Source organism: Janthinobacterium sp. JF4 (genome assembly GCF_059617925.1).
The window spans coordinates 113,307-170,977 of sequence record NZ_JCAQAV010000002.1; the positions used below are offsets into that span (position 1 = coordinate 113,307).

The window sequence follows — 57,671 nt, forward strand, 5'->3', positions numbered from 1 at the left end:
TAGGCCGGCGGGGCCGCCATGCCCAGCGCACCCACGCTCAAGCCCGTGATCAGCGCCAGTTGCACGGCCGTGGCAATGCGGTTCAATGTCAAGGCGGGAAGGTGGCGCGTTGCCATGCGTTGTGTCATACGGTAAATCCTTTCAGAAGGGATGATTGCTTGCTTTCACCCTATCTCCCGAACGAACAGGCAAAACCCTCAATGCAAATACGAATCATTACGAAATATGCTGATTACTGATAGCCCTTCAGCACGTCGTCGATTACCAACTTGAGTGACGTCACGCTAGCCGCCGTGATGTACCAGGCGTCCGCATCGGCGAAGACCACGCGTCCGTTCTTCCAGGCATTGGTCTGGCGCAACAGCGGATTGGCCATCTGCTCTGCCGTCATGATGGGACGGTGTTCCATCACGGCCGTGCGGTCCACCACATAGAGGATGTCGGGATTGGCTTGCTGGATGAACTCGCTGGAAATGGGCTGGCCATGCAAGCCCGCTTCGATGGCCGAGCTGGCAGGTTTCACGCCCAGCGCATCAAAAACAAAACCGTAGCGCGACTGCACGCCGAATGCACTGAAGGCGCCATTGTTGTGCAGTACGATCAGCGCCGTCTCGGGACGGTCCTGCGTCACTTTGCGCGCAGCCGCCACCTTGGCGTCGAGTTCCTGCGCTTTGCGGCTGGCGATGTCTTCCTTGCCGAAGATGCGGCCCAGGGTCAGCAAGTGTTGTTTGACCACATCGATGTGCTGGCTCTCGCTGTTCTGGTAATCCACGTCGAAGTGCAAGGTGGGCGCGATCTGGCTCAATTCCTTGTAGTGGCTGGCCTGGATCGACGTCATCAGTATCAGGTCGGGCTGGAGCGCGTGGATGTGCTCGAGGTTGGGTTGCACGATGGCGCCCAGATCGCGGATACCCTGGTCATCCTTGTAGCGCGTGAGGAAATGCGGCACGTAATCCTTCACCATGCCGGCCACGGGCACGCCCAGCTGGTCGAGGAAATCGACTTCGTTCATGTCGAGCACGGCCACCCTTTGCGGACGCTGTTCGATCACCGTCGTGCCCAATTTATGCACGATGGGGATGGGAGAGAATGCCTGCTGTGAAGCTGCAGCGGCAGGTGCCTGCGGCGCCGTGGCCACCTTGTCGGTGCAGCCTTGCAGGGCGGTCATGGCGGCGAGCAGCACGGCGATTGCCAGACGGGGTTGGTTCCAGATCATCTCAAGCTCCTGTGGGGGTAAAGTAATTGCAGACGCAGCCGCGCTCGTTGCGCACGATGTGGAAATCGATGTCGTACAGGGCCCGCAAGCGCTGTTCCGTCACGACCTCGTGCGCGGAGCCAGAAAAGCGCACGGCGCCGCCCTGCATGGCGACAATGTGGTCCGAATAGTTGGCGGCGAAATTGATGTCGTGGATCACCAGGATCACGGTGCGGCCCTGCTCGTCGCACAGGCGCCGCAGCGCGCGCATGATCTGCACGGCGTGTTTCATGTCGAGGTTGTTGAGCGGTTCGTCGAGCAGCAAAATATCCGTCTGCTGGGCAATCGTCATGGCCAGGAAGGCCATCTGGCGCTGGCCGCCGCTCAGCTCATCGACATACGCCAGGCGCAAATGCTCCAGCGACAAAAAGGCGATGGCGTCATCGATGGCTTGCCGGTCCTGCGGCATCAACACGCCACGGCTGTACGGAAAGCGGCCAAAGGCGACCAGCTCTTCCACCGTCAGGCGCAACTGAAAATCGGGCGACTGGCGCAGAGTGGCCACCTGGCGCGCATAGTCCCGGATCTGGATGTCCGCGATGCTGCGTCCGTCTATCGTAATCTCGCCGCCATTCGCTTCCTGCAGGCGCGCGATGAGCATCAGCAAGGTCGTCTTGCCGGCGCCATTCGGGCCGATCAAGGACGTCACTTGCCCCTTGGGAAACTGCGCGCTGACCTTGTCCAGCACGCGCCTGGCGCCGTAGCTTTTTTCGATATGGTTGACGTGGATCATGCTGTGCCTCGGGTGCGGACCATGAGCGCGAGAAAGTACGCGCCACACACCAGGTTGACGAGGATGCCGACCGTGGTGCGGTAGTTGAAAACGTGCTCGACCAGCAGCTGGGCGGCGAGGAAGATGGCGATGGCGATGGCGCAGCCCAGCGGCAAGGTGGCGCGGTGGCGCCCCGTGCGCGCCAGGGCGTACGTCGTGTTGGCCACAAAGATGCCCATGAAGGCAGTGGGGCCCAGCAAGCTGGTCGACACGGCCACCAGCACGGCGACCAGCGCCAGCTGCCACTGCACCATGCGCCGGTAATCGATACCGAGCGAGATGGCTTGCTCGCGGCCCAGCGCCAGCACGTCGAGCGCCGGCAGGGTTTTCACCACGGCCACGCAAACGGCGCCCACCAGCAGGGTCGAATACAGCAATTGCGCGGGCTGCGCCTTGTTGAACGAGGCCTGGCTGAATCCTTGCAAAATGGCAAATTCGCCGGGACTGATGCGCAACTGGATGAACTGGGCAAACGTGCCGAGCACCATCGTCAGCACGAATCCCAGCAGCAACAGGAAATACACGTTGTTCTTGCCATCACGAAACAGCCAATAATGGATGGCCCAGGAATAGGCCAGCATCAGCGCCATCGACACGACAAAATTGCCGTTCGGTCCCAGCAGCACCACGCTGTGCATGCCCATCGCGAGGAGCAGCAGCGATTGCAGCAGCAAATATACGGCTTCGTAGCCCATGACGGCCGGCGTCAGTATCCGGTTGCCGGCGATGGTCTGGAAAACGATGGACGAGACGGCCACGCAGACGCCGCCGATGACGATGGCGGCCAGGCGCGACAATCGTTTGGGAATGACGTAATCAAAGTCGAGGCTGGCGCCGAGGAAGAGGAAGGCCAGCGCAAGGCAAACAATGGCCAGCCACAGCGTCCGCTGGTTGACTATCCGCCTCATCGCCGCCCCCGGATGATCAGGAAGAGAAACAGCATCCCGCCCACGCCGCCCGCCGTCAGGCCGATCGGTACTTCGAACGGGTAGATCAGCAAGCGCCCGGCGATGTCGCAAGCGAGCAGCAGCGAAGCGCCGCCCAGCGCGACGATGGGCAGGGTGCGGTCCAGCTTGTCGCCGTAGCGCAGCGCCACCAGGTTCGGGATGGCCAGCCCGACAAACGGGATCGCCCCCACCGTGATCACCGTGGCCGCCACCGTGACGGCCACCAGCATCAGGCTCAGCGCCACCGTCCACGCATAGTTCAGGCCCAGGCTGGTGGCCATGCCCTCGCCCATGCCCAGCACGGTAAAACGCTGCGCGTACCTATACGTGAAAGCAACGATGGGCAGGATCAGATAAATGATTTCGTAGTTGCCTTGCACGATCTTCGAGAAATCGCCGAGCAGCCAGCCCTGCATGCTTTGCAACATATTGTGGCGGTAGGCATAGAATTCGGCCACGGCACTGAGCACGCCGCCATACACGAGGCCGATCACGGGCACGAGGATCGTGTTCTTGAAGCGGATGCGGCGGATCAGCGCCACATAGATCAAACTGGCGGCAAAGCAGAAGGCCAGCGCGAACGCCATCTTGCCGGCCGTGCCCGCCGCAGGCGCCACGGTCAGCGCCACGAGGATGCCCAGCTTGGCCGCGTCGAGGCCGCCCGAAGTGGCCGGTTCGACGAATTTGTTGCGCACGATGTGCTGCAGGATGACGCCGCACACGGACAGCCCCACGCCCGTCAGCACCAGCGCCGCCAGGCGCGGCAGGCGGCTGGCCGTGAGGGTCAGCCATGCATCGGCGGACGGTGCGCCGGACAGCGCAAACAGCTGCGTCCAGGCGTTGTGCCCGGCACCGACCAGCAACGAGGCGCAACACAGGATCAAGAACAGGAACAGCAGACGCGCATGTATCAAATCATCATCCCGTTCATGGCGGCGGCGCGGCCGACGCGATGCGCCAGCCCTTGGCCGCCTGGCGCTGGGCCAGGAAATGCGCATACAGGCCGCCCTGCGCGTGCAAGGTGGCTGGCGCTCCCTGCTCGCCCAAGGTGCCGCCATCGAGCACGACGATCTGGTCGGCCATGGCCACCGTCGACAGCTGGTGGGCGATGACGATCACCGTGCGCTGGCCGCGCAGCCGCGCCAGCGCCTCGGCGATGGCGGCCTGGTTTTCCGCGTCGAGCGCGGCCGTCGCCTCGTCGACCAGCAGGATGGGCGCATCCTTGACCAGCGCGCGGGCAATGGCGATGCGCTGGCGCTCGCCGCCGGACAGGCGCGCGCCGCCCTCGCCGACCAGGGTATCGAATCCCTGCGGCAAGCGGGCGATGATCTCAAACACGCCGGCCTGGCGCGCCGCTTCCCGCACCTCGGCTTCGGTGGCGCCCGGCTTGCCGATGCGGATATTGTCGGCGACGCTGCCCTGGAACAGATAACTGTCCTGGAATATCTGGCTGATCTGGCCGGCCAATTGCTCGCTGGACATATCGCGCACATCGACGCCGCCCACCAGCACCGCGCCCTGGCTGGCGTCAAAGAAGCGCGCAATCAGGCGCACCAGGGTCGTCTTGCCGGAGCCGGAAGCGCCGATCAGCGCCGTCATGCTGCCTGGCGCAATCTGCAGGTTGATATCCGTCAAGACGTCGGACTGGTCCTGTGCATAGCGGAAGTGCACATCGCGCAACTCGACCCCGCCATCGCGCGGCGCTTGCGGCTTGTGTGCTTCCGGCAAAGGCTGCACGGCGAAAATAGTGCGCGCAGCGTCCAGTGGGCCGCGCGCGCCGCGCAGCACTTCGCCATAGCTGGCCACTTCCTGCAGCGGATCGACAAAGCGCACCACCAGCAGCAAAGCCACAATGACGGCGATGGCGTCGCCCGCGCCGGCAATACCGCCCGGCAAACTGGTGAGCCACAGCGCGGCGGCGGCCAGCAAGGCGGCAAAGATGGCTTGCACGCTCCAGGCGTTGAGCACCGACGACAGCGCCGACAGGTAAATGAGCCGCGTGCCCGCGTGGCGCTGCGCGTCGATGGCTTGCTGCAGGAAACGCGTGCCGCCGTCAGCTGCGCCACCGCCGTTACCATGGAAGGCGCGCAACACGGATTGCGCTTGCGCAAACTCGACCAGACGCTGGCTGGTCTGGGCAAAATGATGTTGATAGGCATCGTCGGCGCGCTGGCCCAGGTGCGCCGTGAGCCGCAGGGTGCCGCCCAGCAGGGGCAGCGCCAACAGCGCCATCACGCCCAGCTGCCAGTGCAGCGCGAACAGTACGGCAAGCATCACCACGGGCGTGACGGCGCCGCAGATGACGGGCGTGAGCACGTGGGCGGGCAGTTGCGCCACATTCATCATGCCCTGCGTGATGACGTGGGCCAGCTTGGCTGTGTTTTCCGGCGTGAACCAGCCGACGGGCAGGCGCGCCACATGGTCGCCCAGGCGCTGGCGCGCCCCTTGCAGCACCGTCACGCCCACGCGAACGCCCGCTTTTTCCACCTGGCACCGCCAGGCCCAGCAAGCGGCCAGCCCGGCCAGCAGCACGCTTAGCCACAGGGCCGCGCCGCCCGTATCGCCGGCCAGCAGCCGGCCCAGGGCCAGCACCAGCGCCGTGATCGTCAAGCCGCTGAGCACGCCATACGCGAACGCCATGGCACAGTAGCGGCGGAACACGGGGGCGTCATCGCCCAGCAATTGAATGAACGTTTTCAGCATGGGAACTCCACGTCGTCAGAGGATGCCTGATAGCCGCCCAGCGCCCACAGTTGCGCATAGCGGCCCTGGCGGGCGAGCAAACCGGCATGGCTGCCCTGCTCGACGATGGCGCCGTTCTCGACAACGACAATGTTGTCGGCATGCATGATGGTGTCGAGCCTGTGCGCGATCACCAGCAAGGTGCGGCCTTGGGCAAAGCGCGACAGCGCGTCCTGGATCGCCACTTCGTTTTCCGCATCGGCCGCGGCCGTCGCTTCATCGAGCACCAGCACGGACGGATCGAGCAGCACGGCGCGGGCGATGCTCACGCGCTGCAACTCGCCGCCGGACAGTTGCGCATCCTCGCCGATGACGGAATCGTAGCCGCGTGGCAAGGCCAGGAGGCGCTCGTGGATGTTCGCCAGGCGCGCCGCCTCTTCAATTTCATGCAAGCTGGCCGATGGCCGGCCCAGCCCGATGTTCTCGCGCACGCTGGCATGGATCAGCCGCACTTCCTGCAGCACGAAACCGATGCGCCGGTACAGTTCGGGCGTGGCGATGTGCCGCAGGTCGACGCCCCCCACGGTGATGCGCCCTTCAGTGGGATCAAAAAAGCGCAGCAGCAAGCGCGCCAGGGTCGACTTGCCGGAACCGGAGGCGCCGACGATGGCCGTCACCGTGCCAGGACGCAAAGTGAGCGTGATGTCCGACAGCACCTTGTTATGCCCATCGTAGGCATAGCCCACACCTTCCATGCGGATCTCGGTGCCATTCGGCAATTGCTGCTCATCCGGCGCTGGCTGCGCCAGCACGGGCGTGTCGAGCAAGGCTTGCACGCGCCGGGCGGCGCCGGTGGCGTTGTTGAGGTCATGCGTGAGGTAGTGCAGCAGCAGCATGGGCGCGGATATCCCGGGCGCCACCAGCGCGAACGGCAGGATATCGACAGGCGCCATCCAGTCCAGGGCCACGAAGACGGTGCCGGCGATCACTACCACGCCCAGCACGGCGACGGGCGCGATCAGCGCGTTGGCATTCGCCATGGAGCCGACCAAGGGGCGCGTAAACGTGGCGAACGCCTCGGCAAACGCATCGACGGCCGCGCGGTAGCTGCCGTGCGCGCGTCCCGTGGCGCCGAAGGCCTTGACTACGGGGATGCCGTTGACGAACTCCACCACGGCATTGTTGATGCGCCCCATGCCGGCGACGAATTGCTCCATGTTACTCCCGCTGGCCTTCATGGCGCGGCCGAAGAACAGGAAAAAGCCGGGAAATGGCAGGATGGCGATGAGGGTCAGGCGCCAGTCCATGGCGAACAGATAGAGGACGGAGATGGCGATGGCGCCCACGGCACGCCCTGTCGTCGTATAGAAGTGGGCGGTGAGGCTGTGCAGGGTATTGATGTCGTCCTGCATCGCCTGTTTGACCTCGCCCGAAGCCCGGCTGGTAAACCAGCCCAGCGGCACCTGCCCCAGGCGCTGCATGGCTTGCAGGCGCAATTGATGGGTGAGGCGGTTGTCGGCCAGGTGCGCGGCCAATTCGCCCAGCGACATCAGCACCATGCCAAGGAACAGACAGGCGACGCTGGCGAGGATGATCTGCCACACATCGCCGTGCGCCGGCGCAGGATCCAGGGCGATGTGCGCCAGCTGCGCGATGCCCGCCAGCGGCACCAGGGTGAGCATGGAACCCGTGCCGGCGAGCACTGCGGCGGCGATCAGGCGTGCGCGGATGGGGTGCAGTATCCGGCTGATCGGGCCGGCTTGGCGGCTTGGGCTACTCATGGGAAAAACGGAAAAAGACGGACATAAGGTCAATGGATAGGGGTGGCTCTCACCCTATATCCCGAACGAGAATGCAAAACCCTCAATCGGGCCCGCGGAAAATGTTCCGAGGCGTATCAGGAAGCTGCCTGGACGGTGACCCAGTAGCGCGTGCGCGCAAGGATTTGCACGGGCAAGGCCAGCGCCAGGTTATGCAGCGCGCGGTCCGTGTCGCGCAGGGAAAACACGCCGTTGACCGTCAAGCTGGCCACGGCCGGGTCGCAGCGTAGCAGGCCGGGGCGATAGCGGGCCAGTTCCGCCAGCAGGTCGTCCAGGCGCATGTTGTCGGCCACCAGCACGCCCTTGGTCCAGGCCGCCGCGCTGGCCGGCACGGGGGCGGCCGATTGCACGATATCGGCCGAGAAGATGGCACTGTAGCCCGTGGCGATACCCACGGCGTGACCAGGCGCATGCGCGAGGCGCACCTCGACGGCGCCCTCGAACACGGCCACGCGCGACGTGTGTTCGTCTTGCCGCAAGCTAAAACGCGTGCCCAGCGCCTGCAGCGTGCCATGGCGGCCCTGCACGCGGAAAGGCCGCTGCGCCGGATCGGGATCGTGCGCCGTCGTGACGAGGATTTCGCCACTGCGCAAGATCAGCAAGCGCTCGCTGGCGTCGAAGCGCACATCGATGGCGGAAGCGGACGCGAGCACCACGCGCGTGCCGTCAGGCAAGATAGTCTCGCGGATTTCGCCCGTGGCAGTAGCGTGGCCAGCCGTGGCCACTTGCCAGGCATCCGTGCCGCGCAGCAGGTACGCCATGCCGCCCACGGGCAGCAGCACGGCCAGCAGCGTCAAGGCCCGGCGGCGCTTCAGGTAGGCGGCCGGCGCCGGCTCGCGCAGCGCGTGCCGGGCCGCGTCGCGCGGTACGCTGTGCAGCTTGCCTTCGAACGCTTGCAAGCGCTGCCAGGCGAGGTCGTGGTGTGGATGGGCGGCGCACCAGCGGGCACAGGCAGCCCGGTCTTCGTCGCTGGCGTCATCGGACCACAGGCGCGCCATCCACTGGGCCGCTTGCTGGACGATAACCGGTGCGATCACCACCTCCATGGCTCAGGCGTCCGGCGCATGCATGGCCTGGTAGCAGGCCAGCAAACCGGCGGCGATGTATTTTTCGACGGACGAGACGGACACCTGCAATGCGGCGGCGATGTCGCGGTAGCTCATACCGTCGAGCTTGCACAACAACAAGGCGGTGCGTGCCTTGGCGGGCAGCCGGTGCAGCATCGCATCGATTTCCGTCAGCGCCTCGATCACCAGCGCGCGTTCTTCCTCGGACGGGACCAGCGCTTCGGGTACGAGGGCCAGCACTTCCAGGTAGGCCGTTTCGATCTGGCGGCGCCGGTACAGGTCGATGACCATGCCGTTGGCGATCTGCGTCAGGTGGCGGCGCGACTCCCCGGCCGGCGGCACCCTGCCCGTCTTCATCAGGTGCAGGTAGACGTCGTGCGCCAGGTCGGCCGCATCGAAGGCATTGCCCAACTTGCGGCGCAGCAAGCCACGCAGCCAGTGATGGTGGTCGGTGTACAGACTGCTGACTTGCTGCTGAAGCGCTAACTCGGCGGTGCTCACGATACCCTTCCTGTGGTCGATGGCCAGCGGAACCGCAGGCGCACCAATATAAATGAGAATTATTCTCATTGTATAGGAAAAGGCAATACGGACGCAACCGCCCTGGCCGGAACAGGTGGCACGGCAAGGCGGGGCGTCCAACAGACGGGCAATAAAAAAAACCCTGCAAATCAATGACTTGCAGGGTTCTTTGTGGGCCCGCATGGGGCCGGTGCCAGGATCAGACGTTGAACAGGAAGTTCAGCACGTCGCCATCCTTGACGACGTACTCCTTGCCTTCGGCGCGCATCTTGCCCGCTTCCTTGGCGCCCGCCTCGCCCTTGTAGGCGATGAAGTCGTCATACGCGATGGTTTGCGCGCGGATGAAGCCGCGTTCGAAGTCGGTGTGGATCACGCCGGCCGCTTGCGGTGCCGTGTCGCCCACATGGATGGTCCAGGCGCGCACTTCCTTCACGCCTGCCGTGAAGTAGGTTTGCAGGCCCAGCAGCTTGTAGGCGCCGCGGATCAGGCGGTCCAGGCCTGGCTCTTCCATGCCCATGTCGGCCAGGAAAGCGCCCTTGTCGGCGTCGTCCAGGTCGGCGATTTCCGCTTCCAGCGCGGCGCAGATGGCGACGATGGGCGCGTTTTGCGATTGCGCATACGCCGTCAGCTGGTCCAGCAGCGGGTTGTTGGTGAAGCCCGTGTCGGACACGTTGGCCACGAACATGGCGGGCTTGGCCGTGATCAGGCACAGCGGCTTGATCAGTTCCATTTCATCGGCATCGAGACCCATGGCGCGCACGGGCTTGGCATCGTTCAGGTAAGGCATCATGCGTTCCATGATGGCCAGCAGCTTGGCCGCGTCCTTGTCGCCCGAGCGGGCTTTCTTGTTTTCGCGGTGGATGGCTTTTTCCACGGTGCCCATGTCGGCCAGCGCCAGTTCGGTCTGGATGACTTCGATATCGTCGAGCGGGTTGATCTTGCCGGCCACGTGGATGACGTTGTCATCTTCGAAGCAGCGCACGACGTTGACGATGGCGTCCGTCTCGCGGATGTGCGACAGGAACTGGTTGCCCAGGCCCTCGCCCTTCGATGCACCAGCCACCAGGCCGGCGATGTCGACGAATTCCACGATGGCGTTGACCATGCGTTCCGGCTTGACGATGGCGGCCAGCGCATCCATGCGCGGATCCGGCACTTCGACGACGCCGACGTTCGGCTCGATGGTGCAGAACGGATAATTTTCAGCCGGAATGCCGGCTTTCGTCAGTGCATTGAACAGGGTGGACTTGCCGACGTTCGGCAAGCCGACGATACCGCATTGGAGACTCATGGAAAACCTTTAAATAATCAATATTGCCGGCAAGCGGCTGGTGCAAAACGGCCGTTGCGGGCGTTTTCTGGATAATCTTGCTGTATTAGTGCGCTAAGGGTCAATTGTACCTCTATGCACCCTACTCTTCAAAAAAACCGCCCCGGTGACGCTAACTGTCGCCATCCCCGTCGTCCGGCTGCGACGCATCGAATTCCAGGATGTCGCCGGGCTGGCATTCGAGCATCTCGCAAATTTTCGACAGGGTATCGAAACGCACGCCGCGCACCTTGCCCGACTTTAAGAGCGACAGGTTCTGTTCCGTGATGCCGATGAAGGCCGCCAGTTCCTTCGATTTCACTTTTTTCCTGGCCAGTACCAGGTCGAGGCGCACGACGATGCCCATCAGATGAACCCGCTGTTTTCATCGGCCAGGCGCTGGCCTTCATGGAGGATTTGCGCCAGCGCAAAGAAAACTGAACACAGCAGCAGGGTCCACAGGTCGCCGCCCGTGATGTCGATGACCAGGCGCAACTGGCCCGTCCCCTCTTCCAGCAAGCCAAACAGCATGCCGCGCACGGTCGGTTCCAGCAAGGTCAACACCGTTCCCAGCAGCAAGCCGCCGGCGAAACGGCGAAAGTGCCGCGCCACCTGCGGCGTGAAATACACGCCCTGCTCGAACTGGCGCAAGACCAGGGCCAGCTGGCGCACGGCGTCACCCAGCACGCACAAGGCTGGCAAGGCCAGCGCCAGACCCAATCCACGCTGCCACAGGGGCATGGCGGCCAGGCGTTCGAATGGCTGGCTCTGCAATTGCAGCAACAATTCATACATGCCGGCGCCGCCGACCGCTCCCTGCACGGCAGGCGCGGGCGCCAGCCAGCCCAGCACCGTCAGCAGCAGGTACAGCAGAAAGAATCCCGAGACGCCGTAGCGCACGCGCCGGCTCAGTGCCACCGGTCCCGTTTGATTTTTTTGCATATTTAAAAGTATACGAAAACGTCAAGTGTGGTTAGAATAAATTATCGTAAAACAATAATTAGATCATGTTTTGCGACCATTTTAACATGTTCATCCTACCCTATCGACTGGAAACACCATGAAAACCCTGCTTGCCTCGCTCGTTTGCAGCACCGCCTTTTTACTCAGCGGCGCCGCCCGCGCCCATGATTTGCCTGCCCTGCTGCAGCAGGCGCTGGCCGACAAGAGCGTGCCGGCCATGGCCATACTCGTGATCCGCGACGGCAAGATCGATGCACAGGCGCAGGCGGGCGTGCGCGCCAATGACGGCCACGACGCCGTGCGCGCCGATGACGTGTGGAATATCGGCTCCAACGGCAAGGCCATGACGGTGACCCTGATCGCGCGGCTGGTGGAACGGGGCGTGCTGTCGTGGGATGCGCCGCTGTCAAGCATGCTGCCCGCGCTGGCGGGCGGCATGCGCGCCGAGTACCGCGACGTCAACCTGATGGATCTGCTGTCGCACCGCGCCGGCCTGCCTCCGAATCCCGACGAGGCATGGATCAATGCCACCTACACGGACACGCGTCCCTTGCCGCTGCTGCGCCTGGAATACGCGCAGCGCGCGCTGGCCGACGCGCCGGTGGCCGCGCCGCGCGGCGAATCGCACTACTCGAACAGCGGCGCCATGATCGCCGCCGCCATCGCCGAGAGGATCACGGGCAAGACGTATGAAGAGCTGATGCAGACAGAAGTGTTCGGCCCGCTGGGCATGCGGGCCGCCTTCGGCCCCACCGTGCGCGGGCAGAACCTGGGCCACAAGGAAAACAAGCCGATCGCCGGATTGCTGGCCAGCAATCCGCTGATGATGGCGCCCGATGGGGAAATTCACCTGAGCATGCAAGACTGGGCCAAGTTTGCGCTCGATCAACTGCATGGCGAGCAAGGCAAGGGCAAGCTGCTGAAACAGGAAACGTATGTCTTGCTGCACACGGCGCAGGGCGACACGCATGCGGCATTGGGATGGGGCGTGATGCATTTTCCGCCGCAGGCGCCGCAGCGCGTGCTCACCCACCTGGGCTCGAACGGCTACTGGCACGCGCTGATCGCACTGGCGCCCGGCAGCGGCGACGGCTTGCTGATCGCCGCCAACGCGGGCGAAGGCAGCAGCGCCCAGGCCAGCCAGCAGCAGATGGCGAAAACCGTCATGGCCGGCTTCGGCAAGGCGGGGAAATGACTATGCCGTGTGCAACTTCATCGTGGCCGCCTCGAACTTGCCTTCGACGATCTGCGGCATGACCTGCAAGGATTTGTCGATGGCTTGCTCGATCAGCTCCTGGTCTTCGCGGCGCGGGCGGTGCAGCACGAAGTCGGCCACCTGTTGCTGCAGGCTCAAGGTGCGCGGATGACCGATGCCCAGGCGCAAGCGCCAGTAATCCTGCGTGCCCAGCGCGGCCGTGATGTCTTTCAAGCCATTGTGGCCGCCGGCCGAGCCGCCCTTTTTCAGGCGCGCGATACCTGGCATCAGATCGAGTTCGTCGTGCACGACGAGCACTTCATCGGCGGCGATCTTGAAGAAACGCGCCAGCGCGCCCACGGACTGGCCCGAGCGGTTCATGAAGGTCAGCGGTTCGAGCAGCCAGACTTCGTTGCCGCCGATGGACGTCTTGGCCAGCATGGCGTTGTAGCGCGAATCGCGCTGCAAGCGCGTGCCGGGCAAGCTGTTGGCAAGGTTGTCCACCAGCCAGAAGCCGGCGTTGTGGCGGGTTTGTTCGTATTCGGGTCCCGGGTTGCCGAGGCCGACGATCAGGCGTATGGGCATGGCTGTGTCTGCAGTGTAAAAACGTATTATCGGTGAAAACGGGCAGAAAAAAACCCGCGCGGCGAACCTGGCGGGTTTTTCCTTGCGACTACCGCATTGCTGCGGCGGCAAAATTACTTCTTGTCGGCTTCAACAGCGGCAGCTGCTTCGGCTTCAGCGGCAACGTGGCCAGCCGGTACCGAAGCGGTAGCGATGGTCAGGTTGGCGCCGTGGGTGACAGCGGTCACGCCAGCTGGCAGGACCAGGTCGCCAACGTGCAGCGAGTGACCGACGTCGATGTTCGACAGGTCAACGTTGATGAATTCTGGCAGTTGGCCTGGCAGGCACGAAACTTCGATTTCGTTGGCTACGTGGCTGATGGTCGCGCCGTGCAGTTTGACTGCCGGGGAAACGTCAGCGTTGACGAAGTGCAGCGCCACTTTCACGTGGATAGCTTGCTTCGAGTCGACGCGCTGGAAGTCAGCGTGCAGGACCAGTTGTTTGTATGCGTGGACTTGGAAGTCGCGCAACAGAACTTGCTGGGAAACGCCGTCGATTTCCAGGTCCAGGATCGACGAGTGGAACACTTCTTTTTTCAACGCGTGGTACAGGGCGTTGTGATCCAGCGAGATCAGCACCGGGGCTTCAGCGCCACCGTAGACGATACCAGGGGTTTGGCCGGAAATGCGCAGGCGGCGGCTCGCTCCGGAACCTTGCAATTCGCGTTTAAATGCGATAACTTTCATGTGAAACTCCAAGAAGAACAAGGCTTGCGCCTTGTGTTATGAAGACTCCCGCGACCAGGAATCTTCGAAAATGGGTGCAAAACACCCCGAAAACTAAAACACTGCGGCGCAACAGGCAAAAGCCGGTCGCGCCGCAGGCATTACGTCTGTTGCTACTTTTACCGAATTAATCGATAAAGAGGGAAATAACCGAATCGCCCTTGATGATGCGCTTGAACGTCTCGGCCAGCAGCGGCGCGCACGTCAATTGACGGATCTTGCCGCAGGCCAGGGCCGCTTCGGACAGGGGGATCGTGTCGGTCACGACCAGCTCATCGAGCGACGACGCCGAAATACGATCGATCGCCGGGCCCGACAGCACCGCGTGCGTGCAATACGCCACGACTTTCTTCGCGCCGCGCTCTTTGAGCACTTCGGCAGCCTTGGTCAGCGTGCCTGCCGTGTCGACCATGTCATCCATGATCACGCAGTTGCGGCCTTCGACTTCACCGATGATGTTCATCACTTCGGACACGTTCGCTTTTGGACGACGCTTGTCGATGATGGCCAGGTCGCAGCCCAGGCGTTTTGCCAGGGCGCGCGCACGTACCACACCGCCGACGTCCGGCGACACCACCAGCAGGTCCTGGTAGTTTTTCTTTTGCAGGTCGCCCAGCAAAATTGGCGAAGCGTAAATATTGTCGACTGGGATATCGAAGAAACCTTGAATCTGGTCAGCGTGCAAGTCCATGATCAGGACGCGCTCGACACCGGCTTCTTCCAGCATGTTCGCCACCACCTTGGCCGAAATCGCCACACGCGCGGAGCGCGGACGACGGTCTTGGCGGGCGTAGCCGAAGTAAGGAATTGCGGCGGTGATGCGGCCAGCGGAAGCACGTTTCAAGGCATCAACCATCAGCATGATTTCCATCAGGCTGTCGTTGGTTGGAGCACAGGTGGATTGCAAAACAAAAACATCCTTGCCGCGCACGTTTTCGTTAATCTCGACCATTACTTCGCCGTCGGAGAATTTCGAAACGTTTGCTTTACCGAGAGGGATGCCGAGGTTTTTTGCGACCCCCTCTGCCAACGCTGGATTCGCGTTGCCGGTAAAAACCATCAGGTTTTCGTAAGCCATGGGAGTCCCAAGAGGTGATATAGAAGTCTTGAAAAGCACTAACCGGGCATAGGCCCGGTCAGTCATTGTTTAGAATATGCCGCGTGGCGACCTATCTGCTTTTTCCCGCACTGGACGCCAACTTCGCATCGACAGACTACGGTGAAATGGTGGCAGGGGAAGAAGGATTCGAACCTTCGCATGCTGGAATCAAAATCCAGTGCCTTAACCAGCTTGGCGATTCCCCTACGTTACTGACTGCTTGCCGTCATGTTGGCCAGTATTATACCGACTATTTGACGCTAAGCAAAATCTTTTTTTGCTCTCTACAACATCGTGAGCATCGGGTGGCGATTCAGCGCTTTTGCCTTCCAGGCGACCCAGACTGGTGGCACACTGCTAAGCACCATATCCGCTTCTTCCTGACTGCCAAACGCACTAAACACACAAGCACCGGAACCAGTCATCCTGGCCTCACCGTAAGCACCCAGCCATTCTACCGCATCTGCTACCGGCTTGAAAAGACTGCATGCCACTTGCTGTAAATCATTCTTACCAAACCCGCCCGCATCGTTTCCTTCTGCGAGGTGCCTGGAAAAGTCCGCTATTGTGACGGGTTCGGTATTTCTCGTCAAGCCTTCCGCGCAAAAAATTGCGGCGGTAGGCACTTGCACGCCCGGCTCGATCACCACGTACCAGCATGCGGGCGTGGCGACGGGCTGCAGCGCCTCGCCCACGCCTTCGGCAAAGGCATTTTCGCCAAAGATGAAAAACGGGATATCGGCGCCCAGCGGCAAGCCCAGCGCCATCAGTTCCTCGCGCGTCAACCCTGCCTGCCACAAACGGTTCAAGGCCATCAGGGCCGTGGCCGCGTCGGACGAACCGCCACCGAGGCCACCGCCCATGGGCAGCACCTTGTCGATGGCGATATCGACGCCGCGCGGCAAGGCGCCCGTGCGGCGCAGCACTTCGGCCTGCAGCAATGTCGCGGCGCGGATGATCAGGTCTTGCTCTTCCGGCACGCCGGCCAGCGCCGTCACGCGGACTATCGCCGTGTCGTCGCGCAGCGCGAAGTGCAAGGTGTCGCCATGGTCGAGCAACTGGAACACCGTCTGCAGCAGATGGTAGCCATCGGCGCGGCGGCCGTTGACGTGCAAAAAGAGGTTCAGCTTGGCCGGGGCCGGGCAGTTATTCAGGGTCGTCAACGTCATTGTGCTTGAGCCGATGGGGCGGGATCGAGCACGATGCGCAGCGACACGGCATCGGCCTGCGCGCTGGCATTGCGTTCGGCATCGATACGCCGCGGTTGGGGCAAGGCGCCCGGTGTATTGTCGCCCGCATTTTGCCCTACTTCTTGCCACGACACATAGCGCAAGCGCCAGCCGTCTTTGGTCGTCACGCTGTCGTTGGCGGGCGAAGCGACGAAACGCTTGCCGTCGGCGCCCACGGCATGGCCTTGCAGCCAGTCGCGCAAGCCCGATACGGGCAGGGACCAGCCCAGCATCTGCGCGCTCAGGGTATCGACATCGGGCGCGCTGCGCGGCGCCTTGCCGCTTTGCGTCAACACGGCCTCGCGCGGCGTGACGGCAATCGTCGCCAAGGTGCTGCCGACGGGCGAATACAGGGTCACGTCCGTGCGCTGCGCCGTCTGCTGCCAGTTGAAATTGACGGTGGCCGATTCGGGCTTGTCATCCTTCTGATACACGACGTTCAATCGGCCCGTCAGCTCAACCTGTTCGCGGTAGGGCGCCACCGCTTGCGACGATGGCGCGGCGCCGGACGAGAATGGGGATGTCAGGGTCGAGCAGGCCGAGAGGGAGAGGCAAAGAGCGGTGAGAGCAAAGATGTTTTTTGGCATGGGAAATTTTTTGAGTCCACCCCAAGTGCAAAATCCGGGGTCAGACCCTGAGGGTCTGACCCCAGCATTTGTCCTTGGGTTCAACAATCACAAACTGACATTCAGGCGCGCCAGCGTGCTTTTCAGCGCGTCGTTTTTCGGGTCCTTGCTTTGCGCCTCGCGCCACAGCTTTTGCGCTTCGGCCTTGTCGCCCTTCTGCCACAGCACTTCACCGAGGTGGACGGCGATTTCCGGGTCGCTGCGCACGGCATAGGCGCGGCGCAGCGCGTTTTCCGCGGCGGCCAGGTTGCCCATGCGGAATTGCACCCAGCCCATGCTGTCCATGATGAACGGGTCGCCCGGCGCCATCTGCAGGGCTTTTTCGATCAGCGCATGGGCTTCTGGCAGGCGGATGCCCCGCTCGGCCAGCGAGTAGCCGAGGGCGTTATACGCATGCTGGTTGTCGGGCGCCAGCGCCATCACGCGGCGCAGGCTCGCTTCCATCAGCTCGAGTTTGTCCAGGCGCTCGGCCAGCAAGGCATAGTCGTACAGCAGCTCCGGATTGTCGGGGAAGCGCAGCAGCGCGTTTTCCAGCACCGTATAGGCGCTTTGCACATAGCCTGCATCGCGCAGGAATTGCGCGTCGACCAGCAGCACCTGCGCCTGGCTTGCCGGATCGTCTGTTTCGATTTCCGTCAGCGCCTTGCGCGCCGCATCGAGATTGCCGCCACGGGCGATCAGCTGGGCGCGGCGCAAACGCGCCTCGACATAGCCGGCGGAGGCGCTGTTGTCGACCTTGTCCAGCCAGGCGATGGCGCCGGCCGTGTCGCCGCGCGTCTCGGCGATCTGCGACAATATCATCAGGGCCTTGAACGGATCGCGCGCGTCGCCGGGGGATTTGTCGAGCACGGCGAGGAAACGCTTGAAGTACTGCTCCGCGCCCTTGGTGTCTTCCAGCTGCAGCGCCACGATGCCCAGCGCATACAGGCCGCCCACGTTATCGGGCTGGCTTTTCAGCAGCAGCAGGAACTGGTCGCGCGCCGGCTCCAGCTGCTTTTGCTCGACCAGCAGGCGCGCATACGCGCCGCGCACTTCGACGGCGTCCGGATTCTTTTGCAGGAACGTGGCCAGCACCTTGCCTGCCGCCTCGGGTTCGCCCGTCACCTGCGCCAGGGTCAGCGCGGCCAGCTCGGAGTTCGGCTTGATGGCCAGCGCCTTGTTCGCTTCGCCGATGGCGCGCTCACGTTCGCCGAGCGACAGGGCGCCCTGCGCCAGCACCAGGTGCGCTTCGAACATGTCCAGGTAGGGTTGCACCAGGCGCGTCACCATCGCGTAGGCATACAGCTTGTCATTCGAACGCGACAAAATCTGCTGCATCTGGAACAGGGCCACGCCGCGCGCGCCCGCTGGCGCATTGGCCAGGCGTTCGGCAAAAATCGGTTCCGCTTCTTCGATCTTGTCCGTCAACACGACGAAGCCGAGGAAAAATTGCGTCGCCTCGTCCGAGTCGGGCGCCAGTTCGCGCCACAGGCGGATGGCCGCCAGCGCTTCGCTGCCCTGCTTGGCGGCCAGCGCCATTTCGGAAGCGCGGCGCGCCAGGCGCGGATCGCGCGTCTGCTGCGCCGCCACCATCATCGTCACGTACGGCCCTTGCCACTGGCCGTTCTTGAACTCCATTTCGGCGCGGGTCAGCTTGTACAGCAAGTCGCTGCTCAGCTCGACCTTCGGCAAACCGTCCGCCTTGGCGTCAGATTTGACGCCCACCTTGGACTCGGCGCCCGCTTCCTGCGGCGCGGCGGACGCGGGCGCAGAGGGGCTGGCCGCGGCATCGGCGGGGGCGACAGGCGTCTGTGCCATGGCATGCGTGGCCATCAGGGCGGACAAGGTTACAATGGCGAAAGCGTTTTTCAAAGGCTGATCCTGGCTAAACGGCAAAGTTTGATTCTACGCCCAACGCGGCTATCGCGTACTTCACGTATGTAACGAAATATATACGTAAATATATACGTCGCGGCGGCGTAGCGTGCCCGGGCCAGCCATCCGCCGGCAACCCGCCTGTTTTTTTACCCGGTTTTCCACCAGTCGAGCCCTATGCCAGAATTGCCAGAAGTCGAAGTCACACGGCGCGGTGTCGCGCCCCACATCGAAGGCCGCGCCGTGCGTGCCGTCGTACTGCGCCGCGACGGCCTGCGCTGGCCCTTCCCCCCCGCCCTGGGCGAACAGCTGTCGGGGCAGACCATCGGCCTGACGGGGCGGCGCGGCAAATACCTGCTGATCCACTTCCGCCACGGCACCCTGATCATCCACCTGGGCATGTCGGGCCATTTGCGCGTGCTGCCGCCGGGGACGGAGGCGCAAAAGCACGACCATTTCGACCTCGTCGTGGAAGACGCGGAAGGCGGCAGCCAGGTGCTGCGCATGACGGACCCGCGCCGCTTCGGCGCCGTGCTGTGGCACGACGAGGCCGACGGCCCGCTCGATGGCCACGCGCTGCTGCGCGGCCTGGGCACGGAGCCGCTGGAAGGCGGCTTCACGGGCCAGCTGCTGTTCGAGAAAACGCGCAACAAGGGCACCAACGTCAAGCAGGTGCTGATGGCGGGCGACATCGTCGTCGGCGTGGGCAATATCTATTGTTCCGAAAGCCTGTTCCGCGCGGGGATCAACCCGAAGACACCGGCCCGGCGCATCGGCCTGGCCCGCTATGAGAAACTGGCGCAATCGATCCGCGACGTGCTGGCCGAAGCCATCGTGCAAGGCGGCAGCACCCTGCGCGACTTCATCGGCGTCAATGGCCAGTCCGGCTACTTCCAGCAGACGTATTTCACGTACAACCGCGCGGGCAAGCCATGCCGCGTCTGCGGCGCGACTATCCGTCAAATCGTGCAGGGCCAGCGTTCCACGTTCTACTGCGTGAATTGTCAAAAGTAACCACACTCACACACTCACGGAGGGAGCCAGATGGTCAGGGACCTGGAACAATACAGCGCATGGCGGCAGGACGTGCAGGCCGCCTTGCAGGCATACCGGCAAGCCGCCAGCGCGGCGGGCCTGGTCGACGGCGCCTCCGCGCTGCGCCTGGCGCGCTGTGGCTCGCGCCTGGCCGATGACCGTTTATCGGTGGCCTTCGTGGCGGAATTTTCGCGCGGCAAATCCGAGCTGATCAACGCCATCTTCTTTGCCGGCTATGGCCAGCGCATCCTGCCCTCGGGCGCGGGCCGCACCACCATGTGCCCCACCGAGCTGCTGTACGACGCCGCCTGGCCTCCATCGATCCGGCTGCTGCCCATCGAGACGCGCGCGCAGAACCTGTCGACCAGCGACTACCGCGACCTGCCCGCCGCCTGGACCGTCCTGCCCCTGAACATCGACGCGGGCAGCGACATGCAGGAAGCCATCCGCCAGGTCAGCCTGACGAAAAAAGTCAGCGTGGAAGAAGCTGCGCGCTACGGCCTGTACGATGCCGACGATGCGGACGCTCCCGCCATGCTCGACGAGGACGGCCAGGTGGAGGTCTCCATGTGGCGCCACGCCATCATCAACTTCCCCCATCCGCTGCTGAAACAGGGCCTCGTCATCCTCGACACGCCGGGCCTGAACGCCATCGGCACGGAACCGGAACTGACCCTGAATCTGATCCCGAATGCGCACGCGGTGCTGTTCATCCTGGCGGCCGACACGGGCGTCACGCGCAGCGACATTGAGGTATGGCGCAACCATATCGGCGCCGGCGCGGGGCGCCTGGTGGTGCTCAACAAGATCGACAGCATGTGGGACGAATTGCGCGGCGATGCCGAGGTGGCGCAGGCGATCGAACGCCAGCAGGCCAGCGTGGCGCATCTCTTGACACTGGACGCCGGCCAGGTGTTCCCTGTCTCGGCGCAAAAAGCCCTGGTGGGCAAGATCAACCACGATGCGGCGCTGCTGGAAAAAAGCCGCTTGCAGGCGCTGGAGACGGCCCTGTTCGAGGAGCTGATCCCTGCGCGCAAGGACATCATCCGGCGCCAGCTGGCATTCGACCTGGACGCCATCGAAGCGGCGCAGCAGGTGCAGGCGGCGGCCCGCGCGCGCGGCATCGCCGAGCAGCTGCACGAGCTGCACAGCCTGCGCGGCAAGAACCAGAGCGTGATCGCGCACATGATGCGGCGCATCGATATCGAGAAGAAGGAATTCGACAGCAGCCTGTTCAAGCTGCAGGCGACGCGCGCCGTGTTTACCCGCCTGTCGACGGAGCTGTACACGAGTCTGGGCATGGACATCGTGCGCGACGATATCGACGGCGTGCGCGCGGCCATGCAGCGCAGCCGCTTTTTCACGGGCTTGCGCGAAGCCGTGCGCCAGTACTTCGAACGCATCGGCCGGAACCTGGACCGCTCGGAAGGCAAGACGGCCGAGATCACGGAAATGATGAACGTGATGTACCGCAAATTCGCTTCCGAACATGGCCTGGCGCTGGCCTTGCCGATGCCGTTTTCACTGGCCCGCTACCGCCAGGAGATCGCCGACATCGAAGCCGTCTACCATAAGCAGTTCGGCACGGCGACCCTGCTGACCACCAGCCGGGTCGTGCTGATGGAAAAATTCTTCGACACCATCGCCTCGCGCGTGCGCCGCAGTTTCACCAACGCCAACGACGATGCCAGCGCCTGGCTGAAAGTCATCATGGCGCCGCTCGAAGCGCAGATCGTCGAGTACAAGGAACAGCTGAAACTGCGCTTTGCCTCGATCCAGCGCATCCACGACGCCACCGGCAGCCTGGAACAGAAAATCGCCGGCTTCGAGGCCAGCCTGGCGGCGCTCGAACGCGACAAGGCGCAACTGGCGCAATTGCTGGCCGCCTTGCGCGCCGCCAGCGCAAGCTGAGCCACATCAAACAACAGAACACTGGAACCCTGCATGAAACGTCTGCTGCATCCGCTCTCGCCCGACACGGGCGTGGCCCCCTTTGAAGACTATATCGACCCGACTTTTTCCGCCACCGTCATCGCCTGGCAAAAGCAGCATGGCCGCCATGCGCTGCCGTGGCAAAACACGCGCGACGCCTACCTGATCTGGCTGTCCGAAATCATGCTGCAGCAAACGCAGGTCACCGCCGTGCTGGGCTACTATGCGCGCTTCCTCGAGCGCTTCCCCACCCTGCGCGACCTCGCCAGCGCGCCGGTGGAAGACGTGATGGCGCAGTGGAGCGGCCTCGGTTACTACACGCGGGCGCGCAACCTGCACAAGTGCGCGCAGCGCGTGGTGGCCGAATACGACGGCGTCTTCCCCAGCGACCCGGCCCTGCTGGCTGACCTGCCCGGCATCGGCCGTTCGACGGCCGCCGCCATCTCCGCGTTTTCCAGCGGCACGCGCGCGGCCATCATGGACGGCAACGTCAAGCGCGTCTTCGCGCGCACCTTCGGCATCGACGCCTATCCGGGCGAAAAACGGGTCGAGGAAGCCATGTGGCGCCGCGCCGAAGCGCTGTTGCCTGAATCCGGTATCGAAGCCTACACGCAGGGCTTGATGGACTTCGGCGCCACCCTGTGCACGCGCAGCAGTCCCGATTGCGGCCGCTGCCCCTTGCAGCCGCGCTGCGTGGCCTACGCCACCGGCCGCACCAGGGATCTGCCGGTACGCAAGCCGAAGAAAACCAGCCCGGAAAAGCATGCCGTCATGCTGGTCATCATCGACGACGGCCAGGTGCTGCTGGAGCAGCGCCCCGGTTCGGGCATCTGGGGGGGCTTGCTGTCGCTGCCGGAACTCGATGGCCACGTGCTGGCCGATGAAGACTCACCGCGCGACATCGAGCAGGATGCGCTGGCGCGCGCCGTGGCGCCGTTCGGCGCCATCGAGACGCAGGAACGGCTGCTGCCCATCGTGCACGTGTTTACCCACTACAAGCTGCACATCGTCCCCTGCCGCATCACCCTGGCGCGCCGCCAGGCGCTGGCCGGGGAAGCGACGCACGTCTGGTACGACGGCGCGAAAATCGCCGACGCGCCGCTGCCCGCGCCCATCAAGAAACTGCTGCTCGACCTGTTCGGCGATGCGCGTTCGGCGCAGCGCAGCATGTTCTAGTGCGGCTTTTTTTACTGTTCGCGCTGACGGCGCTGTGCCTGCACGGCGCGCAAGCAGCTGACGAACTGCCAGAGGTGCAGGAGGTGAAAATTGGCGTGCTGGCCTACAAGGGCGGCGACGCCGTGCAGCGGGACTGGTCGTACGTGACGCGCCATCTGCAGGCCAGTATCCCCGGCATCCGTTTCATCCTGGCCGACTACGACCAGGCGGGATTGACGCGCGCCGTGCAGTCGCAGGCCATCGCCTTCGCCATCACCAGCAGCGGCCATTACGTGGCGCTGGAACACAGCGATGGCGCCAGCCGCATCGCCACCCTGGAATCGCCATGGACGGAGTCACCGCGCCAGGCCATCGGCTCGGCCATCGTCGTGCGCAGTGCCTCGCCGCTGCACGACCTGGCCGACCTGGCGGGCAAGAACGTGATGGCGGTGGCGCCCGATGCGTTTGGCGGCTACCAGATCGCCGCGCGCGAACTGCGCGAAGCGGGCATCGATCCCACGCATGATTTCGCCAGCCTGCGCTACAGCGGCTTTCCCTCGCAGCAGATCGTCGACGCCGTACGGTCCGGGCGCATGGATGCGGGCATCGTGCGCACCTGTCTGCTGGAACAGATGGTGGCGCTTGGCGAAGTGCGCGCCGAGGAACTGCGCGTGATCACCACGCGCCCGATTCCCGGTTTTCGCTGCGCCAGCTCGTCGCGACTGTATCCGGACTGGCCCTTCGTGGCCCTGCGCCAGACGCCGCCGGCGCTGGCAAAGAAAGTGGCGCAGGCCCTGCTGGCCATGCCGCGCACCGCCGAAGGCTACAGCTGGACGGTGCCCAGCGATTACCAGATCGTCGATGAACTGTTCCGCGAACTGCGCATCGGCCCCTACGCCTATCTGGACAAGCTGACGTTCGAGACGGCGCTGCGCCGCTACTGGGGCTGGATGCTCCTGGTGCTGGCCCTGCTCGTAGCCTGGGCCGTGCACACGGTGCGCGTGGAATACCTGGTCAGCCGGCGCACGGAGCAATTGCGCGCCGCCCAGCACCAGCAGCGCGCGCTGGAAGAGCAGGCGCGCCAGCGCCAGGCCACGCTCGACCACACGGCGCGCCTGGCCATCCTGGGCGAAATGGCCAGCGCCATCGCGCACGAATTGAACCAGCCGCTGGCGGCCATCGGCAATTTCGCGCGCGGCATGGCGCGCCGCATCACGGCGGGACGGCTGGACGCGGCACCGCTGCTCGATGGCGCGCAGGAAATCGCCACGCAAAGCGAACGCGCGGGCGCCATCATCCGTCACATCCGCGCCATGGCGCAAAAGCGTCCCGCGCACAGCACGGCCTTCGCCCTGGCCGACGCCGTGGAGCAAGCCGTGTCGCTGTTCCGCGCGGCCCAGCCGCAAGCGCGGATAGACTGGCGCCACGACGGCGCCAGCATCAAGGCGCGCGTGCTGGCCGACCCGCAGCAAGTGCAGCAGGTGCTGCTCAATTTACTGAAAAATGCGCTCGATGCGCAGCTGGAAAACGACAATCCGCAGCATCCCATCGGCGTGCTGCTGCACAGGGAAAACGGCGCCTGCACGGTAGCCGTGCGCGACGCGGGCTGCGGCCTCGATGCGGCGCAGATGGCGCGATTGTTCGAGCCCTTCTTTACCACCAAGGCCGAAGGCCTGGGACTGGGCATGTCGCTCAGCAAAAGCATCATCGAATCGTTCGGCGGCAGCCTGTCGGCGCACGCCAACGCCGATGCGCCAGGCTTGACGGTCTGGTTCCGGCTCCCTGAAGATACGCGTATGGAAGCAAACAAGGAAACACCATGAATGAAAGCGATGCCATCATCTTTGTCGTCGATGACGACGCCGCCATGCGCCGCTCGCTGGCCTATCTGTTCGATTCGGCCGGCTGGCAAGTGCAGACGTTTGCATCGGCGCGCGATTTCCTGCAGCGCTACGAAGGTCATGCGCCCGGTTGTTTGCTGCTCGACGTGCGCATGCCTTTGATGAGCGGGCTGGAACTGCAACAGGAGCTGTCGCGCCACGCCATCGCGCTGCCCGTGATTTTCCTCAGCGGCCACGGCGACCTGGCCATGGCCGTGCAGACGATGAAGGCGGGCGCCTGCGATTTTCTGGAGAAGCCGTGCAAGGACCAGGTACTGCTGGACGCCGTCTCGCGCGCCGTGGCCCGCAGCGTGACGGAAAGCCGCAGCGCCGCCAGCGCGAATACGGCGCAAGCGGCGCTGGCGACACTGACGGCGCGCGAGCGCGAAGTGGCGTTGCTGATGGCCGAAGGCAAAGCCTCGAAAGTCATCGCCCGCGAACTGGGTATCAGCGACAAGACGGTGCAGGTGCACCGCCATAACACGATGGAAAAACTGGGCCTGCATTCAGCAGCCGAGGTAGCCCGGCTGCTGATGGCCAGTGGGGAGATTTAAGCCCGCACGATGCGCGCCGGCAGTCCCTGCCGCACCGACGTGCCCGACACGGGATCGACAAACACGTTCTTGTCGCCGCGGCTCGGGTCCGTCAATCCCAGGTCGTTCAGGTTGATGCCCGCGCCGATGGTCGGCTCGTCGGGCTGGCGCAGCTTGCCGATGCGGTGGGCGCGCGCGCCGTGCTCCTTGTGGCCGAAACCGTGTTCGACGGCGATCCCCCCCCGCTGCACGCCGTGGCGCAGCATCACCGTGGCCCTGGCCCTGCCGCCCGGTGTTTCCAGATAAATGACATCGCCATTTTCCAGCTTCAGGCGCGCCGCGTCGTCGGGATGCACGGCGACGGGGTTGTCGGGATGGATGCCGCGCAGGCGCCGCGCGCCGATGCTGTAGGAGTTCTGCAGCGCCGATTTAAAGCTGATCAACTCGAATGGCCACTCGCTGGCCGGGTAGGTTTTGCGCACCGGCGTGCCGTCGGCAAACGCCGCCACCCGCCAGGCGGGGGTGCCGGGGAAACGCTTGCCGCTCAAGCTGTTCTTGCTCACGCCCAGACCCTCGTTGTACAGCATCATCGGTTTTAGATAGCGGTGCGTGGACCAGTCCTGCGGATACGGCGTCTCGTCGACGACCGGTGCGGGTGCCGCCGCTGCCTTGGGGTTCGCGGGCGGCGGCAGGCGCAGGCCGAACATCTCGCCGTAGCTCTGGTAGCGCCCTCCCCGCGCCAGCATGAAGGCCACCTTGCGCCACTCTTCCGCCTTCAATGTGCGCTCCAGTTCGGGGCGGATGCGCGCCACGCCGGACAGTTCGATGTCGTCGTCGCTGGCCTCCGGCACGGACGTCTTGCCTTGCCAAGCGATGTTGGCGCCGCCGCGCAGATACCAGTCTTCCGCGCGCTGCAAGGGGAAGCGCTGGCCATCCATGTCCTGCAAGGCTTCCGGACCGAAGCCGGGCAAGGCCATCGTTTTTGCCAGCGCGATGAAGAACGATTCCATGCAGATGGTCTGGCCGTCCGGCGTCTTTTGCACGCGCGGCTCGACCACGGGCCAGCGCGCCGTGCTCATTTTGACGGGCATGCCGCCCCAGGCGCCGGCCCAGCCCCAGCTTTCATACAGCAGGGTATCGGGCAGCAGGTAGTCGGCAAACGCCGAGCTTTCATTGATGAAGGGGTCGATGGCGACGATCAGGGGAATCTTCTTCGGATCGGCCAGCTCCTTGCCGATCTGCGCGCGCAAGCCCGTGATGCCGTAGACGGGATTGCAGCTCCACAGGATCAGCGCCTTCAGAGTGTACGGGTAGCCGTTCATGGCGCTGGTGAGCCATTCGGTGGCCAGCGCGGGCGCGTTCGGATACCACGGCGCCCTGGCCGGATACGCCTTGCCCGCTTCCTTCTTCAGCTTGAATTCCGAGGTTTTTTCATAGGGCACATTGCGTCCGATCGGCATGCCGGCCGCCTTGATCTCGCCGTCGAAACTCTCGAGGTTATAGCGCGGACCGGGACCCGCATCCTTGAAGCTGCCGCCATTGACGAGGGTGCCGCCCTTGCGGTTCAAATTGCCGATCAGGGTGTTGAGCATGACGAGCGCATACGCGTTATAGAAGCCCGCGCCCGACATCATGCCGCCATGCGCATTGACGGCGGCGCGCTTGCCATGGCTGGTGAGCTCCTGCGCCAGGCCTTCGATGATGTCGCGCCCGATGCCGCAGGCAGCCGCGTAGTCATCCATGCTGTGGCGCTGCGCTTCTTCGTTCAACATCGTCATGGCCGTCTTCAGGTGCAGCGGCGCGCCCGCCACCTCCAGCGGACCGTCGAAGAACAAGCGCCCCTCGCCCTTGGCCGCGGTGTGCGGCACGATCGCTTGCGTGGCGGCGTCGATCACGCAAAAGGCGTCCCCATCCTTGTAGCGCTCTTCTTCCGCCAGCTCCACCGCGCCGATGTCCGACGCGCGCAGGTAGCGGCCATCGCGCGGATGGCCCTTCTCGTTGATGATCAAATGCGTGGCATTGCACCAGGCGGCTTCGCCCGCCGCTTCCGCCACCTTCAGGTTCGGCTGCGCGAGGAAGTTGCGGTCATAGCGTTCGTTTTCGATGATCCAGCGTATCATCGCCATGGCCAGCGCGCCATCCGTGCCCGGCTTGATCGGCACCCAGCGGCTGCGGTCTCCTGCGGCCAGGCTGTCCGCGTTCGTCAGCACGGGGTCGACGACGACGTAGCTGAATTCGCGCTTGCCCGAGCGGGCTTTCGCGATCAGCGTGCCCTGGCGCTTGAACGGGTTGCCCGCATTGCCGGGCGCCGTGCCCACAAAAATACAGAACTCCGTGTTTTCCAGGTCCACTTTCGCGTGCGGCATTTTCTTCATGTCGCCGAACATGGCGCCCGAGCCGCTGCGGTAGGCGCCGCCGCAGTACGAGCCGTGGTTGACCAGATTCAGACTGCCGTACGACTGCTTGAAAAAACGCGTGCCGAACGCCAGGCGGCCATCGTCGGTGCTGCACATCAGGCCCACCTGGTTCACTTGCGGGCCCAGTTCCGGCTGCGCCGGATCGATCGGTTTTTCCAGCTCGCGCAAGGCGCGCAAGCCTTGCACGTGGCCTTCGCCAAACAGGTCGCCGCCTTCCGTCACTTCCTTGACCAGCTGATCGAAGGCGATCGGCTCCCACTGGCCGCCGCCGCGCGGTCCCACGCGCTTCATGGGCGCCAGCACGCGGAACGGCGACTCCATCTGTTCCAGCACGCCATTGCCGCGGCCGCAAGCGGTCGAGCGCCCTTTCAGTCCTTTTTCCTGGAAGCGCGACAGCGACACGAAGCTGTCGCGGATCGAGGTCTGGTAAGGCAGCGCCGGGTCGGCCGACAGGGGGCTGTACGGATTGCCCGCCACGCGCAGCACCTTGCCGCTTTTCTTATCGAGGCGCACGCGCACGCCGCAAAACGTGGTGCAGCCCATGCACATGGTGTAGCTGACCTGCTGGTCGGGGTTGAGCGTCAATTTGCCCGTGGCCGTGTCGACGGAAAACTCGGGTTGCAGGGAATTGCCGTGCAGTTTCTGCACAGGCTTGTCCTTGCCCAGCGCATGGTCGACCATGCGGCCGGCCGTGGTGGAAAAGCTGGCGGCAAACGCGGCCAGGCCGCCGCCGATGGCGCCGTAGCGCAGCAGCTTGCGGCGTTTTTCGTTCTCGTCTTCAGGGCCGTCGTTGCGGTCGTCGTTGTTTGTGCGTTCGTTCATTATTCTCTCCTCAGTGCGTGGCCATGGCGGGACGGCTGCGTGCGGCGACGACGCGTCCGGCCCATGGCAAAAATTCCAGCATCAGCAACAGCAGCGCGATCCACAGGCCGGCCGTGCCGATAATCCCCAGCAAGCCATCGTTCCCCATCGGCAGGTGGTAGTCGTACAGCCCCGCGCCCGTTTTCGGGATCGTCTGGCCGCCGATAAAAATCGTCCAGCGCATCATCCAGGCGCTGTGCAGCGCGATCAGGCCGTTGACGAGGCCACTCGTGGCAGGGCGCCAGATGGCCAGCGCCATCGGCACGATCGACGACAGCACGGCCCAGACAGCCGTGAACTGCCATTGCGGCATGCCCGCCACCTGGGTAAACGCCATGCTGTGGCTGGCGCTCACGCCGGAGAGGCTGACGAACAGCCAGCCGCCGCCCAGCGCCAGCACCAGCGCCAGAGACAGGGCCAGCGCGCGGTTCAGCGACACTTCCAGCGCCTGCTCGCGGCCCGGCAGGAAGCGGTTGAACAGCAGCGCCAGGCCCACCGCTCCCACGAATGCCGTGGCGGCAAATTGCGCCGGCAGGAAAGGCGTGAACCACAGGGGCCTGGCGCGCACCACCATCACTTCCATGCCCGTGTACAGGCCCACGACAAAGGCGGCCAGCAAGGTGAAGGCGGCAGCGATGACGATGGCGCGGCGCGATGCGGCGCCACCGCGCCCCAGCAGGCGATAGGCCCAGGCCAGACGGTCCTGGCCCAGCCCCCGCGTGGCGAAATCCACGCGCAGCGCCAGCCACGCGTACAGCATCAGACAGCCCAGATACAGGGGAATGAAGAACGCGCCCCACGACATCCACGACTGCGGCTGGAAGTAAATATAGAAGTGATAGAAGCGGCCCGGCCCGTGCAGGTCGGCCAGCAGCGCCACGGGCGCCGTCATGCCGCAGACGAGCGACGCCACCAGCGCGATGCGCCCCAGGCGCTCATACGCCTTGCGGCCGAAGACGAAGTACGGCAATGTCAGCATGAAGCTGCCGTAACTGAGGCCGATGAGGAAAAAATACTGCACCGCCCACGGCAGCCATGCCGCTTCGCGCGTGACGTTGACAATTTCGGTGATGTGGCTGTCCATGATTTATTTCCCGTGTTTGCTCGGTTGCCAAAGAGTCGCTTCGCCCTCGACGTGGCCGGCGAAGCGCGTGTCCAGTCCCAGGTAGAACACGTGGGGCTGGGTGCCCTGCTCGGGTTTGAGCACCTTCACCTTGTTCTCGCTGAGCAGCTGATGCACCATGCTTTCCGGGTCATTCAGGTCGCCGAAGATGCGCGCGCCGCCCACGCACGTTTCCACGCAGGCCGGCAGCAGGCCTTCGTCGACCCGGTGCGCGCAGAATGTGCATTTGTCAGCCTTGCCCGTCTCGTGGTTGATGAAGCGCGCGTCGTACGGGCAGGCTTGCACGCAGTAGGCGCAGCCCACGCAGCGGTCGCCATCGACGACGACGACGCCATCCTTGCGCTGGAAGGTGGCGCCCACGGGACAGACGGGAATGCAGGGAGGATTGGCGCAGTGGTTGCACAGGCGCGGCAGCATGTAGGTGCCGCAGCGGTTCTCTTCCTTCACTTCATAGGTCGAGACGACGGTGCGGAAGCTGTTTTCCGGCACGGCGTTTTCCATGATGCAGGAGACCGTGCATGCCTGGCAGCCGATGCACTTCTGCACATCGACCACCATCGCCCAGCGTTGGCCGCCTTCGCCCCTGGTGGCGGCCTTGCCGGGCAGCGGCGCGATGGCCGCGCCGATGGTAACGGCTGGCAAGGCGCGCAAGAAACTGCGGCGCGATTCAATCATGACACTCTCCTTGACTATGGGCGGCAAGCCCTTGTTGACTTGCTGCCATGATAGAAAAGAAGTTGCCGTACGAATATTGGGGTGATAGTGCGGGAACCTAGATGATCATGCCGATTGACAGGACCGACAATGCGGAGTAGCGGGTAGGTCGGATTTGCGCGCAAGCGCGTAATCCGACAACCTTGTTGGCAGGGATGGTGGCGGTGTCGGGTTACGCCGTTCCGGCTAACCCGACCTACAGCTCGTCGAGCGAATACAGCCGGCGGTGTTCGCGGATCGCATAGCGGTCCGTCATGCCCGCGATATAGTCGGCGATCTTGCGCGCCTGCTTTGTCACATCATCGCCATTGACCTGATAGTCGGGCGGCAGCAGGGCCGGTTCGGCCATGAAGCTGTCGTACAGTTCGCGCACGATGCGGCTCGCTTTGACGCGCATGCGGTTGACCTGGTAGTGGCGGTACAGGTTCGCCCTCAAAAAGCGTTTCAGCTCCGTCGCGTCGCGGCGCATGGCGTCCGAAAAACGGATCAATGGCGGGCTGGCGCGCACTTCGCTGACGTCGCGGGGAGCGGCGTCACCAATCAGGGCATTCGACGTGACGATCAGATCGTCGGCCAGCGCCGTGATCAGGCGGCGCAGGGTTTCGTAGATGGCGCGCCGGCCCGACAGGCCGGGAAACGCCTGCTGCACGTCGCGCCACAGGCGGCCGAAGAACTCCACCTCTTCCAGCTGCGCGATGGTGATCAGGCCGGAGCGCAGGCCGTCGTCGATATCGTGGCTGTTGTAGGCGATTTCATCGGCCAGGTTGGTCAGCTGCGCTTCCAGCGTCGGTTGCGTGCGGTCGATGAAGCGCTGGGCCACGGGGCCCAGTTCGCGCGCATGCGCCAGCGAGCAGTGTTTCAAGATGCCTTCGCGCGTCTCGAACATCAGGTTCAAGCCATCGAAGGCGCCGTAGTGCTCTTCCAGCGTGTCGACCACGCGCAGGCTTTGCAGGTTGTGCTCGAAGCCGCCGTGCTCCCGCATGCATTCGTTGAGCACGTCCTGGCCCACGTGGCCGAACGGCGTGTGGCCCAGGTCATGCGCGAGCGCGATGGCTTCCACCAGGTCTTCGTTCAGGCGCAGGTTGCGCGCGATCGAGCGGCCCACTTGCGCCACTTCCAGACTGTGCGTCAGGCGCGTGCGGAACAGGTCTCCCTCGTGATTGAGGAAAACCTGGGTCTTGTATTCGAGGCGGCGGAAGGCCGAGGAATGGATGATGCGGTCGCGGTCGCGCTGGAACTGGCTGCGCGAGGCGTGCGGCGCCTCGGCAAAGCGACGTCCCTGTCCCTGTGCCGAGTGAGCTGCGTAGGGAGCAAGGAAGTCTTCCGGCAACATGCTATTGCACTCCGGCGGCCAGGGTGGCCAGCACCAGTTCGTGCGGCGCGGACGTGATGCACGGGCTGCCCAGGGGTTTCAACAGGATGAACTTGATGGCGCCGCCCTCGTTCTTCTTGTCCACTTCCATCAGTTCCAGCCAGCGCTCGACACCGAGGTCCGGCGCCTTGATCGGCAGGCCGGCGGCGGCGACGAGTTGACGCACGCGCTCGACGGCCGCCTGGTCGATATAGCCCATGCGGCAGGACAGGTCGGCCGCCATCACCATGCCGCAGCCGACGGCTTCGCCGTGCAGCCAGTGGCCGTAGCCGAGGCCCGCCTCGATGGCGTGGCCGAAGGTGTGGCCGAAGTTCAGGATGGCGCGCAAGCCGCCTTCGCGCTCGTCCTGGCGCACCACGTCGGCCTTGATTTCGCACGAACGGGCAATCGCATACGCGAGGGCGCCCTTGTCGCGCGCCATCAGCTTGGCCATGTTCGCCTCGATCCAGTCGAAAAAGGCCGCATCGATGATGGCGCCATGCTTGATCACTTCGGCCAGGCCGGCCGACAGCTCGCGCGCCGGCAGGGTTTCCAGGGTCGAGGTGTCGGCGATCACGGCGCGCGGCTGATAGAAGGCGCCGATCATGTTCTTGCCCAGCGGGTGGTTGATGCCCGTCTTGCCGCCGACGGAGGAATCGACCTGCGCCAGCAGGGTGGTCGGCACTTGCACGAAGCCGATGCCGCGCATATAGCTGGCGGCCGCATAGCCGGTCAGGTCGCCGATCACGCCGCCGCCCAGCGCCACCAGGGTGGTCTTGCGGTCGCATTTGTTGGCCAGCAGCGCATCGAAGATCTGCATCAGGCTGGCCCAGTTCTTATATTCTTCGCCGTCCGGCAGGACGATGCAGATCACTTCGCGGCCATCGCTGGCCAGCGCCGCCTGCAGGCGGCCCAGGTACAGCGGCGCGACGGTGGTATTGGTAACGATGGCCACCTTGTGGCCACTGATATGGCGCAGCAGCGCATCGGCGTCGGCCAGGAGGCCAGGCCCGATGGCGATCGGATAACTGCGTTCGTCGAGGTCTACGCTCAACAACATTTTGGATTGCTCGTTCATCGAAGGCTCTGCATGAATGACGCAGTTGGGCGAAGCCTCGCATTCGAGGCTGGCCAGCTGCATCAGGATGGTCTGAACCATCGATTGTACGTTAGGACGGCCCGTGTCGATCACAATGTCGGCCACTTCCATGTAATGGGGTTCGCGCTGTGACGTCAATTCTTCCAGCTTGCGGCGCGGGTCGGCCGTCTGCAGCAGGGGGCGGTTCTTGTCGTGGCTGGTGCGCGCGAGGATGTTGCTGACGCTGGCGCGCAGGTAGACGACCGTGCCACGTTCCTTCAGGTAGGCGCGGCTGTCGGCGTTGAGGATGGCCCCGCCGCCGGTGGCCATGACGATGCCTTCCTGGGCGCTCAGGTCGCGGATGACCTCGGCCTCGCGCCGCCGAAAGCTGGCCTCGCCCTCGATTTCAAAGATCCACGGGATGGTCGCTCCCGTGCGCGCTTCGATTTCGTGGTCGGAATCGACAAAGCGCAAGCCCAGCTTGCGGGCCAGGATGCGCCCGATCGTGGTTTTGCCTGCGCCCATGAGGCCGACAAGAAAGATATTACTGTTGGAAATTTCGGACACTTTTTATATCAATCAGAAAATAAGCAGGCGCCGCCTCTACGGCGTCCGTTTCCCCTTACGTCAAGGACAGGAGAATGTCAGTCTAAACGGGTAACTGGTGGCGTTACCCAGCGGCGTCGTCACTGTTACATTAAACGTGCTGACCACATTCGCTACACAATTTGTCGGCGTCAGGCTGTTAATTGTAACGGCATGCCGGCCTCCCTGGTTACCTTGAATGTTGCCTCCGGTACGGTCATCCACGCCAAGCGTGTTGTGCGGATAGATATTTTGTATGCTGTCCGGAGTGATGGATCCAACGCCATTGATCATATTCGTGATCGCGACCGTGCTCCCGGAGGGCATGGGGTTTTGATGCAAATCGCTGAATCTCAAGCTGAATTGACGCACTGCGGCGGCTGAAACGCTTCCAAGATCATAGGTGCTGCGATCCAGGCTTACCTGAGCCGACTGATCGAACAGCATGACATTTTCGGGACGGCTGCCGCTCAGGAAGATGGCGATCTTCGCGAACAACGTCTTGCTGCCGTCCGAAGTGCTGGCGCAGACGGTGGCAAGACCGGGCCACAGGCTGTCGGCCGTGCCGCCATTGCTGACATCATTGCAGGGCGTGACAGGTGGATTGGTCGCCACACGCGGGTTCTGGCTGCGGAAGTCGACCGAGCAGCCGCCGTTCATGGTAGTGCAGCCGCCCATGCTGGACGAGCCGATAGCGCCCAAATTGCTCTGAAATACCACCGGCGTGCCGTCAGGAACAGGGTTGCCCGCTTGGTCTGCCAGCAAGATAGTGACGGTCGTGGCAGGGGTGCCTAAGGGGCTGTCATACGACCAGCCTTCCACGCTGGACTTGACGGAGCTGAGCGAAAACGCCGTTTGCACAGGCAAACCCGTCGTTACCAGGATGGAATCGGACAAGGTGGAAATGCCAGAGGCCAGGCTGGCCTTGACACGGAAGGTGGTCGGGGTGGTGCCGGAATTCACGGTGGTGATGACGTCACCATTGGCATCCGTGGTGTCTTTCACTTTATTGAGCGTCATGCCAGGGCCGTTCAACAACGAAAACGTCACTTCCTGGCCGACCAGCGGTTTGTTGAAAGTATCGAATACGCGGAAAGTGAGCGTAGCCATTTCCGTGCGCGCTATGCCGCCCTGCCCTTGAATCACGATCGATTTGCCTACCGGACTGACGCTGGAAAATTGTACCGATGCCGGCGCGACGCGGCCGATCGGCAGCGTCGCGTGATACATGGAAGCGCTGCCCGGCACTGTGGCATTGACCATATCGTAGTCATTGCAACCCAGGTCGCGGAAAACAGCTGTGGCCTTGCCATTGACGACCGGCACGCCGCTGGTCACGCTAGCCTTGCCGGCCGCCACGCAAGTCGAACTGAAATTTACCGTCTGGCCTGATCCCGTGTACAGGCTGGTGCCAGCCATGACATCAACCGTGACGTTGGTGGTGCCATAGGCCGGGATGCTTGCGGGCGAAAACCGCATGTTCGCCGCACTCAGGTCGGTGGCTCCCAGCACATAATTGATCTGGCTGCTGGCAACGGCACCATTGGCCGTCGTGGTCGCCCGCAACGTGGCGGCGCCGCTGGCCGACAGACTGAAAGGACGCAGCGTTACGCTGGCCGTACCTGTCGCATCGGTCAGTGCCGTCCCTACCGATGGTGACATCGCTGCCATGGTATTGTCAGTCGAGAATGCCACCAACACGTCGCTGATCGGTTTTCCGTTCAAATCGGTCACCATCGCCTTGGCCGTCAGCGGCGTGGCGCTCGACAGCGCGTTACTGGCGCTGCCGCCGTTGAGCAGCGCCAGTGTCATTTTGGCGCCCGATGCCTGGGCCGCCTTGATGTCATAGCTGGCCTCGCCAGTGATCGTGACGGTGCCTGCCGCGACAGTGGCCGTCAGCTTGCCGGCACCGGTGACCGTCGCATTCAAGGCCGAGACGGTGATGCTGGCATAGCCCTTGGCGTCGGTCAGCGCCGTGCCGTTCGTCGATGACAACGTTACCAGCGTGGCATCGGCCGAAAACGTGACCACCGCATTACTGATGGGAACACCATTTTTATCATTGACGAGCGCCTTGGCCGTCAGCGGCGTCGTGCTGCTCAATGCATTGCTGGGCTGGCCAGCAGCGTTAAACAGGCTTACCGTGACCGTCGCGGCCACGCCACCCGTCGTGCCGCCACTGCTGCCGCCATCGATGGTCGGATCACCGCCACCGCCGCCGCAAGCGGCCAGTACAGTGCTCAAGGCCAGCAAAGCCAGCCAATTCAATGCCCTACTCCAAGAAGTATTGCCTAAAGAAAAATTCCGCATAGTCGCCATCAGTCCGCTTTCGTTTGCATTGTTACTTAAACGTAAAGATGTGACATTAACGTGTTGCTGGCCGATCTGCCACTATTTTCGGCGTAATAAACACCATCAGTTCGGTTTTTTCTTGACTGCGGCCCGTGCTGCGGAAAAAAACACCAAGCACGGGGATGTCTCCAAGAATCGGCACCTTGCTGTCCGTGCCCCGTTCGGATTGCTGATAAATGCCGCCCAGCACCACCGTGCCACCGTCTTCCACCATCACTTGCGTGCGCACGTGCTTGGTGTCGATGGCGAAGCCGGAACGCGTTTCCTGGCCGACACTGTCCTTGTTGACGTCCACTTCCAGCACCACGTTGCCGTCCGGCGTGATCTGCGGCGTAACTTCCAGGCGCAGGTTGGCCTTGCGAAACGTGATCGACGTGGCGCCGCTGCTGGTGGCCACCTGGTATGGCAGCTCGATGCCCTGTTCGATCAGCGCCAGCACCTTGTCGGCCGTCACCACGCGGGGGCTGGAGATGATCTTGCCCCTGCCGTCCGCTTCCAGCGCGGACAGTTCCAGGTTCAGAAAACGGTTGGCGGCCGCAGAGAACAGGCTCAGGGCGAAGCTGGCCGGCTGCAAGCCATGGATGCTGGCGGCCGGCAAGTTGACGAATTGCGTGTTCGGCACGAAGGCGCCGCTGCCTGCCACCGTTTGCCCCGTCGCCTCGCCCACGCCCTGGTAGCTGCCGCCGATGGCCGCGCGGTGCCCGCCGCCGCCCAGGGAAAAGCCTGGCAGCTGGCCCGCCGCCAGGCGCTGGTCCGTAAAACCCAGGCGCGCGCCCAGGTTGCGGCTGAAACTGTCGTTCGCCTCGACGATGCGCGCCTCGATCATCACTTGTCGCGTTGCAATATCTGTCTTGGCGATCAGCTGACGGATCTGCTCCAGGCGCGCCGGCACATCCGTCACGAACAGTTGATTCGTGCGCGGCTCGATCAGCACGCTGCCACGGCGCGACAGCAGCCGGCTGCGCCCTTCCCCCGCATCCAGGCCGAACACGGTGCGGAATGCTTCGGCCTTCTGATAATTGAGCTGGAAGATGGCCGATTGCAAGGGTTCCAGCTCGGCAATCTGCGCGCGCGTTTCGAGTTCCAGTTTTTCACGCGCCAGCATTTCCTCGCGCGGCGCGATCCACAGCACATTGCCGTTGCGCCGCATGTCCAGGCCCTTGGCCTGCAGCAGCACGTCGAGCGCCTGGTCCCACGGCAAGTCGCGCAGGCGCAAGGTCACATTGCCCACCACGCTGTCGCTGGCGATGATGTTTTGCCCCGACGCGTCGGCCAGGATGTGCAGGGCTGCGCGCACGCCCACGTTCTGGAAATCGACGGAAATCTTTTCGCCCGCGTACACGCGCGGGGCCGTCACGTGCACCACGGCCTCCTGGGCAAGGCTGCTGGCATGCAGACACAACATGCCGGCCAGGAGCATGAGGCGCGGCCTCATGGCGCCGCCTCGGGCAGGCTGGCCTTCGCCGCCCCCGCCACCTGCAAGGCCAGGCTGCCGCGCCGCTCGCGCCAGGGACCATCCGCCTCGCGCAACAGTTCACGGTACTGCACGGCCTGTTGACTGATGTCCGTCACCACGCCGTGGTCTTGCCCCAGGTACTGGCCCACCGCCACCCGGTACACGCGCTGGCCGGCCAGCAGCAGCGCGCTCAGGCGCCCGTCCTGTTGCACGCTGCCGACCATGCTGATGGTTGACAAGGCCACGCTTTCCAGCGGTTCGCGCACGCGCCGCGGGTCGGGTCCCGCCACGCCACCCCGCTGACCGGGCTCGGACGCTGGCGGCAATGCATTAAAAGGATCGGGCAAGGCGGCGGCCGCGTACGGCTGCGGCGCGACAGCGGCAAGCGGGCGCCATGCCGCTGCAGGTACAGGCGTGCCTGCCTTGGGCGCCAAGGCCGCTTGCGCCGCCCGCTCCCCCGCTTCGGGCAAGCGATACGCGTGCAGCACGGCATCAAGCGTCAGCAAGCGATCCTTGCCGAGGGTCAAGGCCAGTCCATGCACCGTGACGATGCGCGGCAGGCGCGCCAGGTCCGCCAGCAGCGCGCCCATGGCGTGGTAGCCGCCGCGCAACTGTATGGCGATCGGCAAGGCGACATACGGCGCTTGCGGCTGGGCCGCACCTGGCTTGAACAGGGGAAATTGCAGTCCGCGCGACCGGCCTGCGGCATTAATGTCCGTCAACAGCAGCGCCATCGCCTGCTGGTCGGGCAATTGCTGTTCCAGCAGGGCCAGCTCGGCGCCGGCCTGGCGCTGCTGCGCACGCCACTGTGGCAATTGGTTCGCCCTGGCCTGCGCCGCCAGGTAATCGGCGCGCAAGCGGGCCTCCTCGCCTTGCGCCGCCTGCACCGCTGCACGCAGTCCGTCCAGCCACGCAAGGTGCAGCAGGGCCGCCACCAGCGTGCCGGCCAGGGCGGCGCAAGCGAGGCGCGCGGGTAGCGGCCACAGCGACGCGATCTTCAAGCGCAGCATGATCGACCTCCAGGATTAGGGTGCCAAAGCCAGCCGTACCGTCCATTCCACGGCGCCCTCGGGCGCGCCGCGCACATCCAGCCGCACTTCCACCAATTCCGGCCGGGACCAGGGCGCCGCCTGCTCCAGCGCCAGCAGCAGCGCCGCGACTTTTTCCTGCGAGACAGCCTGTCCCTGCAAGCGCACCATCGCCGTTTCCTGGCGCACACTGTGCAAGGCCACGCCGGCCGGCATCGCCCGGGCCAGCACGTCCAGCATGCGCACCCAGGCATTGCGCTGCTCTTGCAAACGGGCCATGGCTTGCTGGCGCAGCAGCAGCGCCGCCGTCTCGCCCTGCACCCGATGGCCAGCGACAAGCACGGCATCGAGCTGCTGCATGGCACTGCGCCAGCCCTCCTGGCGGCGCAGCTGCGCGTCGAGCTGGTGCCGCAGCCAGGCGCCTGCCGCCATGGCCAGCAGCAATCCCAGCAGCGCCCCGCCGGCCAGTTGCCACAGCAGCAGTTGAGTACGCCTGCGTCGTGCCGCCTGGCGATATGGCAACAGGTTGATGCGCCGCACTGGCGCCCTGACAGTCATCAGGCGTACCGGTGCAAGGCCAGGCCCCAGGCCAGCTGGTACGCCACGCCACCGTCGGGCAAGGCTTGCCAGCCCCCCTGCGCGAGTGCCGCCTGCAAGGCCAGCGCCTCGCTATCCATGACGACCGGCGTCAAACCGGCCGCCAGCGCCGCATCGAGGCGGCGCTGCACGCTGGCGCGCCGCGCCGCCACCAGCAGCACGTCGATCTCCTTGCCGGTCGTATCGGCCAGCGGTGGCGCGGGGCCGAGAATGAAAAAATCCAGGCTGGCGTCTTCCAGCGCAAACGGTATGTATGGCACCGCTTCCAGTTCCACGAGGATTTCCAGCTGGTCCTCCGGCAACCCGGCGGGCAGGCGGATCTCGTGCGTGATCATGGACGTGGCCGGCATGGCCAGCGCCACCCGCGTGCAGGCGCTGCCACTGTCGCGCCGGGCCTGGCGCAGGGCATCGGCCAGGCCTGCCATGTCCTCGACATTGCCCGCCAGTACCACGCCGGGCGCCAGCGCGGCGGCGCCGCAATGCCGGCACGACAGTTTGCCTCGCCGGCGCGTCAACTCGACCACGCGCACGGCATCGTCCGCGATGTCGACGCCCAGCAAGTCGGTGCCAAGAAAACTACGAATGGACATGTTTTTCATAGAGAAACGTCAGCGTGGGAATGGTTCCTGCCATCCGAAAGCCTAGTCCCGGCGGCGCTGGCTTGTAAACGGATTTCACGCCGGAGTCTGCGGCGTGCGGCACCTATCTGGCCGGGCCGTGATCTGGCGCAGAATAATTGTTACCAAATCCTGGTTGCCAGCGGGCCAATACACGCTTATATAGAGTATCGGCAAGTTTCGACTCTCCCCCAGGCAAGCGCCACGGCGCGCTGCCACCCCGGCAAGCTCGCTTATAATTGGCCGGCATAATTAACCGAAAGACATACGACGCATGACATCTTCAAAATCCGCTGGCCCCGCTGGCTCGAAGCCGCCCACCAAGGGCAGCAAACCCAAACGTTTCCTGCTGATGGCCCTGGCATCGCTGCTGGGCCTGGGCATCGTCGGCGTCTTGCTGGTGGTCTTTGGCCTGGCCATGGCCTATCCGAACCTGCCGGCGCTCGATACCTTGACCGATTACAAGCCAAAGATGCCGCTGCGCGTGTTCACGTCCGACAGTGTGCTGATCGGTGAATTCGGCGAGGAACGGCGCAACATGGTGCACATCAAGGATATTCCCGATGTCATGAAGAAAGCCGTGCTGGCCATCGAAGATGACCGTTTCTATGAACATGGCGGCGTCGATTACCTGGGCATCACGCGCGCGGCCCTGCACAACCTGACGGGCGGCGCCAAGCAAGGCGCCTCGACCATCACGCAGCAGGTGGCGCGCAATTTCTTCCTGTCCAGCGAACAGACCCTGAAACGCAAGGCGTATGAAGTCTTGCTGGCCTGGAAGATCGAGAAAAATCTCAGCAAGGACCAGATCCTCGAAGTCTATATGAACCAGATTTATCTGGGACAGCGCGCCTACGGCTTCGCCTCGGCCGCGCAAATCTATTTCGGCAAGAACATCCAGGACCTGACCGTGGCGGAAGCGGCCATGCTGGCCGGCTTGCCGAAGGCGCCCTCGGCCTACAACCCCGTCGTCAATCCGAAACGCGCGCGCATGCGCCAGCAATACATCCTGCAGCGCATGGCACAGCTGGGCTACATCACGCCAGAGCAATACACGGAAGCGAAAAATGAAGAGCTGAAAGTGAAAACCGACAGCAGCGCCTTCGGCGTGCACGCGGAATACGTGTCGGAAATGGCACGCCAGCTGGTCTACGAGCAATTCAAGGAAGACACGTATACGCGCGGCCTGAACGTCTACACCACCATCACCAAGGCGGATCAGGACGCCGCCTACATCGCCTTGCGCAAGGGCGTGATGGATTACGAGAAACGCCACGGCTACCGCGGTCCGGAAGCGTATATCGAGATTCCGAAAACCAAGGCCGAAGCCGATGACGCGATCGAGACGGAACTGGCCGACCACCCGGACAGCGACGACATCATCGCCGCCATGGTGCTGCAAGCGTCGCCAAAATCGCTGCAGGCAGTCACCTCGACCGGCGAGGAAATCACCATTACCGGTCCCGGCCTGACCTTTGGCGCGGCCTGGCTGTCGGAAAAAGCGGCGCCGAACCGCCGCATCAAACGCGGCGCCGTGATCCGCGTCATGCAAGAAGGCAACGCCTGGGTCTTGACGCAGATGCCGGAAGTGCAATCGGCGTTCGTGTCGGCCAGCACCACGGACGGCGCCATCCGCGCCATGGTGGGCGGCTTCGATTACAACCGCAACAAGTTCAACCACGTCACGCAGGCGTGGCGCCAGCCAGGTTCGGCCTTCAAGCCCTTCATCTATTCCGCTTCGCTGGAACGGGGCCTGTCGCCGGCCACCATCATCAACGATGCGCCGATCTCGTTCGACGCGGGCCAGACGGGCGGCCAGGCGTGGGAACCGAAGAACTACGACAGCAAATACGACGGTCCGATGACCATGCGCAAGGGCTTGATGAAATCGAAAAACATGATTTCCATCCGCATCCTGCACAAGATCGGCGCCAAGTATGGCCAGGAATACGCGACGCGCTTCGGCTTTGACGCGGACAAGAACCCGCCGTACCTGACCCTGGCCCTGGGCGCCGGCAACGTGACGCCGCTGCAGATGGCGGGCGCGTATGCCGTGTTCGCCAATGGCGGCTACAAGATCAACCCGTATCTGATCGCCAAGGTGACCGATAGCGACGGCAATATCCTGTCGCAAGCCAAGCCGGACCTGGCGGGCGAGGAAGCCAACCGGGTCATCGACGAACGCAATGCCTTCATGATGAACAGCATGCTCAACGACGTCGTGCGCTTCGGCACGGCGAACAAGGCCATGGCCTTGAAGCGCCCTGACCTGGCCGGCAAGACGGGCACGACCAACGACTCCATCGATGCGTGGTTCGCCGGCTACCAGGCCAAACTGGTGGGCATCGCCTGGATCGGCTACGATCAGCCGCGCAACCTGGGCAACCGGGAAACGGGCGGCGGCCTGGCCCTGCCGATCTGGATCAGCTACATGGCGAAAGCCCTGAAGAGCATTCCCGTCGAGGAACGCGCCGTGCCGGAAGGCCTGATCCACGTGGGCGACGAGTATTACTATGCAGAAAATCCACCGGGCACGGGCGTGGGCAGCCTGGAAGGTGCGGCGCGCGGCACGCCGGAGGAAGAGAAAGCGAAAGAAGCTGTGAAAAACGAGTTGTTCTGACGGCAATTGCGGGGAATCGGGTAGGTCGGATTAGCGGCGAAGCCGCGTAATCCGACACCACCTCGGCGCTAACAATGTTGTCGGATTACGCGCTTGCGCGCTAATCCGACCTACGTTTCAGCCAATAAAAAGGGCAGCCCATGCAGGCTGCCCTTTTTATTGGTGCGGCTAAAACAGTTACTTCAGTACCACCGGCGCGCCCGCCTGCTCGCTGGCCATGGCGGACAGGGCCGCAAACAGTTCCGAGCCGTCGCGCGTGTTAAGCCACTCGTCGCCCACGCGCTTGTAATGGAAACCGCCGGAGCGGGCGGCCACCCACATTTCGCGCATGGGGGCCTGGCTGTTGACGATGATTTTCGTGCCGTTGTCGATGAACTCGATTTCCAGCACATTGCCGCTGCGGCTGCATTCGACGTCGAGCACGTCTTCATCGTTCAGCCGGTCCAGCGCCGCCTCGATCTGGGTCAGGGTGGCTTCGGCCAGGGCCAGGAATTCCGATTCGCTCATGCTACACTCCAAAGATCTTAATCAAACCGTGATTCTAATCGTGAAGTCATCCTCAGCGTTTTATATCGGCACTGCCATTGTGGTTTCCAGCGTCCTGGCCGGCTGCGGCCAGCCCGGTCCCCTGTACCTGCCCAAGCCGCCAGCGGCCAAAGGCACGCCAGCCAAAGGCCCGGTCGAACCGGCGCCCGTGCCGCCGCCACCGGTGATCGTGCCGGCAACCTAAGTCGAGCGTACCGGGGTGGCAACCTTGGCCGCCCTGGCGCTTTTCTCTCGCTTGCTCCAGGCGAAATATACGCGAATTAACAGCAGTAGCGCGACGATACCGCCGAACAGGATCGGTTGCGCGAAATTGTTCTTGCCCGCTTTCATCCACCAGAAGTGCAAGATGCCCAGTGGCGCGATGATGTAAATCAGCCGGTGCAGCCACTGCCAGCGCTTGCCGCCCAGGCGTTTCACCATGCCGTTCGTGCTCGTCACGGCCAGCGGAATCAGCAAGACGAAGGCGATAAAGCCCACGGTGATGAACGGACGCTTGAGCACATCCTTCCACATTTCCTGCACATCAAAGAAGTGATCGAACCATAAAAAGGTGGTGAAGTGCAGCGCCGCGTAGAAAAATGCGAACAGGCCCAGCATGCGCCGCAGCTTGATCAGCCAATTCCATTGCGTGAAGCGCCGCAAAGGTGTCACCGCCAGGCTGATGCACAGGAAATACAGGGTCCAGTCGCCCGTGCCGCGCGTGATGAATTCCAGCGGCTCCACCAGTTGCCCCGTGTATGTCAGCCAGACCATGCGTGCAAACGGCAGCAGCGCCAGCAGAAAAACCAGGCTTTTGAATAGCGACAATTGTCTCGGCGTGGGGTTGAGGGCCATGGTCTTTCCTTAAAAGAACTTCTTCAGATCCATGCCCGCGTACAAGGAAGCGACATCGTTGTAGCCATTGAACATCAAGGTCTTGCGCTTGCGCGTGAGAAAACCGTCTTCGCCGATGCGACGCTCGGACGCCTGCGACCAGCGCGGATGATCGACGTTCGGATTCACGTTCGAGTAAAAACCGTATTCGGACGGCGCCGACAGGTTCCAGGACGTGCGCGGCTGCTCCTTGACGAAACGGATCTTGACGATGGATTTGGCTGACTTGAAACCATATTTCCACGGCAAGACCATGCGCACGGGAGCGCCATTCTGGTTCGGCAAGGTTTCGCCATACATGCCCAGAGTCAGCAGCGCCAGCGGATGGTTTGCCTCATCGATGCGCAAGCCTTCCGTATAGGGCCACTGCAGCACGCGGCTGCCGACGCCCGGCATTTGTTTCTTGTCGGCCAGGGTGATGAATTCCACGTACTTGGCATTGCCCGTTGGCTCGACCTTCTTGATGATCTCCGAGAAGGAATAACCGACCCACGGGATGACCATCGACCAGCCCTCCACGCAGCGCAGCCGGTACACGCGCTCTTCCAGCGGCGCCAGCTTCAGCAAGGCGTCGAGGTCGAGCGTCATCGGCTTTTTCACTTCGCCTTCGATACTGACCGTCCACGGCCGCGTGCGCAGGGTGCCCGCGTTTTGCGCCGGGTCGCTCTTGTCCGTGCCGAATTCGTAGAAATTGTTGTAGCTGGTGGCGTCTTTATAGGCCGTCTGCTTTTCCAGCGCCGAATAGGCGGGATTCAATTTGGCCGCCAGCTTGGGATTGGTGCCTTGCGCGAAGGCTTCGCGACTGGCCATTTCCAGCAAGGCCGCGCTGGACATCGAGCCCAGCGCCACTTGCTTGATGAAGCTGCGGCGCGATTCGAATACGGCGCGCGGCGTGATTTCGGAAGAATACGGCAACTCAATGCCGTTGGGACTGCGCTTGATCAACATGGCGGCTCCGGGAAAAGGTGATTATTTGTACCTTACACCAGTTTTCCCGGGCCGTTCATGACGCTTCTGTCATGCAAAAAAATGTTACTAAAGTGCCCGAAAAAAGTTCAGGGCAAGGCGCCTTGCCGCAGGCAGTACGCATAGTACGACAAGGCAAGGCAACGCCGCCATGGGCTTTTTCTCGGGTACTTTTACAGTTTTCCGTAAGAATGCAGGCCGGAAAGGAACATATTCACGCCCAGGAAGGCAAACGTCGTCACCAGCAGGCCCACCAGCGCCCACCACGAGGCGACGCGGCCGCGCAAGCCCGTCATCAGGCGCATGTGCAGCCAGGCTGCATAGTTGAGCCAGACGATCAGCGCCCACGTTTCTTTCGGGTCCCACGACCAGTAGCCGCCCCACGCTTCGGCCGCCCACAGGGCGCCCAGGATGGTCGCTACCGTGAAGAAGGCAAAGCCGACAGAAATGGCCTTGTACATGACGTCGTCGAGCACTTCCAGCGACGGCAGGCGGTCGACCAGATAGCCGCTCGATTTGAGCAGGTAGGCCGCCGCCACCATGGCCGACAGCGCGAAAGTGCCGTAGCCGATGAAATTGGCCGGCACGTGAATCTTCATCCACCAGCTTTGCAGGGCCGGCACCAGCGGCTGGATTTCGGCCGCGTCGCGCGTGACCGTGTACCACATCAGGAACACGACGGCCGCCGAAATGACCAGCATGACGAAGGCGCCCAGCTGGCGCGTCGCGTAATGCTGCTCGTAATACAGGTAGAACATGGCCGTGATCAAGGAAAACAGGATGAACACTTCATACAGGTTCGACACGGGGATGTGGCCCACGTCGGCGCCGATCAGGTAAGACTCGTACCAGCGCACCAGCATACCCGTCAGGCCCAGCACGACGCCAGCCCAGCACAGCAGGGAGCCGACGGACGAGCCGAATTCCGAGCGCGCCACCAGGCCGATCCAGTAGAACAGGGTCGACAGCACGAACAGGGTACCCATCCACAGGATGGCGGATTGGCTCGACAAGATGTATTTCAGGAAGAATTTCTGGTTCGCCATCTCCAGGTGGCCGGCGTACAGCTCGATGGCGAACAGCGACAGCACGGCCGCCACGGGGATCAGCCAGCGCACGGGCTTCCAGTACCAGCCCAGCCACGCGAACGTGGGCGCCGCGGCCAGCAAGATAACCTTTTCGTAGATATCCATGAAGGCGCCAAAACGCACGAGGCCGAACAGGGAGGCGGCCAGCAAGCCGGCGCCGTACAGCCAATCGATCAGGCTCAGGCGCTTGAAAAATCCTGGTTCCTGCGTATATATTTGCTTGTTTGCCAATTCCATCATTTTCTCCATTCCCGGCGACGCGCAAGCGTCCCAGACACAGCGCAGCTTACGCCGATTGCGGCAGCTTTGCCTTCAAGTTCTCAAATTCTTTTTCAAAATCCAGTGTCTTGCGTTGCGTGCTCATGGCCATCAAGGCCACGCTGCCGCCCTCGCCATCCTTGATCCATACCCACAGGCGGCGCTCACGGATATAAAACATGGAAAACACGCCGATCACGAGGAACAGACAACCGAGGTAGACCACGCTCTTGCCCGGCGAACGCGTCACCTGCAACACGGATGCCTTGATTTCCGTGAAGTCGTCCAGTTGCAGATACACGGGCGCGCCATAGAAGAAGCTGTCGGACAGCGCATTCGTGGCCAGTTGCAGGAAGCGGCCGTGCTTGTCATCGGCCTCGATGGCTTTCAAGCCATCCTGGGCGCGCGCCGCCTGCCACAAGTCCCACAGGCTGCCATTCAGGATTTTCATGAAGATATCGGCCGCTTTTTCTTGCTCGGCAGCTGGAACTTTCTCCAGGAAACGCGAAATGGCGAGGAAACCGCCCTCTTGCCCATTGCCGGCAAAGATGCCCAGGCTCTTCGCCGCCGACTCCTGCAGCTGGCTGCGCAAGGCTTCCGCACCCGCCTGCGGCATGGCGCGCGCCGCATAGCGCGTGGCGGCCTGCTGGCGCAACGCGGGATCTTGCAGCGCGGCACGCAAGCGCATCCATTCGTTCACGCTGTAATTGTCATCGGCGGGAATGCGCAGATAGCTGAACGGGTCGCTGGGGTTGACGCGCATGCCGGCCAGGAACACCGTCGTGCCGTCCACGGTGACGGGCTGCATGTAGTTCTGATACTCGCGCGCCTGGCCCGTCTTGTCGCGCAATTTGTATTGCACCGAGGGACCGACGTTCTTGAGGTCCTTGTTATTCGCGTTCTTCGCGGCCGAACCGAGGCGCTTGTCCAGGCCGACGGCGAATTTATCGTTAAAACTTTCCGCCTTGCTGACGGCGCGCACATCCTGGCCGGCGCTGAGGTTTTCCACGTTGAAGGGACGGAAACTCGACCATTCCACCGTGTAGGAATTGCCATCGCTGCGCTCGAGCGGCGTGCTGCTGCCCACTTCGCCGCCGATATCGAAACGCTTCGTCGTCTTGCCCGTCATGGGGAAACCCGTCAACTTGAGCTTGCTGCCGCCATCTTCAAAGCTGGACTGGTACAGGGCCAGGCCCTTGTACAGCAGCGGCTGGTTGACTTTGATGGTTGCGGGGAAACTTTCACCCGTTGCATGATCGGTGACGACCACATCGCTGGCAAACAGCTTGGGCATGCCCGTGCTGTAGAAATCGATGTGGAATTTTTTCAGCAGGATGGTGATGGGCAGATCCTGGATCAGCACGCCATCGGCCTGGGGAATGATGGCCGTGTTGCTCGACGAGCCTTCCGGGATCATGGTATTGCCGCGGAAAGTGGGGTTCGACAGGCTCAGGCGGTGCTGGGCGGGAATGTCGGCGATCACGCCGCTGCCGGAAAACGGCGTCTTGCCAAAGAACCATTGCTGCACGCGGATCGGCATTTCCGAATCGAGCAAGCCGCCCACGCAGATGATGACAATGGCGCCGTGGGCAAAGATATAGCCCCATTTATTGGCCGCGCCCCGCTTGGCGGCCACCAGGGTGGCGTTGTCCTTCTCGACCACCTTGGCCTGGTAGCCAGCGTCTTTCAGGCGCATCACCATCTGCTGCGCCAGCACGGCGCGCGGCAGCGGCGCCTGCCATTCCATCTTGTGGTGGAAATTGCGCAGCGATTGCTCGCGCACGGTTTCGCGCCAGCTGCGCATGTCCTTGAGCATCTTCGGCGCATTGCGCACGATGCACAGCGAGGTCGAGGCGACGAGGAAACCCATGATCACCAGGAACCACCAGGCCGAATACACGGAATACAGGCTCAGCTTGTCGAAGACGGCGAACCAGAACGGCCCGAACTGGTTCACATAATTGGGCATGGGCTCGTTTTGCTTGAGCACGGTGCCGATGATGGACGCGACGGCGATCAGGGTCAGCAGGCTGATGGCAAAGCGCATCGACGAGACCAGCTCGACGAACTCAGCGAGGCTGCGGCGTTGGGTCTTTAACTCGATTCCGGTCGTGCCTGTGCTCATACGTGGATACTCATACGGGATATGCAATCTTCAAGAAATGTGGCATGGAGCAGATAGTTTCTCCGCGCAAGGCGGCAGCATACTCCTGTTTGACCCCTGCCATAAAAAAGGGCAGCCTGTGGAGACGGCCGCCCTTGTTCATGCGCGCTGGTGCGCCTGGCAATCTCTTGCCACTATGAAAACTTACTTCAGGCCGGCGATGTAATCGGCAACGGCGGCAATCTCGTCATCCGACATGCGGGCGGCGATGGTGTGCATTTGTGCACTGTTCTTGCGGGCATCGGCCTTGGTGCTGCGGAACATGGCCAACTGGGCCACCGTGTAGTCCTGGTGCTGGCCGGCGATGCGCGGGTACTGGACGGGAATGCCATTGCCCGTCGCGCCATGACAGCTGGCGCAGGCGGCAACTTGCTTGGAAGCAATGCCACCACGATAGATTTTCTTGCCCAGGTCGATCGTGTCCTTGTTTTTCGCGGCGCCCGGCGTGGACAGTTGCGCGCCCAGATAGGCGGCGATATTTTTCTTGTCGGCGTCGCTGAGCATCTTCGCGTACGTCGTCATGACGGGCTGGTTGCGCTCCGGCGTGGTGAAGTCGACCAGTTGCTTGTAGATATAGCTTTCGTGCTGGCCGGCCAGCTTCGGATTGACGGCGATGGTCGAGTTGCCGGCCGCGCCATGGCAGGAGACGCAGGCAGGCAAGCCGCGCGCCGCATCGCCATCGGCGTACAGGGTGGCGCCCTTGGCAGCGTCGGCCTTGACGGCCGGTTTCGGTGCTTCGACCGCGGAAGCAGTTGCCGATACAGCCAGCAAAGCGAGCAGCATGGATTTGATAAACGGTGAAAACGCACGATTCATTCAGGCACCCTGAGACAGTGAGAAATTAGTGGTGGACATTGCCGCGCCCTGTGGATTTTTGCTTTATTTTCAGGGCCGCAAGCCGCATCGCTGCTACGCCGGCAACAATAAACAACCCCTTATTGTACAATAGCTTCTTGGCGTTATCGCTCCCTTATCGCTCCCTTTTGTTGCTTTACTACTCCCATGTCAAAACTCTGGCAAGCCCGCTTCTTTACGACCGTCAACCAATTGCGTGACCTGCCCGATACCACGGTGCCGGAAATCGCCTTTGCCGGCCGCTCCAATGCCGGTAAATCGACCGCCATCAACATCTTGTGTAATCAGAAAGGCTTGGCGTTCGCCTCCAAGACACCTGGCCGTACCCAGCACATCAACTACTTCTCCATCGGCGGCGCCCACGTGGCGCAGCACCGCAAGGATGCCACCATCGTCGAAGAGATCGAATGCCTGCTGGTCGACTTGCCGGGCTACGGCTACGCGGAAGTATCGGGCTCGGCCAAATTGCACTGGCAGCGCCTGCTGGGCGACTACGTGCAGCGCCGCGAGCAATTGGCCGGTTTGATCCTGATCATGGATTCGCGCCGTCCGTTCACCGACCTGGACATTCAAATGCTGGAATGGTTCGCCCCGACGGGTAAACCAATTCACTGCATCCTGACCAAAGTCGATAAGCTGAACCGCAATGAATCCGTGAATGCCTTGCGCCAAGCGAAAGCCAAGCTCGACAGCTATGTGGATGAAGACGGCGTCGGCTTCCCGTTCACCGTGCAACTGTTCTCTGCCTTGAAAAGAGTCGGCATCGACGAAGCCAACGACAAGATCATGGAACTGGCCGGCATCAGCGAAGATGGCGCGGCCCAGATGGTCGAACTGATCGACATGGAAGACGACGTCGAGCCGGAAGCGGGAACCGACAAGCCCGCCTGATTTTCTCCAGCGGCAAACAAAAAGGCTGCCCGTTCACACGGCGCAGCCTTTTTTATGCCGTCAGCCTGGCTGGCGCCTAGCGCCGCCCCGGCCCTGAGCGCTTCTCGGAAAAGAATTCCTGGCGCAGGAAAGCCATCAGCTCGGCCGTGTCTTCCACGCGGGCACTGAGGTTGACGTTGCGCCCCAGCCGGCGCGATTCCCAGACGAAGTCGCCGGGTTTTTCGGCGCGGATCAGCTGGATCATCTTCTTGATGATGGCCGTTTCGATATCGGGTTCATTGCCCAGCTCCACTTTTTCCTGCTTCAGCCAGTTGCGCTTGAAGTTGCCGTTCCAGCCCTTGAACTTGACTTCCGCGCTGAACGAGGTCTGGTTGACGATGGAAAACACGCCGCCCGAATCCTCGCGGTCGCTGCCGGAATTGCGTCCCTGGGCGCCGGCGATATTCGCCTTGGCCACGCGCATGGCGCGGTCGTTTTCGCTTTCCTCGGCCGGTGGCGTGGGGTTCTGCGCCTCGCGCTGCTTGCGGCGCTGCTCGATCATCGAGCTCATGTCTTCAGCCGGCGGCGGCGGCAACGGCACTTTCGATACCCGCGGCGGCGTGAAGGTTTCCAGTTTTGGCTTGTCGCGCGGTACGTCTTTTGTGACCACGCGCTTGCTCGGCGCCGGCGGCGGCTTGACCTTGGCCACTTTCGTGTCCTTCGGTTTCGGCGTGGGTTTCGGCTGGGGCTTCGGTTGCGGTTTGTCCTTCAGCGGCGCAATGTAGACCATCGCGCTTTCCTTCTTCGGCGGCGGGATCTTTTCGATCGTATCGCTACGCAACAGCGCATACGCCGCCAGCAGCACGTGCAGCAAGACGGACACGCCAAGCGCCACCTTGCGCATGGTGCTGGTCCTGGACCCGTAGGCCGGTGGTGGCTGGATCACTTGCCCGCAGGTGGGGCAAACATCGGAATCGGCAGCCATCAAATGGGTCGTGTCATGCAAAATGAATCGTGCTTTCTGTGTAGCGAAGAAATAACATTACAGGGCAGCCATAGTGCCAGAGTCCCTTGCTTTTGGGAACACTTCCTCGGCATTGCCAACCCGAAGCGTACAGGATAGCGACATTCCTTGCAGCGCTAAGCAGAGTACCCGAGCCATCGCTTGACGGTTGTTACCGTATGTATCACGGCCCATACAAAACCGGCGCCGCATTCACGCAGGAACGGGGCGCCGGAGGTGGCCGTGTGGCGGCTCAGGCCTTGTTGTCGAGCGCCACCAGTTGCTCGTCCGTCATCGGCCCCGTGCCGCTGTACTTGTCCAGGAACAGATAGATGACGGGGGTGATGAACAGGGTAATCACTTGCGAGAAGAGCAAGCCACCGACCACGGCCAGACCCAGCGGCTGGCGCAACTCGGCGCCGGCGCCCAGGCCCAGGGCAATCGGCAAGGCGCCCATCAAGGCCGCCGCCGTGGTCATCATGATGGGACGGAAACGCAGGATGCACGCCTGGCGGATGGCCTCTGCCGGCGCCAGCCCGTCGTTGCGCTGCGCATGCAGGGCGAAGTCGATCATCATGATGGCGTTTTTCTTGACGATGCCGATCAGCATCAGGATGCCGATGATGGCAATCATGGTCAGGTCCATGCCGAACAGGCGCAGGGTCAGGAGCGCCCCCACGGCCGCCGATGGCAGGCCGGCCAGGATGGTCAGCGGGTGGATATAGCTTTCATACAGCACGCCGAGCAGCACATAGATGACGGCCAGCGCGGCAATGATGAGGATGATCTGGCTGGACTGCGAGCTCTGGAACACGGCCGCGTCGCCGCCGTAGCGCGTGATGATGGAGGCTGGCAAGCTCATGTCCTTGGCCATCGCGTCGATCCTGCCCGTGGCGACGCCGAGCGGCACGTCCGGCGCCAGGTTGAAGGCGATGGTCACGGCCTGCAACTGCCCCTGATGATTCACGGAGGTGGGACCGATCGTACGTTCCACGTAAGCAATACTCGACAGTTTCACCAATTCGCCCGTCTTGCTGCGCACGGATACGCGCGTGAGGGCATCGTCATACTGGCGGTCGGCCGTGGCCGCTTCCAGGATCACGTAATAGCTGGCGGCCGAGGAATAGATGGTCGACACTTGCCGCTCGCCAAAGGCGCTGTACAGGGCCGTGCGGATGTCGGACATTTGCACGCCCAGCAGATTAGCCTTGTCGCGGTCGATCCTGAGGGACGCCTGCAAGCCCTTGATCTGCGAGTCGCTGGTGACGTCGCGGAAGGCGGGATCGGTGCGCATGCCGGCAATAAACTTTTCCGCCCAGTCATTCAAGGCGTCGGGACTGACGCTTTGCAAGGTGTACTGGTAGCGGCTCTTGCTCTGGCGCCCGCCCAGCTGCAAGTTTTGCACGGGCCGGAAATACACGGCCATGCCGGGCACGGTGCCCGCCGCGCGGCGCAGGTTTTCCAGCACCACCGGCATTTTCGGCCGCTCGCTGCGCGGTTTCAAGACCATGAACATGCGGCCCGTGTTGCCGCCGCCGACGAACGACGTCACATCCTGCACGCTGGGGTCCGCCTTGAGCACGGCCGCCACGCGCGCTTGCAAGTCTTGCAGTGCCGCCGAGGAAATGTCTTCCGACGCTTCCGTATTGACCTGGATCTGGCCCAGGTCTTCCTCGGGGAAGAAACCTTTCGGTATGGTCGCGTACAACAGCACCGTCAGCGCAAAGGTACACACGGCAACGAAGAGCACCACGTTGCGGTGCGCGAGGGCCTTGTCGAGCAGATACACATAGCCGTTGCGCAATGCCGTGAAACCCGCTTCGAAATGGCGGCCGATGAAGGTTTTCTCGCCATGCGTGGGGTCGCTGTCATTGTGCTCGCGCGAATCGGCAGGCAGGAAGCGGCTGGCCAGCATCGGCACCAGGGTCAGCGACACGACGGCCGACACCAGCACGGCCAGCGAGACGACCACGGCGAATTCATGGAACAGCAAGCCGATCACGCCCGGCATGAAGAAGATGGGAATGAACACGGCCACCAGCGAGACGGAAATCGAGATGATGGTAAAGCCCATCTCTTTCGCCCCTTCCAGCGCTGCGCGTATCGGTTTCTTGCCCATCTCGATATGGCGCACGATGTTTTCCAGCACCACGATGGCGTCGTCGACCACAAGGCCCACGGCCAGGGTAATGCCCAGCAGGGAAACGTTATCGAGGCTGTAGCCGAGCCAGTACAGCAGGGCCAGCGCGCCGAGCAGGGAAATCGGCATGGTGACGGCAGGAATGAAAGTGGCGGCCGCGCGGTGCAGGAACAGGAAGATCACCAGCACCACCAGCACCACCGTCAGGGCCAAGGTCAAATTCACGTCGTGGATGGCTTCGCGGATCGACAGCGAACGGTCGTTGACCAGGCTGATCTGTATCGACTGGGGCAATTGTTCCTTGAAGCCCGGCAGCAAACGGCGCACGCCATCGACCACTTGCACGGTGTTGGCGTCCGGTTGGCGCTGCACCATCAGGCTGATCGAGCGCTCGCCATTGAAACTGCCGACGGACTTGATCGATTGAAAGCTGTCTTCCACCTCGGCCACGTCTTTCAGGCGCACGGGCTGGCCGTTGCGGCTGGCGACGATCAGTTCGGCAAAGTCGGCCGCTTTCATCATTTGCGGATTGCCCTGGATGGTCAGGGTCTGGCTGGGGCCGTCAAGGATGCCCAGCGGCGAATTCGTGTTCGAGGTGCGCAAGGCAACAGCCAGCTCATCCATCGTCAGGTTGCGCGCGTTCATCAGGTCGGCACGGGCGCGCACGCGCACGGCAAAGCGTTTCTGGCCATTGACGATGACTTGGGCGACGCCAGGCAGGGTCGACAGGCTGGGGGCGATCAGGTTTTCCGCATAGTCGTTGAGGTCCGACAAGTTCAGCGAGGGCGACGTCATCTGGATGAACAGCACGGGCGCATCGGCCGGATTGACCTTGCGGTAGGACGGCAGGTCCGTCATTTCCGTCGGCAACTGGCGCTGCGCGCGCAGCAGGGCCGCCTGCACGTCGACGGCCGCCTCGTTGACATTGATGCTGGCGTCAAATTCCAGGGTCAGCGAGGTATTGCCCAGCGTACTCGTGGAGGTGATCAGGCTCAGGCCGGAAATGGTGGAAAACTGCTTTTCCAGTGGCAAGGCCACCGACGAGGCCATGGTTTCCGGGCTGGCGCCGGCCAGGTCGGCGCTGACGTTGATGACGGGCGTGTTGTAGCTTGGCAAGGCCGCCACGGGAATTTGCAGGTAGGCCAGCACGCCGGCCAGGATGATGGAGAGGGACAGCAACACCACCATGACGGGGCGGCGGATGCTCAGTTCGGACAGGTTCATGCTGGCTTGCCCTGCGCTGCGGCGGCGCCTTCGACAGCCTTGTGTTTTTCCACCAGGCGCACCTTGCTACCCGGACGCAAGTTCTGCTTGCCATCGACGATGACCTTTTCATCGCCGCTCAATCCGGTGACGACGGCGCCCGGTCCGAACGCGTACACGCGCGTCACCTTGCGCATCCTGGCCGTGTTGTCCGCCTCCATCGAGTACACGAAGGTGCCGACGGTACTCGTGATGATGGCATTTTGCGGGATCACCAGCGCATCCTTGAGGGTGCGCACGGTCAGCTGTGTATTTACATACTGGCCTGGCCACAAGTCGGTGCCGCCATTATTGAAGCGCGCCTTGACCTTGATCACGCCGGTGGCGGGATCGACGGCATTGTCGATAAAGCTCAGTTTGCCATCGAGCTGCTTGCCGCCCGCGTCGGACAGCAACGCCGTGACAGGCACCTCGCCCGCCTTTTGCGCCGCCAGCAAGCCCGACAGGCTGCTTTCCGGCAGAGTGAACGACACGTCGATCGGGTCGAGCTGGGTGATGCTTGTCAAGGACGTGGCCGGCTGCACCAGGCTGCCCGCGTAGACATTGATGGCGCCCACCCTGCCCGCCTGCGGCGCGCGCAGGATGGTGTAGCTGGAGTCGACCTGGGCGGCGCGCAAGGCGGCCTGGTCGGCGGCCAGCAAGGCGCGTGCCGCGTCGAGCTGGCTTTGCAGGGTATCGACGGCGCCCTGGGCGATGAAGTTTTTGCTCAGCAAATCCTGGTTGCGCTTGAGCTGGCGCTCGAAGTCCTGCACCGAGGCGCGGTCACGCAATACCTGCGCCTGCGCCTTGTCGACATTCGCATGCTCGCTACGCGCATCGAGGGTGAACATCAGCTCGCCCTGCTTGACGAACTGGCCTTCGCGGATATGCACCTTGGTAATAGTGCTGGTCGTCTGCGGGTGCAAGTCAACGCTGCTGATCGGCATCACGCTGCCATTGGCTTGCAACACCATCGGCACATCCTGGCGCACGGGCGCAACCACGCTCACCGTCGTCGGCGCCTGTCCGCCCTTGCCCCCTTTGCCATCCTGCCCGCCGGTCGCCGCGCCGGACAGATGATTGAAATACCAGATGCCGCCACCGATACACAGGACCGCACCCACGAGGATTGCCAGACTAGTCTTTTTCATTGTTCTGTCACGCTGTTGCAGCGCAGGGCTGCAGGTTGAATGTAGTGGTTGCCAGAGAGGCAGAAAACACAATATTGTCGCATGGAAATGCTCACTTTCCTGCGTAATACTCTGGCACGATGAGGGTGACTTCCAGTCCACCGTCGACATGGTTGAGCAGTGAAACCGTGGCGCCGTGCTGCTCGGCGATATTGCGCGCGATGGTCAGGCCCAGGCCCGTGCCGCCCGACTCGCGCGAACGCGAAGTCTCGATGCGGTAAAACGGTTCGAACACTTTCACCAGTTGATCTGGCGCAATGCCCGGCCCGCCGTCGCGGATGCGGATACGCGCGGCACCGGCGATGCGCTCGACGGTCACCTGCGCGTGGTGGCCATATTTGACGGCATTGTCGATCAAGTTCACCAGGCAGCGCCGCATGGCAATGGGTCGCGCCATCAAGGCCATGCCAGCCTGTCCACTGAGGGTGACTTTCTGGCCGGCATCGGCCGCATCGGAGCAGACGCTATCTAACAGGGAATCGAGATCGAGCGCCTGCATCGCTTCCGTGCTGTCCATCGAGCGGGCCAGGTCCAGCCCTTCCTTGACCATGCTTTGCATGGCCGACAGGTCGCCCACCAGACGGTCATACAGTTCCGTATCGGCCACTTTTTCCAGGCGCAAGCGCAAGCGCGTCAGCGGCGTCTGCAAGTCATGCGTGATGGCGGCCAGCATCTGTGTACGCTGAGAAATGTGCTGGCGGATGCGCGCCTGCATGGCATTGAAAGCGGCGCTGGCCTGGCGGATCTCGCTGGCGCCCGACAGGGTCAGCGGCGGATGGTTGATGTCGTTGCCCAGGTCTTTCGCCGCCTGCGCCAGCTGTTTGAGCGGGCGCATGGTCATGCGCGTGACCAGGTAGGCGAGGATAGCGATGCTGATCAGGAAAGGCAGCAGAGTCATCCAGTCGTTATGTTCATTGAACGGCGGCTGCTGGCGCGGCGGCAAGACCATCAGGCGCAGCACGTGGCCGTCCTGCATGCGCACGTCGAGGTTTTCGCAGGTGCCGCCCCATGGCTTGGCGGCAAACATACCCGGCGACTGGCGCGGCTTGACGCAGGCGGGCGGGCGTTCGGCCAGGGCGCTGACCTTGAAGCCCTCGCCCAGCTTGGCTTGCAGGGCGCCGGAAAATTCCGTCGGCGCGCCGGGCGTGTGTTCCGTCGCGGGACGCAGCTCCAGGCGCACGCTGCCCTTGTTGGCCACTTTCAGGTAGGCGGCGCGCGAGGCCAGCGGCACCACGTCAGCCGCCATCACCAGCTGCTCGGCCCGCTCGACGGCGTGGTAGTCGCGGTATTGCTCGATGGCGCGCTGACGTTCGCCCACGGCCAGCCACTGCGTCAGCGCGGCCGAAGCGACGATGCCGATCAGCAAAAACATGAAGACTCTGCCCGTCATCGAGCCCAGGAAGGCTTTCACGCGTGCGGCTCCACATTGACCTGGCCGGCCAGCACGTAGCCGCCGTTGCGCACGGTCTTGATGATTTGCGGCAAGCGGGCATCTTCGCCAAGCTTTTGCCGCAAGCGGCTGATCTGGATATCGATCGAGCGGTCGAATGGATCGGCGTCGCGCCCCTGTGTCAGGTTCAGCAGCTGGTCGCGGTTGAGCACGCGGTTCGGGTGCTCCAGGAACACGCGCAGCAAGCGGAATTCCGCGCCCGACAGCATGATCACCAGGCCGCTGGGATTGAGCAGGTGGCGCGCCGTCAAGTCCAGCGTCCAGCCGGAAAAACGGATTTGCTGCGCCTTGTCCGATGGCACGTTCGACGGCATGGCATGGCTGCGGCGCAGCACGCTGCGTATGCGCGCCAGCAATTCGCGGGGCTCGAACGGTTTCGGCAAATAATCGTCGGCGCCCATTTCCAGGCCCAGGATACGGTCCAGCGGCTCATTGCGCGCCGTCAACATGATCACCGGCACGGTCGACTGCGCGCGCAGCTTGCGGCACAAGGTCAGGCCGTCGTCGCCAGGCAGGTTCAAGTCGAGCACGATCAGGTCGGGCCGCGTTTCATCGAGGATTTTCCACATGGCCGTGCCATCAGCCGCGCCCAGGGTGCGGTAGGCGTTCGTTTCCAGGTAGTCCGCCAGCAAGCTGCGGATATCGCGGTCGTCGTCGACGATGAGAATTGTAGAAGTGGGTTCCATGGTACGAATTATCCCCACTTCGCCCGCCCTTGCACAACGCATTTGTATCGTCTTGTATATAGAAGACCCGAAGAAACATATAGATACAAACTGTCTGGCAGCGGACACTTCGGGGAAACATGGAGAGTCCAACATGGATTCATGTGCAGCAACATGTACATCCCTCACTTTGACAAAGGAATCCAGATGAACGCCTCAATGACAACCTTGCGCAAGAATTTGATCATCGCCATGAGCGTACTCGGCATGGGTGCGGCATCGCTGACCGTCCACGCCCAGGAAGCGGCCGCCAGCGCGCCTGCCGCCAGCACCAAGAT

48 protein-coding genes, 1 tRNA gene and 1 pseudogene (2 of these 50 cut by a window edge) are annotated in these 57,671 nt (G+C 63.1%); 10 read left to right on the forward strand and 40 right to left on the reverse strand.

The genetic code is table 11. The features are described from left to right. The 12 genes from AC54AF_RS02315 to AC54AF_RS02370 form a co-directional block, all read right to left on the reverse strand. Positions 1 to 128 carry the 5' portion of a TonB-dependent siderophore receptor gene (locus AC54AF_RS02315; protein ID WP_496635114.1) on the reverse strand. Its footprint begins 2,326 nt before the window's first position, so only the first 128 of its 2,454 coding nucleotides appear in the window; it begins with the start codon at positions 126 to 128; its stop codon lies off the left edge, out of view. A 104-nt stretch (positions 129 to 232) separates the two neighbouring features. Further along, entirely contained in the window at positions 233 to 1,216 is a 984-nt protein-coding gene (locus AC54AF_RS02320; protein WP_496635116.1) for a siderophore ABC transporter substrate-binding protein, read from the reverse strand. Between the two features lies 1 nt (position 1,217). Further along, positions 1,218 to 1,988 (reverse strand): iron ABC transporter ATP-binding protein, encoded by a 771-nt coding sequence (locus tag AC54AF_RS02325; protein WP_496635118.1) that lies wholly within the window; start codon positions 1,986 to 1,988, stop codon positions 1,218 to 1,220. Beyond that, entirely contained in the window at positions 1,985 to 2,935 is a 951-nt protein-coding gene (locus AC54AF_RS02330) for an iron chelate uptake ABC transporter family permease subunit (protein WP_496635120.1), read from the reverse strand. The genes AC54AF_RS02325 and AC54AF_RS02330 overlap by 4 nt, the downstream gene beginning before the upstream one ends. Then, entirely contained in the window at positions 2,932 to 3,885 is a 954-nt protein-coding gene (locus AC54AF_RS02335) for an ABC transporter permease (protein WP_496635436.1), read from the reverse strand. Before AC54AF_RS02335 ends, AC54AF_RS02330 begins: the two co-directional genes overlap by 4 nt. Positions 3,886 to 3,901: 16 nt before the next feature. After that, positions 3,902 to 5,677 carry an ABC transporter ATP-binding protein gene (locus AC54AF_RS02340; RefSeq protein ID WP_496635122.1) on the reverse strand — a complete coding sequence of 592 codons (1,776 nt, stop codon included), beginning with the start codon at positions 5,675 to 5,677 and terminating at the stop codon, positions 3,902 to 3,904. After that, entirely contained in the window at positions 5,671 to 7,437 is a 1,767-nt protein-coding gene (locus tag AC54AF_RS02345; RefSeq protein ID WP_496635124.1) for an ABC transporter ATP-binding protein, read from the reverse strand. The genes AC54AF_RS02340 and AC54AF_RS02345 overlap by 7 nt, the downstream gene beginning before the upstream one ends. Positions 7,438 to 7,553: 116 nt before the next feature. After that, positions 7,554 to 8,513, reverse strand: a complete 960-nt coding sequence (locus AC54AF_RS02350; protein ID WP_496635126.1) for a FecR domain-containing protein — start codon at positions 8,511 to 8,513, stop codon at positions 7,554 to 7,556. Positions 8,514 to 8,525: 12 nt separating this feature from the next. Next, entirely contained in the window at positions 8,526 to 9,044 is a 519-nt protein-coding gene (locus tag AC54AF_RS02355) for a sigma-70 family RNA polymerase sigma factor (protein ID WP_496635128.1), read from the reverse strand. A 220-nt stretch (positions 9,045 to 9,264) separates the two neighbouring features. Continuing rightward, positions 9,265 to 10,356, reverse strand: a complete 1,092-nt coding sequence (gene ychF, locus AC54AF_RS02360; protein WP_034778348.1) for a redox-regulated ATPase YchF — start codon at positions 10,354 to 10,356, stop codon at positions 9,265 to 9,267. Positions 10,357 to 10,507: 151 nt separating this feature from the next. Then, entirely contained in the window at positions 10,508 to 10,741 is a 234-nt protein-coding gene (locus AC54AF_RS02365; protein ID WP_034778346.1) for a helix-turn-helix domain-containing protein, read from the reverse strand. Next, complete coding sequence (locus AC54AF_RS02370; RefSeq protein WP_496635130.1) at positions 10,741 to 11,316, reverse strand: hypothetical protein; 576 nt, start codon at positions 11,314 to 11,316, stop codon at positions 10,741 to 10,743. Before AC54AF_RS02370 ends, AC54AF_RS02365 begins: the two co-directional genes overlap by 1 nt. 118 nt (positions 11,317 to 11,434) lie before the next feature. Between AC54AF_RS02370 and AC54AF_RS02375 the strand changes: the two genes are divergently transcribed. After that, entirely contained in the window at positions 11,435 to 12,532 is a 1,098-nt protein-coding gene (locus AC54AF_RS02375; RefSeq protein WP_496635132.1) for a serine hydrolase domain-containing protein, read from the forward strand. Here AC54AF_RS02375 and pth read toward each other — a convergent pair whose 3' ends face one another. From pth to AC54AF_RS02410, 7 genes are all read right to left on the reverse strand, one after another. Continuing rightward, positions 12,533 to 13,117, reverse strand: coding sequence for an aminoacyl-tRNA hydrolase (gene pth, locus AC54AF_RS02380; protein WP_034753275.1), 585 nt, complete (start codon positions 13,115 to 13,117; stop codon positions 12,533 to 12,535). A gap of 113 nt (positions 13,118 to 13,230) precedes the next feature. Then, entirely contained in the window at positions 13,231 to 13,842 is a 612-nt protein-coding gene (locus AC54AF_RS02385; RefSeq protein ID WP_131688254.1) for a 50S ribosomal protein L25/general stress protein Ctc, read from the reverse strand. A gap of 166 nt (positions 13,843 to 14,008) precedes the next feature. Beyond that, the gene (locus tag AC54AF_RS02390) at positions 14,009 to 14,959 is read right to left on the reverse strand and encodes a ribose-phosphate pyrophosphokinase (protein WP_131688255.1); all 951 of its coding nucleotides are present in this window, start codon (positions 14,957 to 14,959) and stop codon (positions 14,009 to 14,011) included. A gap of 150 nt (positions 14,960 to 15,109) precedes the next feature. Then, a tRNA-Gln gene (locus AC54AF_RS02395) sits at positions 15,110 to 15,186 on the reverse strand. A 78-nt stretch (positions 15,187 to 15,264) separates the two neighbouring features. Further along, positions 15,265 to 16,149 (reverse strand): 4-(cytidine 5'-diphospho)-2-C-methyl-D-erythritol kinase, encoded by an 885-nt coding sequence (ispE, locus tag AC54AF_RS02400; protein WP_496635135.1) that lies wholly within the window; start codon positions 16,147 to 16,149, stop codon positions 15,265 to 15,267. Further along, a complete protein-coding gene (locus AC54AF_RS02405; protein ID WP_496635137.1) occupies positions 16,146 to 16,796 on the reverse strand; it encodes an outer membrane lipoprotein LolB in 651 nt (216 codons plus the stop codon). The genes ispE and AC54AF_RS02405 overlap by 4 nt, the downstream gene beginning before the upstream one ends. 87 nt (positions 16,797 to 16,883) lie before the next feature. Continuing rightward, the gene (locus AC54AF_RS02410; RefSeq protein ID WP_496635139.1) at positions 16,884 to 18,686 is read right to left on the reverse strand and encodes a tetratricopeptide repeat protein; all 1,803 of its coding nucleotides are present in this window, start codon (positions 18,684 to 18,686) and stop codon (positions 16,884 to 16,886) included. Between the two features lie 180 nt (positions 18,687 to 18,866). Here AC54AF_RS02410 and mutM point away from each other — a divergent pair, with 180 nt between their 5' ends. The 5 genes from mutM to AC54AF_RS02435 are packed head-to-tail and all read left to right on the forward strand — an operon-like array spanning position 18,867 to position 25,245. Next, a complete protein-coding gene (mutM, locus tag AC54AF_RS02415) occupies positions 18,867 to 19,703 on the forward strand; it encodes a bifunctional DNA-formamidopyrimidine glycosylase/DNA-(apurinic or apyrimidinic site) lyase (protein ID WP_496635141.1) in 837 nt (278 codons plus the stop codon). Between the two features lie 30 nt (positions 19,704 to 19,733). Next, positions 19,734 to 21,635 carry a dynamin family protein gene (locus AC54AF_RS02420; protein WP_496635143.1) on the forward strand — a complete coding sequence of 634 codons (1,902 nt, stop codon included), beginning with the start codon at positions 19,734 to 19,736 and terminating at the stop codon, positions 21,633 to 21,635. A gap of 33 nt (positions 21,636 to 21,668) precedes the next feature. Next, entirely contained in the window at positions 21,669 to 22,832 is a 1,164-nt protein-coding gene (mutY, locus tag AC54AF_RS02425) for an A/G-specific adenine glycosylase (RefSeq protein WP_496635145.1), read from the forward strand. Next, on the forward strand, positions 22,832 to 24,634 hold the full coding sequence (locus AC54AF_RS02430) for a sensor histidine kinase (RefSeq protein WP_496635147.1): 1,803 nt from the start codon (positions 22,832 to 22,834) through the stop codon (positions 24,632 to 24,634). The genes mutY and AC54AF_RS02430 overlap by 1 nt, the downstream gene beginning before the upstream one ends. Then, the gene (locus tag AC54AF_RS02435) at positions 24,631 to 25,245 is read left to right on the forward strand and encodes a response regulator transcription factor (protein ID WP_496635149.1); all 615 of its coding nucleotides are present in this window, start codon (positions 24,631 to 24,633) and stop codon (positions 25,243 to 25,245) included. Before AC54AF_RS02430 ends, AC54AF_RS02435 begins: the two co-directional genes overlap by 4 nt. On the opposite strand, the gene AC54AF_RS02440 is transcribed toward AC54AF_RS02435, so the two are convergent. The 10 genes and pseudogenes from AC54AF_RS02440 to pilM form a co-directional block, all read right to left on the reverse strand. After that, on the reverse strand, positions 25,242 to 28,463 hold the full coding sequence (locus tag AC54AF_RS02440) for a molybdopterin-dependent oxidoreductase (RefSeq protein WP_496635151.1): 3,222 nt from the start codon (positions 28,461 to 28,463) through the stop codon (positions 25,242 to 25,244). The two genes, AC54AF_RS02435 and AC54AF_RS02440, sit on opposite strands and share 4 nt — an antisense overlap. Before the next feature lie 10 nt (positions 28,464 to 28,473). Further along, complete coding sequence (nrfD, locus tag AC54AF_RS02445; protein ID WP_496635153.1) at positions 28,474 to 29,586, reverse strand: NrfD/PsrC family molybdoenzyme membrane anchor subunit; 1,113 nt, start codon at positions 29,584 to 29,586, stop codon at positions 28,474 to 28,476. A gap of 3 nt (positions 29,587 to 29,589) precedes the next feature. Continuing rightward, positions 29,590 to 30,300 carry a sulfate reduction electron transfer complex DsrMKJOP subunit DsrO gene (gene dsrO, locus AC54AF_RS02450; protein ID WP_332861617.1) on the reverse strand — a complete coding sequence of 237 codons (711 nt, stop codon included), beginning with the start codon at positions 30,298 to 30,300 and terminating at the stop codon, positions 29,590 to 29,592. 235 nt (positions 30,301 to 30,535) lie between these two features. After that, the gene (locus tag AC54AF_RS02455; protein WP_496635155.1) at positions 30,536 to 31,672 is read right to left on the reverse strand and encodes a deoxyguanosinetriphosphate triphosphohydrolase; all 1,137 of its coding nucleotides are present in this window, start codon (positions 31,670 to 31,672) and stop codon (positions 30,536 to 30,538) included. A gap of 1 nt (position 31,673) precedes the next feature. After that, positions 31,674 to 33,293 carry a bifunctional shikimate kinase/3-dehydroquinate synthase AroKB gene (gene aroKB, locus AC54AF_RS02460; protein WP_496635157.1) on the reverse strand — a complete coding sequence of 540 codons (1,620 nt, stop codon included), beginning with the start codon at positions 33,291 to 33,293 and terminating at the stop codon, positions 31,674 to 31,676. Positions 33,294 to 33,395: 102 nt separating this feature from the next. Further along, the gene (locus tag AC54AF_RS02465) at positions 33,396 to 35,621 is read right to left on the reverse strand and encodes an Ig-like domain-containing protein (protein ID WP_496635159.1); all 2,226 of its coding nucleotides are present in this window, start codon (positions 35,619 to 35,621) and stop codon (positions 33,396 to 33,398) included. Between the two features lie 97 nt (positions 35,622 to 35,718). Further along, positions 35,719 to 37,044, reverse strand: a pseudogene (locus AC54AF_RS02470) (type IV pilus secretin PilQ); the annotation flags it as partial. A 92-nt stretch (positions 37,045 to 37,136) separates the two neighbouring features. Next, positions 37,137 to 38,171: a pilus assembly protein PilP gene (locus AC54AF_RS02475; RefSeq protein ID WP_496635161.1), complete on the reverse strand. Its 1,035-nt coding sequence runs from the start codon at positions 38,169 to 38,171 to the stop codon at positions 37,137 to 37,139. 15 nt (positions 38,172 to 38,186) lie between these two features. After that, positions 38,187 to 38,747 (reverse strand): PilN domain-containing protein, encoded by a 561-nt coding sequence (locus AC54AF_RS02480; protein WP_496635162.1) that lies wholly within the window; start codon positions 38,745 to 38,747, stop codon positions 38,187 to 38,189. Beyond that, complete coding sequence (gene pilM / locus AC54AF_RS02485) at positions 38,747 to 39,376, reverse strand: pilus assembly protein PilM (protein WP_496635164.1); 630 nt, start codon at positions 39,374 to 39,376, stop codon at positions 38,747 to 38,749. Before pilM ends, AC54AF_RS02480 begins: the two co-directional genes overlap by 1 nt. Before the next feature lie 301 nt (positions 39,377 to 39,677). On the opposite strand from pilM, the gene AC54AF_RS02490 reads away from it, so the two are divergent. Further along, positions 39,678 to 42,023, forward strand: a complete 2,346-nt coding sequence (locus AC54AF_RS02490) for a penicillin-binding protein 1A (RefSeq protein WP_496635166.1) — start codon at positions 39,678 to 39,680, stop codon at positions 42,021 to 42,023. A 177-nt stretch (positions 42,024 to 42,200) separates the two neighbouring features. On the opposite strand, the gene cyaY is transcribed toward AC54AF_RS02490, so the two are convergent. Further along, positions 42,201 to 42,530: an iron donor protein CyaY gene (gene cyaY, locus AC54AF_RS02495; protein WP_496635168.1), complete on the reverse strand. Its 330-nt coding sequence runs from the start codon at positions 42,528 to 42,530 to the stop codon at positions 42,201 to 42,203. 40 nt (positions 42,531 to 42,570) lie between these two features. Between cyaY and lptM the strand changes: the two genes are divergently transcribed. Continuing rightward, complete coding sequence (gene lptM / locus AC54AF_RS02500) at positions 42,571 to 42,753, forward strand: LPS translocon maturation chaperone LptM (RefSeq protein WP_478310103.1); 183 nt, start codon at positions 42,571 to 42,573, stop codon at positions 42,751 to 42,753. Here lptM and msrQ read toward each other — a convergent pair. From msrQ to AC54AF_RS02525, 5 genes are all read right to left on the reverse strand, one after another. Next, positions 42,750 to 43,403, reverse strand: a complete 654-nt coding sequence (gene msrQ, locus AC54AF_RS02505; protein WP_496635170.1) for a protein-methionine-sulfoxide reductase heme-binding subunit MsrQ — start codon at positions 43,401 to 43,403, stop codon at positions 42,750 to 42,752. The two genes, lptM and msrQ, sit on opposite strands and share 4 nt — an antisense overlap. Positions 43,404 to 43,412: 9 nt before the next feature. Further along, on the reverse strand, positions 43,413 to 44,390 hold the full coding sequence (gene msrP / locus AC54AF_RS02510) for a protein-methionine-sulfoxide reductase catalytic subunit MsrP (protein ID WP_131688276.1): 978 nt from the start codon (positions 44,388 to 44,390) through the stop codon (positions 43,413 to 43,415). A gap of 191 nt (positions 44,391 to 44,581) precedes the next feature. Then, on the reverse strand, positions 44,582 to 45,733 hold the full coding sequence (gene ccsB, locus AC54AF_RS02515) for a c-type cytochrome biogenesis protein CcsB (RefSeq protein ID WP_131688291.1): 1,152 nt from the start codon (positions 45,731 to 45,733) through the stop codon (positions 44,582 to 44,584). 49 nt (positions 45,734 to 45,782) lie between these two features. Beyond that, entirely contained in the window at positions 45,783 to 47,879 is a 2,097-nt protein-coding gene (locus tag AC54AF_RS02520; RefSeq protein WP_496635173.1) for a cytochrome c biogenesis protein ResB, read from the reverse strand. A gap of 183 nt (positions 47,880 to 48,062) precedes the next feature. Further along, entirely contained in the window at positions 48,063 to 48,734 is a 672-nt protein-coding gene (locus AC54AF_RS02525) for a c-type cytochrome (RefSeq protein ID WP_496635175.1), read from the reverse strand. Between the two features lie 186 nt (positions 48,735 to 48,920). Here AC54AF_RS02525 and yihA point away from each other — a divergent pair, with 186 nt between their 5' ends. Next, positions 48,921 to 49,664: a ribosome biogenesis GTP-binding protein YihA/YsxC gene (gene yihA, locus AC54AF_RS02530; protein WP_034778293.1), complete on the forward strand. Its 744-nt coding sequence runs from the start codon at positions 48,921 to 48,923 to the stop codon at positions 49,662 to 49,664. Between the two features lie 76 nt (positions 49,665 to 49,740). Here yihA and AC54AF_RS02535 read toward each other — a convergent pair whose 3' ends face one another. The 5 genes from AC54AF_RS02535 to AC54AF_RS02555 form a co-directional block, all read right to left on the reverse strand. Then, a complete protein-coding gene (locus AC54AF_RS02535; protein WP_496635177.1) occupies positions 49,741 to 50,628 on the reverse strand; it encodes a hypothetical protein in 888 nt (295 codons plus the stop codon). A gap of 271 nt (positions 50,629 to 50,899) precedes the next feature. Continuing rightward, the gene (locus AC54AF_RS02540) at positions 50,900 to 54,010 is read right to left on the reverse strand and encodes an efflux RND transporter permease subunit (RefSeq protein WP_131688279.1); all 3,111 of its coding nucleotides are present in this window, start codon (positions 54,008 to 54,010) and stop codon (positions 50,900 to 50,902) included. Continuing rightward, positions 54,007 to 55,179, reverse strand: coding sequence for an efflux RND transporter periplasmic adaptor subunit (locus tag AC54AF_RS02545; RefSeq protein ID WP_496635179.1), 1,173 nt, complete (start codon positions 55,177 to 55,179; stop codon positions 54,007 to 54,009). Before AC54AF_RS02545 ends, AC54AF_RS02540 begins: the two co-directional genes overlap by 4 nt. Before the next feature lie 91 nt (positions 55,180 to 55,270). After that, complete coding sequence (locus AC54AF_RS02550; RefSeq protein WP_496635181.1) at positions 55,271 to 56,629, reverse strand: ATP-binding protein; 1,359 nt, start codon at positions 56,627 to 56,629, stop codon at positions 55,271 to 55,273. Continuing rightward, positions 56,626 to 57,354, reverse strand: a complete 729-nt coding sequence (locus tag AC54AF_RS02555; protein ID WP_034753223.1) for a response regulator — start codon at positions 57,352 to 57,354, stop codon at positions 56,626 to 56,628. The genes AC54AF_RS02550 and AC54AF_RS02555 overlap by 4 nt, the downstream gene beginning before the upstream one ends. Before the next feature lie 186 nt (positions 57,355 to 57,540). Here AC54AF_RS02555 and AC54AF_RS02560 point away from each other — a divergent pair, with 186 nt between their 5' ends. Further along, positions 57,541 to 57,671, forward strand: partial view of a Spy/CpxP family protein refolding chaperone gene (locus AC54AF_RS02560; RefSeq protein ID WP_496635183.1) — the 5' portion only. 415 nt of this gene lie beyond the right edge of the window; 131 of the gene's 546 nt are visible here — the first part of the coding sequence; it begins with the start codon at positions 57,541 to 57,543; its stop codon lies off the right edge, out of view.

Bases quoted from the DNA above. Each gene is read 5' to 3' on its own strand.
- AC54AF_RS02525 (WP_496635175.1), bottom strand. From the start codon at position 48,734: ATGAATCGTGCGTTTTCACCGTTTATCAAATCCATGCTGCTCGCTTTG.
- AC54AF_RS02555 (WP_034753223.1), bottom strand. From the start codon at position 57,354: ATGGAACCCACTTCTACAATTCTCATCGTCGACGACGACCGCGATATC.
- aroKB (WP_496635157.1), bottom strand. From the start codon at position 33,293: ATGGGCGCAGGCAAAACCACGATCGGGCGCATCCTGGCCCGCAAGCTG.
- nrfD (WP_496635153.1), bottom strand. From the start codon at position 29,586: ATGGACAGCCACATCACCGAAATTGTCAACGTCACGCGCGAAGCGGCA.
- msrQ (WP_496635170.1), bottom strand. From the start codon at position 43,403: ATGGCCCTCAACCCCACGCCGAGACAATTGTCGCTATTCAAAAGCCTG.
- AC54AF_RS02535 (WP_496635177.1), bottom strand. From the start codon at position 50,628: ATGGCTGCCGATTCCGATGTTTGCCCCACCTGCGGGCAAGTGATCCAG.
- AC54AF_RS02375 (WP_496635132.1), top strand. From the start codon at position 11,435: ATGAAAACCCTGCTTGCCTCGCTCGTTTGCAGCACCGCCTTTTTACTC.
- ychF (WP_034778348.1), bottom strand. From the start codon at position 10,356: ATGAGTCTCCAATGCGGTATCGTCGGCTTGCCGAACGTCGGCAAGTCC.
- cyaY (WP_496635168.1), bottom strand. From the start codon at position 42,530: ATGAGCGAATCGGAATTCCTGGCCCTGGCCGAAGCCACCCTGACCCAG.
- AC54AF_RS02345 (WP_496635124.1), bottom strand. From the start codon at position 7,437: ATGAGTAGCCCAAGCCGCCAAGCCGGCCCGATCAGCCGGATACTGCAC.
- ccsB (WP_131688291.1), bottom strand. From the start codon at position 45,733: ATGGAATTGGCAAACAAGCAAATATATACGCAGGAACCAGGATTTTTC.
- AC54AF_RS02545 (WP_496635179.1), bottom strand. From the start codon at position 55,179: ATGAAAAAGACTAGTCTGGCAATCCTCGTGGGTGCGGTCCTGTGTATC.
- mutM (WP_496635141.1), top strand. From the start codon at position 18,867: ATGCCAGAATTGCCAGAAGTCGAAGTCACACGGCGCGGTGTCGCGCCC.
- AC54AF_RS02420 (WP_496635143.1), top strand. From the start codon at position 19,734: ATGGTCAGGGACCTGGAACAATACAGCGCATGGCGGCAGGACGTGCAG.
- msrP (WP_131688276.1), bottom strand. From the start codon at position 44,390: ATGTTGATCAAGCGCAGTCCCAACGGCATTGAGTTGCCGTATTCTTCC.
- yihA (WP_034778293.1), top strand. From the start codon at position 48,921: ATGTCAAAACTCTGGCAAGCCCGCTTCTTTACGACCGTCAACCAATTG.
- ispE (WP_496635135.1), bottom strand. From the start codon at position 16,149: ATGACGTTGACGACCCTGAATAACTGCCCGGCCCCGGCCAAGCTGAAC.
- AC54AF_RS02385 (WP_131688254.1), bottom strand. From the start codon at position 13,842: ATGAAAGTTATCGCATTTAAACGCGAATTGCAAGGTTCCGGAGCGAGC.
- AC54AF_RS02330 (WP_496635120.1), bottom strand. From the start codon at position 2,935: ATGAGGCGGATAGTCAACCAGCGGACGCTGTGGCTGGCCATTGTTTGC.
- AC54AF_RS02540 (WP_131688279.1), bottom strand. From the start codon at position 54,010: ATGAACCTGTCCGAACTGAGCATCCGCCGCCCCGTCATGGTGGTGTTG.
- mutY (WP_496635145.1), top strand. From the start codon at position 21,669: ATGAAACGTCTGCTGCATCCGCTCTCGCCCGACACGGGCGTGGCCCCC.
- AC54AF_RS02440 (WP_496635151.1), bottom strand. From the start codon at position 28,463: ATGAACGAACGCACAAACAACGACGACCGCAACGACGGCCCTGAAGAC.
- AC54AF_RS02455 (WP_496635155.1), bottom strand. From the start codon at position 31,672: ATGTTGCCGGAAGACTTCCTTGCTCCCTACGCAGCTCACTCGGCACAG.
- AC54AF_RS02405 (WP_496635137.1), bottom strand. From the start codon at position 16,796: ATGCCAAAAAACATCTTTGCTCTCACCGCTCTTTGCCTCTCCCTCTCG.
- dsrO (WP_332861617.1), bottom strand. From the start codon at position 30,300: ATGATTGAATCGCGCCGCAGTTTCTTGCGCGCCTTGCCAGCCGTTACC.
- AC54AF_RS02320 (WP_496635116.1), bottom strand. From the start codon at position 1,216: ATGATCTGGAACCAACCCCGTCTGGCAATCGCCGTGCTGCTCGCCGCC.
- AC54AF_RS02520 (WP_496635173.1), bottom strand. From the start codon at position 47,879: ATGAGCACAGGCACGACCGGAATCGAGTTAAAGACCCAACGCCGCAGC.
- pilM (WP_496635164.1), bottom strand. From the start codon at position 39,376: ATGTCCATTCGTAGTTTTCTTGGCACCGACTTGCTGGGCGTCGACATC.
- AC54AF_RS02325 (WP_496635118.1), bottom strand. From the start codon at position 1,988: ATGATCCACGTCAACCATATCGAAAAAAGCTACGGCGCCAGGCGCGTG.
- AC54AF_RS02475 (WP_496635161.1), bottom strand. From the start codon at position 38,171: ATGCTGCGCTTGAAGATCGCGTCGCTGTGGCCGCTACCCGCGCGCCTC.
- AC54AF_RS02340 (WP_496635122.1), bottom strand. From the start codon at position 5,677: ATGCTGAAAACGTTCATTCAATTGCTGGGCGATGACGCCCCCGTGTTC.
- AC54AF_RS02480 (WP_496635162.1), bottom strand. From the start codon at position 38,747: ATGACTGTCAGGGCGCCAGTGCGGCGCATCAACCTGTTGCCATATCGC.
- pth (WP_034753275.1), bottom strand. From the start codon at position 13,117: ATGCCCATACGCCTGATCGTCGGCCTCGGCAACCCGGGACCCGAATAC.
- AC54AF_RS02370 (WP_496635130.1), bottom strand. From the start codon at position 11,316: ATGCAAAAAAATCAAACGGGACCGGTGGCACTGAGCCGGCGCGTGCGC.
- AC54AF_RS02435 (WP_496635149.1), top strand. From the start codon at position 24,631: ATGAATGAAAGCGATGCCATCATCTTTGTCGTCGATGACGACGCCGCC.
- AC54AF_RS02365 (WP_034778346.1), bottom strand. From the start codon at position 10,741: ATGGGCATCGTCGTGCGCCTCGACCTGGTACTGGCCAGGAAAAAAGTG.
- AC54AF_RS02390 (WP_131688255.1), bottom strand. From the start codon at position 14,959: ATGGCTTACGAAAACCTGATGGTTTTTACCGGCAACGCGAATCCAGCG.
- AC54AF_RS02490 (WP_496635166.1), top strand. From the start codon at position 39,678: ATGACATCTTCAAAATCCGCTGGCCCCGCTGGCTCGAAGCCGCCCACC.